The sequence below is a fragment of the Ruegeria sp. HU-ET01832 genome (genome assembly GCF_040371315.1).
Classification (GTDB): Bacteria; Pseudomonadota; Alphaproteobacteria; order Rhodobacterales; family Rhodobacteraceae; genus Ruegeria; species Ruegeria lacuscaerulensis_A.
Genome location: NZ_BAABWL010000001.1, coordinates 169,079 through 226,749, shown reverse-complemented (window position 1 = coordinate 226,749; position 57,671 = coordinate 169,079). Strand labels below are relative to the sequence as shown.

Annotated in this window: 52 protein-coding genes, 2 tRNA genes and 1 pseudogene (2 of these 55 running past the window's edge); 34 read left to right on the top strand and 21 right to left on the bottom strand. The window is 56.3% G+C overall.

Annotated elements, in window-relative coordinates; all coding sequences use genetic code 11:
- A protein-coding gene (locus ABWV79_RS01165; RefSeq protein ID WP_353389845.1) for a polyphosphate kinase 2 family protein crosses the window boundary here: on the top strand, positions 1-541 show its 3' portion. Its footprint begins 287 nt before the window's first position; the window shows 541 of its 828 coding nt (coding positions 288-828); the start codon falls outside the window, past its left edge; it ends in the stop codon at positions 539-541.
- A 381-nt stretch (positions 542-922) separates the two neighbouring features.
- Positions 923-1,900 carry a DUF6492 family protein gene (locus ABWV79_RS01160; RefSeq protein ID WP_353389842.1) on the top strand — a complete coding sequence of 326 codons (978 nt, stop codon included), beginning with the start codon at positions 923-925 and terminating at the stop codon, positions 1,898-1,900.
- Between the two features lie 223 nt (positions 1,901-2,123).
- Here ABWV79_RS01160 and ABWV79_RS01155 read toward each other — a convergent pair whose 3' ends face one another.
- Positions 2,124-2,981 (bottom strand): class I SAM-dependent methyltransferase, encoded by an 858-nt coding sequence (locus ABWV79_RS01155; RefSeq protein ID WP_353389839.1) that lies wholly within the window; start codon positions 2,979-2,981, stop codon positions 2,124-2,126.
- An 18-nt stretch (positions 2,982-2,999) separates the two neighbouring features.
- Complete coding sequence (locus ABWV79_RS01150; protein ID WP_353389836.1) at positions 3,000-5,045, bottom strand: ASKHA domain-containing protein; 2,046 nt, start codon at positions 5,043-5,045, stop codon at positions 3,000-3,002.
- 217 nt (positions 5,046-5,262) lie between these two features.
- On the opposite strand from ABWV79_RS01150, the gene guaB reads away from it, so the two are divergent.
- The 3 genes and pseudogenes from guaB to ABWV79_RS01135 all read left to right on the top strand — a co-directional run bounded on the left by guaB (position 5,263) and on the right by ABWV79_RS01135 (position 10,339).
- The gene (gene guaB / locus ABWV79_RS01145) at positions 5,263-6,711 is read left to right on the top strand and encodes an IMP dehydrogenase (protein ID WP_170354234.1); all 1,449 of its coding nucleotides are present in this window, start codon (positions 5,263-5,265) and stop codon (positions 6,709-6,711) included.
- A 73-nt stretch (positions 6,712-6,784) separates the two neighbouring features.
- On the top strand, positions 6,785-7,942 hold the full coding sequence (locus ABWV79_RS01140; protein WP_353389832.1) for an RsmB/NOP family class I SAM-dependent RNA methyltransferase: 1,158 nt from the start codon (positions 6,785-6,787) through the stop codon (positions 7,940-7,942).
- A gap of 105 nt (positions 7,943-8,047) precedes the next feature.
- A pseudogene (locus tag ABWV79_RS01135) lies at positions 8,048-10,339 on the top strand (ATP-binding protein).
- A gap of 4 nt (positions 10,340-10,343) precedes the next feature.
- Here the strand turns inward: ABWV79_RS01135 and ABWV79_RS01125 are convergent.
- On the bottom strand, positions 10,344-10,937 hold the full coding sequence (locus ABWV79_RS01125; protein ID WP_353389823.1) for a sulfotransferase family 2 domain-containing protein: 594 nt from the start codon (positions 10,935-10,937) through the stop codon (positions 10,344-10,346).
- A 192-nt stretch (positions 10,938-11,129) separates the two neighbouring features.
- Between ABWV79_RS01125 and recA the strand changes: the two genes are divergently transcribed.
- The 4 genes from recA to ABWV79_RS01105 all read left to right on the top strand — a co-directional run bounded on the left by recA (position 11,130) and on the right by ABWV79_RS01105 (position 16,258).
- On the top strand, positions 11,130-12,197 hold the full coding sequence (recA, locus tag ABWV79_RS01120) for a recombinase RecA (protein WP_170354230.1): 1,068 nt from the start codon (positions 11,130-11,132) through the stop codon (positions 12,195-12,197).
- Between the two features lie 138 nt (positions 12,198-12,335).
- Positions 12,336-15,005, top strand: a complete 2,670-nt coding sequence (gene alaS, locus ABWV79_RS01115) for an alanine--tRNA ligase (RefSeq protein WP_353389821.1) — start codon at positions 12,336-12,338, stop codon at positions 15,003-15,005.
- A 1-nt stretch (position 15,006) separates the two neighbouring features.
- The gene (locus ABWV79_RS01110; RefSeq protein WP_209194592.1) at positions 15,007-15,294 is read left to right on the top strand and encodes a DUF1330 domain-containing protein; all 288 of its coding nucleotides are present in this window, start codon (positions 15,007-15,009) and stop codon (positions 15,292-15,294) included.
- Between the two features lie 361 nt (positions 15,295-15,655).
- Entirely contained in the window at positions 15,656-16,258 is a 603-nt protein-coding gene (locus ABWV79_RS01105; RefSeq protein ID WP_353389819.1) for a transglutaminase-like cysteine peptidase, read from the top strand.
- Positions 16,259-16,393: 135 nt separating this feature from the next.
- On the opposite strand, the gene ABWV79_RS01100 is transcribed toward ABWV79_RS01105, so the two are convergent.
- From ABWV79_RS01100 to ABWV79_RS01075, 6 genes are all read right to left on the bottom strand, one after another.
- A complete protein-coding gene (locus ABWV79_RS01100) occupies positions 16,394-17,275 on the bottom strand; it encodes a hypothetical protein (RefSeq protein ID WP_353389817.1) in 882 nt (293 codons plus the stop codon).
- A 518-nt stretch (positions 17,276-17,793) separates the two neighbouring features.
- Positions 17,794-19,611 carry a translational GTPase TypA gene (typA, locus tag ABWV79_RS01095; RefSeq protein WP_353389815.1) on the bottom strand — a complete coding sequence of 606 codons (1,818 nt, stop codon included), beginning with the start codon at positions 19,609-19,611 and terminating at the stop codon, positions 17,794-17,796.
- Between the two features lie 74 nt (positions 19,612-19,685).
- Entirely contained in the window at positions 19,686-20,021 is a 336-nt protein-coding gene (locus ABWV79_RS01090) for a DMT family transporter (RefSeq protein ID WP_353389813.1), read from the bottom strand.
- A gap of 366 nt (positions 20,022-20,387) precedes the next feature.
- Positions 20,388-21,545: an HD domain-containing protein gene (locus tag ABWV79_RS01085; protein WP_353389812.1), complete on the bottom strand. Its 1,158-nt coding sequence runs from the start codon at positions 21,543-21,545 to the stop codon at positions 20,388-20,390.
- On the bottom strand, positions 21,542-21,787 hold the full coding sequence (locus tag ABWV79_RS01080) for a hypothetical protein (RefSeq protein WP_209197259.1): 246 nt from the start codon (positions 21,785-21,787) through the stop codon (positions 21,542-21,544). Before ABWV79_RS01080 ends, ABWV79_RS01085 begins: the two co-directional genes overlap by 4 nt.
- Positions 21,787-22,440, bottom strand: coding sequence for an alpha/beta hydrolase (locus tag ABWV79_RS01075; RefSeq protein WP_142633729.1), 654 nt, complete (start codon positions 22,438-22,440; stop codon positions 21,787-21,789). The genes ABWV79_RS01080 and ABWV79_RS01075 overlap by 1 nt, the downstream gene beginning before the upstream one ends.
- A gap of 178 nt (positions 22,441-22,618) precedes the next feature.
- Here ABWV79_RS01075 and iscR point away from each other — a divergent pair, with 178 nt between their 5' ends.
- The 9 genes from iscR (at position 22,619) to ABWV79_RS01030 (ending at position 30,240) form a co-directional block, all read left to right on the top strand.
- Entirely contained in the window at positions 22,619-23,077 is a 459-nt protein-coding gene (gene iscR / locus ABWV79_RS01070) for a Fe-S cluster assembly transcriptional regulator IscR (RefSeq protein ID WP_170354223.1), read from the top strand.
- 48 nt (positions 23,078-23,125) lie between these two features.
- Positions 23,126-24,169 (top strand): cysteine desulfurase family protein, encoded by a 1,044-nt coding sequence (locus ABWV79_RS01065; protein WP_353389809.1) that lies wholly within the window; start codon positions 23,126-23,128, stop codon positions 24,167-24,169.
- 18 nt (positions 24,170-24,187) lie between these two features.
- Positions 24,188-25,708: a Fe-S cluster assembly protein SufB gene (sufB, locus tag ABWV79_RS01060; protein WP_170782412.1), complete on the top strand. Its 1,521-nt coding sequence runs from the start codon at positions 24,188-24,190 to the stop codon at positions 25,706-25,708.
- A 71-nt stretch (positions 25,709-25,779) separates the two neighbouring features.
- Positions 25,780-26,535, top strand: a complete 756-nt coding sequence (sufC, locus tag ABWV79_RS01055; RefSeq protein ID WP_170553354.1) for a Fe-S cluster assembly ATPase SufC — start codon at positions 25,780-25,782, stop codon at positions 26,533-26,535.
- On the top strand, positions 26,535-27,815 hold the full coding sequence (locus ABWV79_RS01050; RefSeq protein ID WP_353389806.1) for a SufB/SufD family protein: 1,281 nt from the start codon (positions 26,535-26,537) through the stop codon (positions 27,813-27,815). The genes sufC and ABWV79_RS01050 overlap by 1 nt, the downstream gene beginning before the upstream one ends.
- Complete coding sequence (locus ABWV79_RS01045) at positions 27,815-28,300, top strand: YIP1 family protein (protein WP_170751278.1); 486 nt, start codon at positions 27,815-27,817, stop codon at positions 28,298-28,300. Before ABWV79_RS01050 ends, ABWV79_RS01045 begins: the two co-directional genes overlap by 1 nt.
- The gene (locus ABWV79_RS01040; protein WP_170354217.1) at positions 28,297-28,863 is read left to right on the top strand and encodes a YIP1 family protein; all 567 of its coding nucleotides are present in this window, start codon (positions 28,297-28,299) and stop codon (positions 28,861-28,863) included. The genes ABWV79_RS01045 and ABWV79_RS01040 overlap by 4 nt, the downstream gene beginning before the upstream one ends.
- Positions 28,864-28,876: 13 nt before the next feature.
- Positions 28,877-30,097, top strand: coding sequence for a cysteine desulfurase (locus tag ABWV79_RS01035; RefSeq protein WP_353389804.1), 1,221 nt, complete (start codon positions 28,877-28,879; stop codon positions 30,095-30,097).
- A 66-nt stretch (positions 30,098-30,163) separates the two neighbouring features.
- Positions 30,164-30,240 (top strand) — tRNA-Arg (locus ABWV79_RS01030).
- 243 nt (positions 30,241-30,483) lie between these two features.
- Here the strand turns inward: ABWV79_RS01030 and ABWV79_RS01025 are convergent.
- The 8 genes from ABWV79_RS01025 to ABWV79_RS00990 form a co-directional block, all read right to left on the bottom strand.
- A complete protein-coding gene (locus tag ABWV79_RS01025) occupies positions 30,484-31,644 on the bottom strand; it encodes an ABC transporter substrate-binding protein (RefSeq protein ID WP_353389802.1) in 1,161 nt (386 codons plus the stop codon).
- Positions 31,645-31,673: 29 nt separating this feature from the next.
- Entirely contained in the window at positions 31,674-33,560 is a 1,887-nt protein-coding gene (locus tag ABWV79_RS01020) for an AMP-dependent synthetase/ligase (RefSeq protein WP_353389801.1), read from the bottom strand.
- 5 nt (positions 33,561-33,565) lie between these two features.
- Positions 33,566-34,339: an ABC transporter ATP-binding protein gene (locus ABWV79_RS01015; RefSeq protein WP_209197242.1), complete on the bottom strand. Its 774-nt coding sequence runs from the start codon at positions 34,337-34,339 to the stop codon at positions 33,566-33,568.
- Positions 34,336-35,100 (bottom strand): ABC transporter ATP-binding protein, encoded by a 765-nt coding sequence (locus ABWV79_RS01010; protein WP_353389800.1) that lies wholly within the window; start codon positions 35,098-35,100, stop codon positions 34,336-34,338. Before ABWV79_RS01010 ends, ABWV79_RS01015 begins: the two co-directional genes overlap by 4 nt.
- On the bottom strand, positions 35,097-36,194 hold the full coding sequence (locus tag ABWV79_RS01005) for a branched-chain amino acid ABC transporter permease (protein ID WP_353389799.1): 1,098 nt from the start codon (positions 36,192-36,194) through the stop codon (positions 35,097-35,099). Before ABWV79_RS01005 ends, ABWV79_RS01010 begins: the two co-directional genes overlap by 4 nt.
- Before the next feature lie 4 nt (positions 36,195-36,198).
- Entirely contained in the window at positions 36,199-37,074 is an 876-nt protein-coding gene (locus ABWV79_RS01000) for a branched-chain amino acid ABC transporter permease (RefSeq protein ID WP_353389797.1), read from the bottom strand.
- A gap of 75 nt (positions 37,075-37,149) precedes the next feature.
- Positions 37,150-38,178 (bottom strand): zinc-binding dehydrogenase, encoded by a 1,029-nt coding sequence (locus ABWV79_RS00995; RefSeq protein ID WP_353389795.1) that lies wholly within the window; start codon positions 38,176-38,178, stop codon positions 37,150-37,152.
- Positions 38,179-38,365: 187 nt separating this feature from the next.
- Complete coding sequence (locus tag ABWV79_RS00990; protein WP_353389793.1) at positions 38,366-38,824, bottom strand: hypothetical protein; 459 nt, start codon at positions 38,822-38,824, stop codon at positions 38,366-38,368.
- 457 nt (positions 38,825-39,281) lie between these two features.
- Here ABWV79_RS00990 and xylB point away from each other — a divergent pair, with 457 nt between their 5' ends.
- The 3 genes from xylB to ABWV79_RS00975 are packed head-to-tail and all read left to right on the top strand — an operon-like array spanning position 39,282 to position 42,987.
- The gene (gene xylB, locus ABWV79_RS00985; protein WP_353389791.1) at positions 39,282-40,739 is read left to right on the top strand and encodes a xylulokinase; all 1,458 of its coding nucleotides are present in this window, start codon (positions 39,282-39,284) and stop codon (positions 40,737-40,739) included.
- Entirely contained in the window at positions 40,736-41,689 is a 954-nt protein-coding gene (locus ABWV79_RS00980) for an aldose epimerase family protein (RefSeq protein ID WP_170354207.1), read from the top strand. The genes xylB and ABWV79_RS00980 overlap by 4 nt, the downstream gene beginning before the upstream one ends.
- On the top strand, positions 41,686-42,987 hold the full coding sequence (locus ABWV79_RS00975; protein WP_170354206.1) for a cytochrome-c peroxidase: 1,302 nt from the start codon (positions 41,686-41,688) through the stop codon (positions 42,985-42,987). Before ABWV79_RS00980 ends, ABWV79_RS00975 begins: the two co-directional genes overlap by 4 nt.
- Here the strand turns inward: ABWV79_RS00975 and ABWV79_RS00970 are convergent, their stop codons facing one another.
- Complete coding sequence (locus tag ABWV79_RS00970; protein WP_353389788.1) at positions 42,988-44,499, bottom strand: CRTAC1 family protein; 1,512 nt, start codon at positions 44,497-44,499, stop codon at positions 42,988-42,990.
- Positions 44,489-45,706 (bottom strand): ROK family transcriptional regulator, encoded by a 1,218-nt coding sequence (locus tag ABWV79_RS00965; RefSeq protein WP_353389786.1) that lies wholly within the window; start codon positions 45,704-45,706, stop codon positions 44,489-44,491. The genes ABWV79_RS00970 and ABWV79_RS00965 overlap by 11 nt, the downstream gene beginning before the upstream one ends.
- Positions 45,707-45,857: 151 nt before the next feature.
- On the opposite strand from ABWV79_RS00965, the gene xylF reads away from it, so the two are divergent.
- From xylF to ABWV79_RS00940, 5 genes are all read left to right on the top strand, one after another.
- Complete coding sequence (gene xylF / locus ABWV79_RS00960; protein ID WP_170354203.1) at positions 45,858-46,877, top strand: D-xylose ABC transporter substrate-binding protein; 1,020 nt, start codon at positions 45,858-45,860, stop codon at positions 46,875-46,877.
- Positions 46,878-46,937: 60 nt separating this feature from the next.
- Positions 46,938-48,236 carry a sugar ABC transporter permease gene (locus ABWV79_RS00955; protein WP_353389783.1) on the top strand — a complete coding sequence of 433 codons (1,299 nt, stop codon included), beginning with the start codon at positions 46,938-46,940 and terminating at the stop codon, positions 48,234-48,236.
- Entirely contained in the window at positions 48,236-49,039 is an 804-nt protein-coding gene (locus ABWV79_RS00950; RefSeq protein ID WP_353389782.1) for an ATP-binding cassette domain-containing protein, read from the top strand. Before ABWV79_RS00955 ends, ABWV79_RS00950 begins: the two co-directional genes overlap by 1 nt.
- Before the next feature lie 9 nt (positions 49,040-49,048).
- The gene (xylA, locus tag ABWV79_RS00945; protein WP_353389779.1) at positions 49,049-50,356 is read left to right on the top strand and encodes a xylose isomerase; all 1,308 of its coding nucleotides are present in this window, start codon (positions 49,049-49,051) and stop codon (positions 50,354-50,356) included.
- A 64-nt stretch (positions 50,357-50,420) separates the two neighbouring features.
- Entirely contained in the window at positions 50,421-50,576 is a 156-nt protein-coding gene (locus tag ABWV79_RS00940) for a hypothetical protein (protein WP_353389777.1), read from the top strand.
- A gap of 634 nt (positions 50,577-51,210) precedes the next feature.
- On the opposite strand, the gene ABWV79_RS00935 is transcribed toward ABWV79_RS00940, so the two are convergent.
- Positions 51,211-51,300 (bottom strand) — tRNA-Ser (locus ABWV79_RS00935).
- Positions 51,301-51,423: 123 nt separating this feature from the next.
- Here ABWV79_RS00935 and ABWV79_RS00930 point away from each other — a divergent pair.
- On the top strand, positions 51,424-52,266 hold the full coding sequence (locus ABWV79_RS00930; RefSeq protein ID WP_353389776.1) for a DUF2059 domain-containing protein: 843 nt from the start codon (positions 51,424-51,426) through the stop codon (positions 52,264-52,266).
- The gene (locus ABWV79_RS00925) at positions 52,266-53,066 is read left to right on the top strand and encodes a DUF2059 domain-containing protein (RefSeq protein WP_353389773.1); all 801 of its coding nucleotides are present in this window, start codon (positions 52,266-52,268) and stop codon (positions 53,064-53,066) included. Before ABWV79_RS00930 ends, ABWV79_RS00925 begins: the two co-directional genes overlap by 1 nt.
- 82 nt (positions 53,067-53,148) lie before the next feature.
- On the opposite strand, the gene ABWV79_RS00920 is transcribed toward ABWV79_RS00925, so the two are convergent.
- Positions 53,149-53,277, bottom strand: a complete 129-nt coding sequence (locus tag ABWV79_RS00920; RefSeq protein ID WP_353389771.1) for a hypothetical protein — start codon at positions 53,275-53,277, stop codon at positions 53,149-53,151.
- Here ABWV79_RS00920 and ABWV79_RS00915 point away from each other — a divergent pair.
- The 6 genes from ABWV79_RS00915 to ABWV79_RS00890 form a co-directional block, all read left to right on the top strand.
- On the top strand, positions 53,276-53,893 hold the full coding sequence (locus ABWV79_RS00915) for a 50S ribosomal protein L21 (protein ID WP_353389769.1): 618 nt from the start codon (positions 53,276-53,278) through the stop codon (positions 53,891-53,893). The genes ABWV79_RS00920 and ABWV79_RS00915 overlap by 2 nt on opposite strands.
- A gap of 11 nt (positions 53,894-53,904) precedes the next feature.
- On the top strand, positions 53,905-54,174 hold the full coding sequence (rpmA, locus tag ABWV79_RS00910) for a 50S ribosomal protein L27 (RefSeq protein WP_010440093.1): 270 nt from the start codon (positions 53,905-53,907) through the stop codon (positions 54,172-54,174).
- A 249-nt stretch (positions 54,175-54,423) separates the two neighbouring features.
- Positions 54,424-54,960, top strand: a complete 537-nt coding sequence (locus ABWV79_RS00905; RefSeq protein ID WP_170751240.1) for a GNAT family N-acetyltransferase — start codon at positions 54,424-54,426, stop codon at positions 54,958-54,960.
- A gap of 37 nt (positions 54,961-54,997) precedes the next feature.
- Positions 54,998-56,032, top strand: a complete 1,035-nt coding sequence (gene obgE / locus ABWV79_RS00900; RefSeq protein ID WP_353389767.1) for a GTPase ObgE — start codon at positions 54,998-55,000, stop codon at positions 56,030-56,032.
- Positions 56,020-57,126 carry a glutamate 5-kinase gene (gene proB / locus ABWV79_RS00895; RefSeq protein WP_353389765.1) on the top strand — a complete coding sequence of 369 codons (1,107 nt, stop codon included), beginning with the start codon at positions 56,020-56,022 and terminating at the stop codon, positions 57,124-57,126. The genes obgE and proB overlap by 13 nt, the downstream gene beginning before the upstream one ends.
- A gap of 19 nt (positions 57,127-57,145) precedes the next feature.
- A protein-coding gene (locus ABWV79_RS00890) for a glutamate-5-semialdehyde dehydrogenase (protein WP_353389764.1) crosses the window boundary here: on the top strand, positions 57,146-57,671 show its 5' end (the start). Its footprint extends 737 nt past the window's final position; the window shows 526 of its 1,263 coding nt (coding positions 1-526); the start codon lies at positions 57,146-57,148; its stop codon lies off the right edge, out of view.

The following is a 57,671-nucleotide window of genomic DNA, read 5'->3' as shown; positions in this document are numbered from 1 at the left end:
GTTCTGGGAGAGGTTGCCGCCCGAGGGCGCCATCTCGGCCTTTGACCGCAGCTGGTACGGGCGGGTGTTGGTCGAGCGGTTGGAAAAGTTCACGCCAGAATACCGCTGGCGTGCCGCCTATGCCGAGATCAACGATTTCGAACGGATGCTGGTGGATGACGAGACGCGGATCGTAAAGCTGTTCTTTCACATCTCACCCGAGGAACAGATGGCGCGTTTCACCGAACGCCTGCGCAATCCGATGAAACGCTGGAAACTGACCTATGAGGATTTCCGCAACCGCGAACGCTGGGCCGAGGCCGAGGTGGCGGTGGACGAGATGTTGGCGCGTACCTCAACAGAAATCGCGCCGTGGCATGTGATCCCGGCCAACAACAAGAAATACGCGCGGATCAAAGCGATGCGCGCGATTGTTGATACGTTCTCGGACGGGATCGACCTGAACCCGCAGCATCTGGATCAGCGCACGCTGGACGCGGCCAGCGAAGCCTTGGACGTGGAACAATCGTTGATAGACAGCCTGCGTGCCCGTACGGAATAATCGCGTGTTAGTCTGCGGAATGGCGCTTGCGGTCTGGTCGCGCGGGATGCTATCCCGACCCACGCGGCGGGTATGGTGAAAAGGTATCACACGAGCTTCCCAATCCCCTCAGCTTAGGTCTGATTTCCCCTTTCAATTTTCCAAAAAAGTTTTAATGACAAAGAGTTAGATGGCTCTGAGTTATTGAGTTACTGTACAGGTTGGCACACCCTGTGTCAGATATGTGCCAAAGCCCTTACGTCGCGCTCAGTTTGCGTTCATGAAAAAGTTTTGAACAAATGGACCGACATTCGTATTTGTTTTAGTGATGGTGATCGAGTGTTCTGGTTTGCAACCGATCGGACAAATCATAACGCGCCGAAGGCATTTTAAGGTACTGACATGATTACATTTCTAACAGTGGTGCATCATAGGGATTTACCATTGCTAATGTTGCAAGCAAAATCCATGGATCAATTTGTCGACCGGAAAATCGTCTCTAAAATTTTAGTCGTAATCAATGATCAAAAAGAACACCGCTTAAGACTTGAGCTTGAAAGGATTCTCCCAAACTATGGTTCACTTTCAGGGATCGTCAGTGTCCTTAGCGGTGATGATGTTTTAGCCAAAGGTTGGGCAGGACTTCACGGCTTGAAGTCTAGATATATCAACCGTTTACAAGTTCATAGACATAGAGGGTGGAGAGGAAACAACGGATACCGAATTCAGCAAGCCATCAAGTTGGCGGCGGGGCGGATATCCCCAACAGAGCAAATTGTGATTCTTGATGCAAAGAACTTGTTTGTAAGCCCTGTATGTGAAACTGACTTTTTTGATCCTGAAAACAAACCTCTTACATCGTTTCAACCTGTTGTAGAGGGTATTCATAAGGATTGGTTGGATGAGAGCCTGAAGGTGCTCTCGATTAACAAAAGCAAAATGAATATCTTCGAAACAACTAAGTTTGTTACGCCCTTTTCAGTTACCAAAGAAATACTGAACTCTGTTTGTCGAGAAGTAGAAGCAAAGAATGGCGCTCTAGAAGTAATGTTCGCGTCCAGAAAAAGGCCATCGGAGTTTATGTTAATTAACGCGTGGGCAATAGAAAACTTCGGAGGCGTAAGAAATATCTTCGGCCAAGAAAGACGTCGACACGTGGGGTACTGGCCTGATGGCGGGAATGAAAGATTCTTAGAATTATTGAATGCTATGGTTGACCCTAACACCCTTACTGTCTCGGTTCATTACAAAGCGCTTCAACATCTTTCAAAACAAGACCGTGATGGGTTTGCCCTTGCGCTTGAGAAGAAGAAACTTGGCTCAAGGGAGGAAGTTATTTCATTGCTGAACGACGCTGATTGCCGTTCGAGCAAAACTTGATATGAATGTCAGGCTAATTTGTTTGTTTAGCTGAGGCCGAGAAAACATCGAATTTTTCAAACTTGAGTTTTTTAGAAGTGACGTTTGAACCGTTTCGGCTCAATGAGTATTGAACATATTCCTGAATAAGTTCGTCTGAACATCAAGAAACAACGCAAATCGCCTTTTTTGATCAGCTTCCCAAGCTCTTGTTACGGGTTCGATTCCCGTTACCCGCTCCAGATCAGCCCGGCCTGCGTGCCTGAAACAGGTTTATCAGGGCCGGTATTTCAACAACATCTCCAGCGACATAGGGTCTGAACTTCTCGGCCACAGCCTGCCGAATTGCAGAGACATCTTCGGGGGTTCCGTCGAAATGGGCGATCACCCGTGCGGCGGGTCCGATCCGCGTACACAGCGCCGCGCTGTCTTCAAGCGTGCCTCGAACAGGCAAAATGAGGGGAACAGCATCGGCAGTGATGTCGGTCAGGCCAGCCTCGGCCAGCAATCCGCTGACTCGGTCCTGATCGTGAAAAGCCAAGGGGCCGGGGGCGTTGCGGTCGACCTTGGGCGGCGTGCCAAGCCGTTCGGTCGCCGCGATATGGGGCAGGCGGAACCACGGGTTACCAGATAGCGGCCCCCAGGCGGCAAAACACATCCGGCCGCCGGGCTTCAGCGCGCGCGCCATATTGGCAAAGGCGGCTACGGTGTCTTCGAAGAACATCACCCCAAAGCGCGAGATCATGATATCGCGGTCGCCCTCCTCGAACGGATGGGTCTGCGCGTCGGCGAATTGAAAGCCGACATTCGCGTGCCCGTCTGCTAGCGCGCGCTCGGCGGCGCGATCCAAAAAAGGCTGCGAGACATCGGCGGCCAGAACATGCCCGTCCGGACCAACAGCCTGCGCCGCCAGAACCGTGCTGGCCCCTGTGCCGCAGCCGATATCCAGCACGCGCTGCCCCGGTTGCAGGGCGGCGCGCTCTAACACCAGATCCAGAACCGGAGCCAGAAGCGCATCCATCTGGTCCTCATAGGTCAGCCATTTCGCACCCGAGGGTGAGTTGCCCCAGAACTCGGCCTGTTCTTCGTTTGCTATGGTCATGGTGCCTCCTGCCGGAGACTATGACCTGCGGCGACGGCGACGGCCAGATTTTTCCTCATCCCCGCCGCCGGTGTTGAACGAGGGTGAGGGCAGCGTGACCACCTGCGCCAGTTCCGGGAACGGGTCGGTCTTGTGCGGGATAGCGTTGGCGGCGACGAAATGGTCCTGAAATTTTGGCTCGATGGCGGTTTCGACCTTGGTGATCTCGCGCACGACACGCTCGATTTCCTTACGCGATCCGATGTTGCACAGCGCGATCCGCGCGCCGGTGCCAGCGGCGTTGCCCGCGCTTGAGACCTTGTCCAGCGGTGCGTCGGGGATCATGCCCAGCACCATCGCGTGTTTGGTCGAGATATGCGCGCCAAACGCCCCGGCCAGAACCACGCGATCCACGGCGTCGACCTTCATCTCGTCCATAAGCAGGCGCGCACCGGCATAAAGCGCCGATTTCGCCAGTTGGATGGCGCGGATATCGCCTTGGGTTACGGTGATACGCGGGCCGCCTTCGGCGCTGGCATCGTGGATCAGATAGGAATGCGTGCGGCCTTCGGGGATGCAGCGCGCGGTGCCGGTTTGTTCAGCCGAGCCAATCAGGCCGCTTTCATCCAGCAGACCGGCGATACGCATTTCGGCAACAGCCTCGATAATGCCCGAGCCACAGATGCCGGTGATCCCGGTGGTGGCGATATCAAGATCGAACCCGTCCTCATCAGACCACTTGTCCGACCCGATGATGCGGAAACGGGGTTCCTTGGTGACGGGATCAATTTCGATGCGCTCAATCGCTCCCGGAGCGGCGCGCTGGCCGGAACTGATCTGCGCGCCCTCAAACGCGGGGCCGGTGGGTGAGGAACAGGCGAGCACGCGTGTGGTGTTGCCCAGCAGGATTTCGGCATTGGTGCCCACATCGACGATCAACACGAGGTCTTCGGACTTTCCGGGTTCCTCGGAGAGCGCAACGGCGGCACAGTCGGCGCCCACATGTCCCGCAATACAGGGTAGGATATAAACCTGCGCGCGCGGGTTCATCTTGGTCAGGTCCATCTCACGCGCGGGCAGGGACATGCTCTCGGATGTGGCCAGCGCGAACGGAGCCTGCCCCAGTTCGACCGGGTCCAGACCCAGCAGCAGGTGGTGCATGACCGGGTTGCAGACGAAAACCGTCTCCACGATCAGCGCGGTGTCGATACCGGCCTCCTCGGCGATGGAGATGGTCAGATCGTTGATCGCCTCGCGCACCGCGCGGGTCATTTCCTGATCACCACCGGGGTTCATCATGGCGTAGGACACGCGGCTCATCAGGTCTTCACCAAAGCGGATTTGTGGGTTCATCAGGCCAGATGAGGCCTTGACCTCACCGGTCTCCAGATCGGTCAGGTGTGCGGCGACCGTGGTTGATCCAAGATCGATGGCCAGACCGTACAGCCCTTGTTCATGCAGGCCGGGCCAGATTTCCACGATCCGTGCGACCTCATCCTTGTGGCCTTTGTGGACGGCTACCGTGACCTCCCATTTGCCTTTGCGCAGCACCGGTTGCAGCTTCGCCATCAGCGACAGATCGGCGGTGACGGCCTCAATGTTCCACTGCTGGCGCAGGGCGCGTTCCAATCGCTCGAGATCGCCGGTGGGCGAGTGCATGTCGGGTTCCTCGACCACCACGAAATACAGCCGCGTCGCCGGGTCCATGGTGATGGCGCGTGCGGCAGCCGCTTTGCGGACGACCTGACGATGGACCTGAGACTCAGGCGGCACGTCGATCACGATATCGCCCTGAACCGTCGCCTGACAGCCCAGACGGCGGCCAGGCTTGAGCCCGCGTTTGTCGTCATAGCGTTGTTCGACCGCGTTCCATTCGCTCAGCGCGTCCTCAGATACGGTGACACCGTGCTTGGGAAACTCACCATAGCTGGGCGTGATCTGGCACTTCGAACAAATCCCGCGTCCGCCGCAGACCGAATCCAGATCGACACCCAACTGTCGGGCGGCGGTCAGAACCGGGGTGCCAACGGGGAAATGCCCGCGTTTGCCCGAGGGGGTAAAGACAACAAGGGGGTCGGTGGTCATGTCGGGCCTGCCTTTTGTATTCGCGCGTATGCCGGGGAAGATATGGGTTTGTGCGCAAAGGGAAAGGCCAATCAGCGGCAGGTTTTGCGCAACTTGCGTCGTTTTTCAGCGTGGCATCGGCTCGCGTTGGACAACTAGTTTAGGTCAGGGGCTTTTCCTTAGCTGCAATCCATGTCATAGGGTCGCCGTCAAACGGGGTTTTGCATGGGGTTAGCAGATGCAGATTCGTGAGGCACTCACCTTTGACGACGTACTTCTGGTTCCGGGCGCATCTTCTGTGCTGCCCGCAACGGCGGATACGACCACGCGTGTGACGCGCGAGATTACCATGAACATTCCGCTGCTCAGCTCGGCGATGGACACGGTGACCGAGGCGCGCATGGCGATTGCTATGGCGCAGGCCGGTGGGATCGGTGTGATCCACAAGAACCTGACGACCGAGGAACAGGCCCGCGAAGTGCGCCGGGTCAAGCGGTTCGAATCCGGTATCGTTTATAACCCCGTGACATTGCGCGCCGATCAGACGCTGGCCGACGCGCAGGCGCTGGTCGAACGCTACAATTTCACCGGCTTCCCGGTCGTTGATTCCGATGGTCGCGTCGTGGGTATCGTGACCAACCGCGACATGCGCTTTGCAACCTCGGACGACACGCCGATCCACGCAATGATGACCACCGACAATCTGGCAATGCTTCAGGAACCGGCTGATCTGGAAGAGGCGAAAAGCCTGATGAAGGCCCGCCGGATCGAAAAGCTGCTGGTCGTAGATGGCGCAGGCAAGCTGACCGGCCTGCTAACCCTGAAAGACACCGAACAAGCAGTGCTGAACCCGACCGCCTGCAAGGACCGCCTGGGCCGCCTGCGCGTTGCAGCGGCAACCTCGGTCGGGGATGCGGGATTTGAGCGGTCCGAACAGCTCGTGGATTCGGGCGTCGACATCATCGTGGTGGACACCGCGCATGGCCATTCGCAAGGCGTGCTGGATGCGGTGCGGCGGGTGAAAACCCTGTCGAACGAAGTTCAAATCATCGCGGGCAATGTCGCCACCGGTGACGCGACCAAGGCGCTGATTGATGCCGGTGCGGACGCGATCAAGGTTGGGATCGGGCCGGGCTCGATCTGTACCACGCGGATGGTGGCCGGTGTGGGTGTGCCGCAGCTGACGGCGATCATGGATTGTGCCTCGGCTGCCGGAGACGTGCCGGTGATTGCCGATGGCGGCATCAAGTTCTCGGGCGATTTCGCCAAGGCGATTGCGGCGGGCGCGTCCTGCGCCATGGTCGGTTCAATGATCGCGGGCACCGATGAAAGCCCCGGTGAGGTCATTCTGTATCAAGGCCGCTCGTTCAAATCCTATCGCGGCATGGGCAGCCTGGGCGCAATGGCGCGTGGCTCGGCGGATCGCTATTTCCAGAAGGACGCCGCCAACGATAAGCTGGTGCCCGAAGGGATCGAGGGGCAGGTGCCCTATAAAGGTTCCGCCAGCGCAGTGGTCCACCAACTGGTCGGCGGTCTGCGCGCGGCAATGGGATATACCGGCTGTGCCACCGTGGAAGAGATGCGCAGAAACTGCAATTTCGTAAAGATCACAGGCGCAGGGCTGAAAGAAAGCCACGTGCATGACGTGCAGATCACTCGTGAAAGCCCGAACTATCGGGTGATGTAACCTGCTTTAAATTGCATTGCGGCGTCCCGTTCGGGCGCCGTTTTGTGTTTCTACATACGCATGGGACGACTTTATGACCCCCGCAGCCCGCATTCAGGCCTCTATTGAAATCCTTGACGAAATTCTCAGGGATGTTCCGGTCGAAAAGGCCCTGACAGGATGGGCGCGGCGCAGCCGTTTTGCCGGCTCCAAGGATCGGGCGGCTGTTCGGGATCACGTGTTCGGAGCGTTGCGGTGCAAGCGGTCTTTCGCGGCGTTGGGCGGGGCCGAAACTGGGCGTGGCTTAATGCTTGGGGCCCTGAGGGCGGCGAGGAGTGACCCGAGCGATCTGTTCACGGGTGTTGGTCACGCCCCTTCGCCTGTTGGAGAGGACGAAACTGGGCGCGCATTCCTGTCTGAGGCCGAGCAATACGACATCCCCGACTGGTTGTGGCCAGTGTTTCAAGCCTCTTTGCAGGACCAGGCAATCAACGTAGCGCAAGCCTTGCAAACCCGTGCTCCGGTGCATTTGCGTGTCAACCTGATCAAATCGGATTCGGATCGCGCGATTGCTGCGTTGGCGGCAGATGGTATCACTGCCCGCACGCATGACGCCTGCGACACGGCGTTGGAGGTTCTGGATGGCGCGCGTAAAGTCGCCCAGAGTCAGGTGTTTTTGACTGGGCTGGTCGAACTGCAAGACGCAGCTAGTCAAGCCATCGTTGCCGATCTGAATTTGCAACCAGGTCAGCGCGTTTTGGACTATTGCGCGGGCGGAGGTGGAAAATCACTCGCCATTGCGGCGCATGTCGGGGTCGAAGTTTTTGCGCATGATGTTAATCCTGCGCGAATGAGAGATTTGCCTGATCGGGCCAAGCGCGCAGGGGCGCAAGTCACAATCCTGACGCCTGATGCGGTGCGGTCGCAAGCACCTTTCGATGTGGTGCTTGTTGATGCTCCATGTTCGGGCAGCGGTTCCTGGAGACGCGCCCCGGCAGGAAAATGGGCTTTGACCCCGGAGCGTCTAAAGGAGTTGAGCGCGCTGCAATTAAGCATTCTCGAGGAAACATCTGGTTATGTTTCCCCTGACGGAACGTTAGCTTATGCGACCTGTTCTATGCTGAACCCGGAAAACCAAGAAGTCGTTGAAAATTTCCTCGGTTCGCATTCCGGCTGGAACATGTCCTATCAGAAATTGTGGCTCGCAGCACACGGAACAGACGGTTTCTTCACCGCACACTTGACGCGGTAGTTTTAATGAAAATAGCAAGCATAGGTGGAGTGGCCGCGATTTCGTTAAGCGGTCTTTAACCTTATTTGGGCTCACTGGCGACAGGCCCAACATGCTGAGTTCTTAATGACTGAAGTTTCAAGTTTTTTGTCGGATCCTTCCATAAGGAAATCTCCGATTCCACTGCGACTGATGTCCGTGTTGGTATTTGGCATCGTCATCGGACTTGCACCTCTCACAAATGTTTTGCCGACGTGCTGGAAGACTGAGTTCGCCGTCGCCGGAATTTCATTGTTCACGGCAGGAGTTCTGGTCGCGCTCAAGGGTTGGTTTGCGGATTGGTCTATCCGACGTGCCGTTGAAGTTATGAATACTTTCACTGAACAGGACTTGTTTCCAGACGTCATTGCCAATGCGGACGGGCTTGTTCTTTCGTCAAACGCAGCGGCCAGAATCCAGTTACACGCTTTCCCCGGTAACCGGTTGGAAAACTGCTTGATGTCAGTTTTCGCCAATCCAGCGTCAATCCTTTTACGTCTTCAGTCTCTGGCTGAGATTCACGGAAAGTCCAGCGAAGATGTGGTGACTATCGGGTCTACTATCCCGGTGACAGTATTCTCGGTCGGGCACGATCTGTATTGCTGGCGGTTTCACCTTGGGGCTGAAGGCCGTTGGGATGATGTGGCGGTTCCTGTTTTGACACTTGGGCGAAATGGAACTGTGCTGAGGGCTAATGGAATGGCCGAGCATGTATTGGGCTACAAACCGGAAAACACAGATCAAGTCTTCAATTCCGGCCAACCTGCACCGGGTGAGATCACACAGGCCAACGCCTCAAGCGCCCCGTTGAATGTCACCGTGGCAGAGCTTTCTCGTTCGGGGTCTGCGCGTGAAATGCTGGTTCTGCCTGTCCAAGTGACCACGCCACCGACAACAGAAACACGTTTTGCGGACTTGCCGGTCCCAATCATGTGCATTGCACCGGACGGGGTCGTTCTGGATGCAAACAGATTGGCAATCAAACTGGTTGGCGACTTTCAGACAGGCGAGACGAATGTCTCACAAGTGATGCAGGGATTAGGTTACCCGATTCAGGAGTGGTTGTCGCGCGCCGCTGTCGAGGACGCCACCCCCAAATCCGAATTTTTGCGCCTGACACGGCAAGACAAAGACGTATTCGTTCAGGTGACGCTGAACAGAGTGGTTAATGATGGTCAGGTGTGCCTGATTGCCGTGCTCAACGATGCGACCGAGCTTAAGACACTTGAGGCTCAGTTTGTGCAGGGACAAAAGATGCAGGCTGTCGGGCAGCTTGCCGGTGGTGTCGCGCATGATTTCAACAACTTGCTGACAGCAATATCTGGTCATTGTGACCTGCTATTGCTGCGGCACGATCAGAATGACCCGAACTACGGTGATCTGGTGCAGATAAACCAGAATGCGAACAGGGCGGCTGCTCTGGTCAGTCAACTGTTGGCTTTTTCGCGCAAGCAAACACTTCAGCCAGAGGTTCTGGACCTGCGCGACACAATTTCGGATCTGATTCACTTGTTGAACCGGCTGGTCGGTGAGACAGTGCGTTTGACACTCAGCCACGATCCAGTCCTAAAGCCCGTGCGCGTCGACAAAAGACAGCTTGAACAGGTGTTCATGAACCTTGTGGTCAATGCCCGTGACGCGATGCCCTAAGGCGGGGAGGTTCGGATCGAAACCGAAGTCGTTTCGCTGACGGATTCTTTGCGCCGCGACCGCGCGACAGTTCCGCCGGGCGAGTATGTGACTGTAAAAGTCGTCGACAGTGGGGTGGGTATACCGGCAGACAAGCTGCAAAAAGTCTTCGAGCCGTTCTATACCACAAAAAGAACCGGCGAAGGTACGGGTCTGGGTCTTTCGACGGTGTATGGCATAGTCAAACAGACGGGCGGGTTTATTTTCGTCGACAGCGTGCAAGGGCAGGGCACGGAATTTACGGTGTTCTTGCCGATTTCAGCCACGCCGCAGAAGATCGAGCCCAGCCAAGACGTACAGCCCGAAGTTCTGAATGCCCGCCAGGGCGAAGGCGTCGTCTTACTGGTTGAGGATGAAGCACCGGTTCGTGCGTTTGCTACGCGGGCTCTGCGCTTGAAAGGTTACACGGTGCTCGAGGCGGACTCGGGTGAAGAAGCGTTGAGACTGCTAGAAGATGAAACATTGCATGTAGATGTGTTTGTAACCGATGTCGTGATGCCCGGACTCGATGGTCCAACCTGGGTACGAACTGCGATGGAAAAGCGCGCAGATGTGCAGGTTATCTTCATGTCCGGTTACACCGAAGGCGCGTTCGGAGATTCGGGACCTGAGATCGCAAACTCGGCCTTTTTGCCGAAACCATTCTCATTGAACCAATTGACCGAAGCGGTGTTTCGGCAAATGAACTGATACGCTACTGCGCTTTTTCGTGGCACTCAAATTCCAGCGCATGACGTTTGCGGAACTTCTGTTCAGTCTTTGCACTTAGCGCCAAGTCACGGGTTGGAGAGACGTTTTCGCGCTGCAGAGCAATCTTCATGTCCAGTCGGTTTTCCAGAAAATCCAGAATCTTGTCTTGATTCTCGTATTTGAACACATGATCCGCACCGCAGCCATTGCTGCGCGTGCGGAAAAACTGACTCTGACTGCCGACATCTGCGTATTCGGGGCGGGGTGACTTCATATAGGCCTGAACGTAGTCATCGAAGCTCATGTCGCGGGTCGAGTGCGGATGCCCAATCCGTTCGTCACGGCTACGAAACTTGTACCAACTGCCTAACCAGTCGATTGGTTCCCGGACGACGGCCATGATCTCCATGTCGGTGTCATACATTTTTCGGAAGATATTCTGAAAAAACCTGTCATATCGCCGAACTGGAGCGTGTTTCAATGCGGGAGGACCGGTCACGACAAGGTCCGCCCGGTCTTTCAGCGCTGAGTGATATGCGGTGCTGCCGGTTTTGGGAACAGCCAGAAACGCCAGGCGTTCCTCATAGAAAACAAGCATTTATGTGTCCGCCAGAACGAGTGGTTATCTTTGTACAGTGGCGTAAACGACTCTTTAACACAATTGCCCAAGAGTAAATATTGTAAGTTTTAGTTGAAATGTTCTCTTTTTGATCTCATAAGGAACAAGAGGCGAACAAAGCAGTGATTGCCGCCCGTTCAAGGGTGTGACACAAGGGAAGGCGACAGGACAATGGCGGATCTTCTGACGATGAGCGACAAGAAAAACGCAGACAAGCAAAAGGCGCTCGACAGCGCGCTGGCCCAGATTGAACGGCAGTTCGGCAAAGGCTCGATCATGAAGCTGGGCGAGGATTCCAAACAGGATATCGAGGCCAGCTCGACCGGATCGCTGGGTCTGGACATCGCGCTGGGGATCGGCGGCTTGCCGATGGGCCGGATTGTTGAGATTTACGGGCCAGAAAGCTCGGGCAAGACCACGCTGACGCTGCATTGTATTGCAGAACAGCAAAAGCGTGGCGGTGTCTGTGCGTTCGTTGACGCGGAACACGCGCTGGACCCGCAATATGCTCGTAAGCTGGGTGTCGATCTGGATGAGTTGCTAATCTCGCAGCCCGACACCGGTGAACAGGCGCTTGAGATCACCGATACGCTGGTCCGCTCGGGCGCGGTGAACATGGTTGTGGTCGACTCGGTCGCAGCGCTGACGCCGAAATCCGAGCTTGAGGGCGACATGGGCGACAGTAATGTCGGCGTGCAGGCCCGTCTGATGAGTCAGGCGATGCGCAAGCTGACCGGCTCGATCAGTCGCTCGAACTGTATGGTGATCTTCATCAACCAGATCCGGATGAAAATCGGTGTCATGTTTGGCAGCCCGGAGACGACTACTGGTGGTAACGCGCTGAAATTCTACAGCTCGGTGCGTCTGGACATTCGTCGTATTGGCGCGATCAAGGACCGCGATGAGGTTGTCGGCAATCAGACCCGCGTCAAGGTGGTCAAAAACAAGGTGGCGCCGCCGTTCAAGCAGGTGGAATTCGACATCATGTATGGCGAAGGCATCAGCAAGATGGGCGAGCTGCTGGATCTGGGCGTTAAGGCCGGTGTGGTTGAGAAGTCGGGTTCTTGGTTCAGCTACGGGGACGAGCGGATCGGGCAGGGGCGTGAAAATGCCAAACAATATCTGCGCGATAACAGCCGCTCGGCGCTAGAGATTGAGGACAAAATCCGCGCGGCGCATGGGTTGGATTTCGATATGCCGCCCGGTGCCACTGAGGATGACGATATTTTAGAAGCCTGACGGCATCCCGGAATTGTGAACGCAGGGCGGTCCATTGGGGCCGCCTTGTTTCGTTTGCGCAGCCTCACCTGTGGACTATCCGCAGGGACAGCGATAAACCCGTTTTCGAACAAGATGATTGCGCGCTGAGAGAGCCTTATGCCCACGCTGAACGATATCCGATCGACCTTTCTGAACTATTTCGCCAAACAGGGGCATGAGGTTGTGGCCTCCAGCCCGCTCGTGCCGCGCAATGACCCGACCCTGATGTTCGTGAACTCGGGCATGGTGCAGTTCAAGAACCTGTTCACCGGGCTTGAGACGCGCGACTACAGCCGGGCGACCACTGCGCAGAAATGTGTGCGCGCAGGTGGTAAACACAACGATCTGGACAATGTGGGCTATACCGCGCGCCACCACACATTCTTTGAGATGCTGGGGAATTTCTCGTTTGGGGATTACTTCAAGCATGAGGCGATCCCCTTTGCGTGGGAGCTGATCACCAAGGAATTCGGCATCGACAAGAACCGTCTGCTGACGACGGTTTACCACACCGACGATGAGGCATTCGAAATCTGGAAAAAGGTCGGCGTGCCCGAAGACCGGATCATCCGCATCGCCACCAACGACAATTTCTGGCAGATGGGCCCGACTGGCCCCTGTGGTCCATGCACCGAGATTTTCTATGACCACGGCGATCACATCTGGGGCGGCCCTCCGGGCTCGGCCGAGGAAGATGGCGACCGGTTCATCGAAATCTGGAACATCGTGTTCATGCAGAATGAGCAGTTCGAGGACGGCTCGATGGTGGAACTGGACATGCAGTCTATCGACACGGGCATGGGACTGGAGCGGATTGGCGCTCTGCTACAGGGCAGCCATGACAACTATGACACCGACCTGTTCAAAACGCTGATCGAAGCGTCTGCCGATGCCACCGGTGTTGATCCTTATGGCGATCAGAACGTGCATCACCGCGTGATTGCGGATCACCTGCGGTCGACTTCGTTCCTGATTGCCGATGGCGTGATGCCCAGCAATGACGGCCGTGGCTACGTGCTGCGCCGGATCATGCGGCGCGCCATGCGCCATGCGCATCTGCTGGGCGCGAAAGATCCGGTAATGCATCGCCTTGTGCCCTCGCTGGTGCAGCTTATGGGTGCGCAATATACGGAACTGGGACAGGCGCAGGCGCTGATCGAAGAAACACTGCTGCTTGAGGAAACTCGGTTCAAGCAGACCTTGGATCGTGGTCTGAAACTGCTGGATGATGAGGTCGCGGGCCTGCCCGAAGGTGAGGCTCTGCCCGGTGATGCGGCGTTCAAGCTCTATGACACCTATGGCTTCCCGCTGGATTTGACGCAGGATGCGCTGCGTGAAAAGGGCCGGACCGTGGATACCGACGGGTTCGATGCAGCCATGGCCGAACAAAAGGCCAAGGCGCGCGCTGCATGGGCGGGCTCGGGCGAGGCGGCGGATCAGGCCGTTTGGTTTGACGTGCTGGACAGCGCCGGGGCCACGGATTTCCTTGGCTATGATACCGAAAAAGCCGAAGGGCAGGTGGCTGCTCTGGTCGTGGATGGCGCGCTGGTCGACACCATCGAGCAGGGTGGCGCCGGTTGGGTTATCGTGAACCAGACCCCGTTCTATGGTGAGGCCGGTGGTCAGGTCGGGGATACCGGTGGAATCCGGCGTCTTGAGAATATGCAGGATGTGGCCACGGTCGAAGACACGCGCAAATTTGCCGAAGGTAAGGTCTATGCGCATAAGGTGACCGTCAGCCAGGGCACGCTGTCCAAAGGCGACGGGGTCGAGCTTGAGGTTGATCACACCCGCCGCAGCGCGATCCGGGCAAACCACTCGGCCACGCACCTGCTGCACGAGGCGCTGCGCGAAACGCTGGGCGACCATGTAGCGCAGCGCGGCTCTTTGAACGCGGCGGACCGGCTGCGGTTCGACTTCAGCCACTCCAAAGCGCTGAGCGTCGAAGAACTGCAAAAAGTCGAGCGTGAAGTGAACGCATTCATCCGCCAGAATTCGACCGTCGAGACGCGGATCATGACGCCCGACGACGCGCGTGATCTGGGCGCGCAGGCGCTGTTTGGTGAGAAATACGGTGACGAGGTGCGGGTTGTCTCGATGGGCAAGGCGCCCACGGGTAAAGGTCAGGATGGCGAAACATGGTCGATTGAACTGTGCGGCGGCACCCATGTGCGCCAGACCGGGGACATCGGTACGTTCGTCGTGCTGGGCGACAGCGCTAGCAGCGCCGGCGTGCGCCGGATCGAAGCCCTGACCGGGGATGAGGCGTTCCGCCACCTGTCGGCGCAGGATCAACGGTTGGGCCAGATTGCGTCCGAGTTGAAGGCGCAGCCTGATGATGTGGTTGGCCGCGTGAAGTCCCTGCTGGACGAACGCAAAGCGCTGCAGAACGAAGTGGCCCAACTGCGCCGTGATCTGGCGATGGCGGGCGGCTCGGGGCAGGGCAGTGCCGAGGCGAAGGACGTGAACGGTGTGCCGTTCTTGGCGCAGGCGCTGACCGGCGTTTCTGGAAAAGACCTTCCCGCGCTGATCGATGAACACAAAAGCCGTTTGGGCACGGGCGCGGTTCTGCTGATCGCGGATGCGGGTGGCAAGGCAGCTGTAGCGGCTGGAGTGACCGCGGACCTGACCGAAAAGGTCTCGGCCGTGGATCTGGTGCGCGCCGCAGTGGTCGAGCTGGGGGGCAAGGGCGGCGGTGGACGCCCGGACATGGCGCAAGGCGGTGGCCGAGATGCGTCGAACGCGGATGCGGCCATCAAGGCCGCCGAACAGGTATTGGAGGGGTAACATGCCCGCACTTTGGATCGCACATGTCACTGTGACGGACAATGAGGCTTACGGAAAATACGCCGAGTTGGCGGGTCCGGCGATTGCCGCCCATGGGGGGCAATTCATTGCACGTGCTGCACGCTATGTGCAGCTTGAGGGAAAAGAGCGCCCGCGTAATGTAGTAGCCAGATTCCCTTCGGTCGAAGCTGCTGTCGAGTGTTACAATTCGCCCGACTACCAAAAGGCCCTTGACCACGCACGTGGTGCGAGTGAACGCGAATTGGTCGTCGTCGAAATCACCGAATAGAATCATGAAGGCCGTCTGGTGAATGCTGCCGGACGGCCTAAAGAATGCGCGGATTTCGGCCTATATGTTATCTGACCGTTTCAGTGAATTTAATATTGAGACTTTTTTCGGTTTTTTAAATAATAACAACATCTTGTAATTTTTAAATGCACTTTTCGGTCTCGTTGGTTGCCTCAATTGTGGCAGTAACCCGACAAATTCAGCGCGAAATGGTCATGAAAAGTGACGAATTTCCGCCTCTTTTTCCATCCACCTTAAGCCCAGATTGCGCTGCCGCGTCCGTTTACCGATAGTTTCCTAAATCGGAATACGGTCCTGTCTGTCGACAATCGTTCGGAGAGACCAGGATCGAGGGACAGGCATGAATTCGTTTGTAGAGCAGGCGTTCACCGCGACAGGCAAGGTTTTGGGTGTTTGCGCGATTCTCGCGGCGGTCAGTGTCGTTGGGAAATCTGTGGAAGCCAGCGAAGGAGACTTCATCAGAAGCGTGGCATCTACGCCTCCGCCTGCCGGAGCAAGACAGCTGTGTCGCCAATACTCATGGGCATGTTCCAGCACTGCTTCGGTGGCGATGACAAGCCAGCAGGAATTGCAGATTGTTAAACGCGTGAATCGTAAGATCAATCGGACCACGCGTGAAGTTACGGACCAATCTCAGTATAGAACCGTGGAGAGATGGGCGTTGCCGACCAGACGTGGTGGGGACTGCGAAGACTTTGCTCTTTTGAAAAAAAGAGATCTAATTCGCGCAGGAATTGACCCAAGTAAGTTGCTGATTGCGACGGTGCTGGATACGCGAAGAAATGCGCATGCCGTTTTGGTTTACAGATCCGCAGCGGGTGATCTGGTGCTAGATAATTTGACCAACACGATCAAACCGTGGTCGGATACCCGATATCTTTTCTTACGGATGCAAGACCCACGACAGCCAGAGAATTGGGTGGCTGTCTACCGCCGTAGTTAATTTGTGACCACTCGGTCGATGGAGATTACCAAATAAACGGGGCGCCAATTCTGGCGCCCCGTTTCTTTTGATCTTTGTTTGTATTGTCCGCAACAAGAGTGTTTTACGATCCTCATTGCGTTCAACCAGAGTCAGTTAGTTGAAAACACCACCTGACCCGCCGTTGCCGCCGCCGACACCACCGACATTGCCACCATTGCCGTTGCCGTTGGTGCCGCCGCTGTTGCCGTTGTTGTTGCCGCCGTTTCCGGAACCTTGGCCTGATCCATTTGTGTTACCGCCGCCGTTGCCGGAATTGGGGTTATTCCCGTTACCATTTCCGGGTCCGCCAAAGATGCTGCCACCGTTTCCGTTGCCGTTCCCGTTTCCGGTCCCGTTGCCACCACCATTGCCATTGCCATTGTTGCCGCCACCATTGCCGGTGCCGGGGCCGGACCCTCCGGTGTTGCCACCGCCGTTACCGGGGTTGGGGTTGTTACCATTACCATTTCCTGGGCCGCCGGTTCCACCGCCGCCGCCGGTTCCACCGCCGCCGCCGCCGGTTCCGCCACCGCCGCCGCCGGTTCCACCGCCGCCGCCGCCGGTTCCGCCACCGCCGCCGCCGGTTCCGCCACCGCCGCCGCCGGTTCCGCCACCGCCGCCGCCGGTTCCGCCACCGCCGCCGCCGGTTCCGCCACCGCCGCCGCCGGTTCCACCACCGCCGCCGCCGGTTCCGCCACCGCCGCCGCCGGTTCCACCGCCGCCGCCGCCGGTTCCACCGCCGCCGCCGCCGGTTCCGCCACCGCCGCCGCCGGTTCCGCCACCGCCGCCGCCTGGATTAGTTGGGCCACCGCCTGGGTTCGTTGGGCCACCGCCTGGATTAGTTGGGCCACTGCCTGGATTAGTCGGGCCACCGCCTGGATTAGTTGGACCACTGCCACCGGTACCACCGCCGAAAGCTAGGCCCTCGCCAGGATTTGCGTCGCCATCACCGGATCTTTGATTGTTTGAAATGCTGGCGGTGGGAATATCAGTCAACACGGCTGCGAAAGCCGGACAACTTTCCAATGTTCTGGCCAAGATGTCATCAAAATCAGGCCTGCGTTGCAGGTACCGCAACATCCTGGATTCCACGACCTCACAAGCACAAAGTGTTTCCGTGGAAACGGACTGGCGAGCTGTTTTAATAGTGCACTTCTCGGCAGCCGTAGCTGCCGTTGTCGACACAATTGGAATAGTTGCTGACACAAAAACAATAGATAATAAACGACTTTTAACGCGCATGATTACGCCCCCTGGTACTCTTTAACCTGTGCTACCTGAGCACACCGTTGCCACAATTTAAACATAAATAGATCAATCCCTCGCCGTATTTTCAAGATGTGTGACAACAAGAAAACGGGAAAAAACTCCCGTTATGGTGGAACGATATTGAAAAACAAAAGAAAAGCCCGCCGGAGTGGCGGGCCTTGTTTTTGTTAATTTTGCATTAATGTACGCAAAAATGTCACTAATGGGGCAATGTTTCCAATCAGTGAACTATTTCACTGAAAGGTCTACGTAGATTTTGCCATGCGCTTGCGTTCGTGCGGATCCAAAAAGCGTTTACGCAACCGGATGGCGTTAGGCGTCACCTCAACCAGTTCGTCATCGTCGATATAGGCGATGGCTTCCTCAAGTGAGAACTGAACATGAGGTGTCAGGCGGACGGCGTCGTCCGATCCGCTGGCACGTACGTTGGTCAGTTTTTTGCCCTTAAGTGGGTTCACTTCCAGATCATTGTCCCGTGAATGCTCTCCGATGACCATACCTTGATAGACATCCGTCTGCGGACCCACGAACATGCGGCCACGCTCTTCGAGGTTCCACAGGGCGTAGGCGACGGCCTGTCCGTTCTCCATCGAGATCAGAACACCAGCGCGGCGGCCGGGAATCGGGCCTTTGTGTGCCGCCCAGCCGTGGAACACGCGGTTCAGAACACCGGTTCCGCGCGTGTCTGTCAGGAACTCTCCGTGATAGCCGATCAGTCCGCGCGAAGGCACATGCGCGATGATGCGGGTCTTTCCTGCACCGGCGGGGCGCATTTCGACCAGCTCGCCTTTGCGCGCGCCTGTGATCTTTTCGATCACAGCACCCGAGTATTCATCGTCAACGTCAATCGTGACTTCCTCAATGGGCTCCAGACGCTGGCCGTCTTCTTCGCGGAACAGAACCTGCGGGCGAGAGATGCTGAGCTCGAATCCCTCGCGGCGCATGTTCTCGATCAGAACACCCATCTGCAATTCGCCGCGGCCTGCAACCTCGAAGGCTTCGCCGCCGGGAGTGTCGGTGATGCGGATGGCGACGTTCGATTCGGCCTCTTTCATCAGGCGGTCGCGGATCACACGGGACTGCACCTTTTTGCCGTCGCGACCGGCCAGAGGCGAGTCGTTGATGCCGAAAGTCACAGTGATAGTCGGCGGGTCAATCGGTTGGGCGGGCAGGGCCTCTTCGACCTGAGGTGCGACCAGCGAGTCGGCTACGGTGGCTTTGCTCATGCCCGCGATGGTGACGATGTCACCAGCTTCGGCCACGTCGATGGGCTGTTGCGCCAGGCCGCGGAAGGCCAGGATTTTCGAAGCGCGGAAGTTTTCGATCAGCGTGCCGTCGCGCGACAGCGCCTTGAGGCTGTCGCCCGCCTTCAGCGTACCGCTTTCCACACGGCCGGTCAGGATGCGGCCGATGAACGGGTCGCTTCCCAGCGTGGTGGCCAGCATACGGAACGGCTCGTCTTTCTTTTCGGCTTGTTTGGGGGCCGGGACGTGATCCACGACCAGATCAAACAGCGCGGTCAGGTCCTTGCGGGGGCCGTCCAGTTCCATATCTGCCCAACCAGACCGGCCCGAGGCATACATGGCTGGGAAGTCCAGCTGATCGTCATCGGCACCGAGGTTGGCGAACAGGTCAAAGCACTCATCCAACGCGCGGTCAGGTTCGGCGTCGGGTTTGTCGACTTTGTTCAACACCACGATCGGGCGCAGGCCCAGCGCCAGCGCTTTCGAGGTCACAAACTTGGTCTGGGGCATCGGGCCTTCGGCGGCATCGACCAGCAGAACAACACCGTCGACCATCGAAAGGATACGCTCAACCTCGCCACCGAAATCGGCGTGGCCGGGGGTGTCAACGATGTTGATACGGGTGCCTTTCCACTCGACCGAAGTCGCTTTGGCAAGGATGGTAATCCCGCGCTCGCGCTCCAGATCGTTGCTGTCCATGGCGCGTTCCGCCACAGCCTGATTTTCCCGGAACGCGCCGGATTGTTTAAGCAGCTCATCCACCAGGGTCGTTTTGCCGTGGTCAACGTGAGCGATGATTGCGATATTGCGCAGGTCCATGAGGTCAGCCTTTGAACGGGAAGTTGCCGCGCGCATAACGCGACGCGGCAAAATATGCCAGCCCTAACCGCCCGTCAGTGACCCGTAGTGTTGGAAAACAGGTGAATAACCAGAATTCCAGACAAAATCATGACCAAACCTATCACTGCGGGCCAGTCCAGCCTCTGCCCAAAAACGATAAAACCGATCACAGCAATCAGCACAATGCCCAAGCCCGACCAGATGGCATAAACGATCCCAACTGGCATGAACTTTAGAGTCAAGCCAAGCAGATAGAACGCGATTGCGTAGCCAACCACGACCAATACAGAGGGCCAGAACCGCGTGAATTGCTGACTGGCTTGCAACGCAGTTGTGCCAATCGTTTCTGCGACCACTGCAAAAAGCAGGAAAAGATAGGCTTTGGGCAAAATAAGTCTCGGATTGAATGTTGTTGAGCTCGTTGAACACAGATTTCAGACATCTGGCAAGTTGTTTCGGTTGTTCCTGTGCACAAGTTAGGTGAGGTCAGGATAACCATACTGTTTTTACACGAGCTTTTTGAGATACTGTTCGACCAGTTATCAGTGTTTTTTTAATCAGTAAGCTGTGACGAATTTTGCTAAATCTGTCATCGTCGTATCGGCGATTGTTGTGGCGCTTGGGTGGCTAGCTGGCGGGGGGTCCGCTGAGAGAAGCGCAGCCAAAGATGTTGAGCGGGTAAACGGTTCTCAGGTTTGAGCGTCCGCTGGTACTTGGGGGGGAAAGAGGCGACGTGCCTCTTTCTCTTTTACCATTCAAGTGGTCAACTCTTCTGAGAAATAGTTCTTGAGCTGTGGTTCCAACCAATTCCATAGTTGCGGTGCGCCACGGGTAATCGGGGTGCCAACGCGCGACTCGATCTGCGCGAATGTCACATCGTAGTCGACCCATGATCCACCACCGGTGGCAAGGTTGCCAACAGGTGTTTGAAAACGGTCGACGGCCTTTGCAAATTTGGCATCGGGGCTCTCGGCGGCTTCAAACTCAAGCCACAAGGCTAGGCATTCAGTTCTTTGCTGGTTCGGCAATAGCCCGAAAAGCCGATCGGCCGCCGCTTGTTCCTCGGCTGCTTGCGCCGCGTGGTCGACATGACCATGAATTGGATGATCACCTGCGTCGATTTCGACGATGTCGTGCAGCAGCAACATCCTTAAAACGCGACCAATGTCGACGTCAAATTCGGCGCAGTCTGCTAAGACCCAAGCGAACAGCATGATGTGCCACGAATGCTCGGCCGAGTTTTCAAATCGATCACCAGACAAAAGCCTGGATGCGCGATAGACGGATTTCAGTTGATCGCATACCGCAAGGAACGGCAGCCTATCAGAAAACTCTGAACGTGGAGCAGGTTGGCCGTCGAACAAAGCGTAAGCGGCCTTGAAAGCGTCAGGAAGAGCGGTCTCGAGATAGGCCGCGCGTCCACCGTTCAGATTGTCGCGGACGACCGTCAGATGCTCTGGTTTGGGTTCCGGAGCGTTTAGGACCTGAAACAGAGGTTGGCAGCGATCAAGGCATTTTGCGAATTTCGCATCGGGCGTAGAATCCGCTTCGAACTCCTGCCAAAGCGTCAGAAAAGCGTCGGATTGGTCATCGGGTAACATTCCGAACAGTTCCTGAGCGGCGTTCTGTTCTGCGCGCTCAACCGCCTTCCAGTCGGTTTTCAGATGGATGGGATGGTCACCGACGATGATTTCGACCAGATCATGCAGCAAAAGCATCCGAATGACCCGGTCAATCCGAACATTTGCGTCGGCAAGGGGGGCCATCACCAGTGCCCACAGCGCCAGATGCCAACTGTGTTCCGCCGAGTTTTCTTGCCGGGATTGATCCAGCAGCGTGTTCGCGCGTTCGACCGATTTCAGCTGGTCCGCGCGTTTCAAGAATTCTATTTGCGCGGACAGCCGATCCATCATTTCTTTTCTATCGCCTTAACTTTCTTGCGGTGTTCTGCAAGGCGCTGGATCACGAATTGGCGGGCTTGACGCTCAGACAGGCGCACTCGAATTTCGGTCAGAAATGCCTCTTCCAGCGACTGAGAGGATGCCCCAAGCAGCTCGCCAACTTCGACATAAAAGCGATCCTCGCCGGTTTCATCCATCACCTTCAACGTGTCTTCGGCCAGTCTGCCGGCAAGCGTGGAGACTGTATCCGACATCAGCGTGTGTTCTCGGTCAGGCGGCGCTTCACGTAGTCACTGACATCTGTGATTAACGTGTCCATGTGGCGATCCTGGAAGAAATGGTCGGCGCCTTCCACTTCATTATGAGTGATCGTGATGCCTTTTTGCTCGTGCAGCTTGTTGACCAAGGCAGTGGTGTCTGCGGGCGGGGCCACGCGGTCCGAAGACCCATTGATGATCAAGCCCGAGGACGGGCAAGGTGCGAGGAACGAGAAATCATACATGTTCGCCGGAGGAGACACGCTGATAAAGCCAGTGATCTCGGGTCGGCGCATCAGCAGTTGCATCCCGATCCACGCCCCGAAGGAAAACCCTGCAACCCAGCAGTGTTTCGAGTTGTTGTTCATCGATTGCAGGTAATCCAGTGCGGATGCCGCATCGCTGAGCTCACCCACGCCCTGATCGTACTCACCCTGGCTGCGACCCACACCACGGAAGTTGAACCGCAGAACGGTGAACCCCATGTTGTAGAACGCGTAGTGCAGGTTGTAGACCACCTTGTTGTTCATCGTCCCGCCGAATTGAGGATGCGGGTGAAGCACGATGGCGATCGGTGCGTCTTTTTCCTTTTGCGGGTGGTAGCGGCCTTCCAAGCGGCCTTCTGGTCCGGGAAAAATCACCTCGGGCATGTGTGCGATGGTCCTGTCTTTTTCTTCTGGGTGCCCGGAAATACTTGACGATAATCGTCGGACACCTTAGAACGGTTCTAATTGTGATACTGGGCGCATGAGCGCTGCTTGTCGGAGATACGCACTGGCAGCGGCGGCGTCAATGATTTCGCGCGTAAACTGCCATGAGGGAATGCAAATGAAGCTGTCGACCAAGGGTCGTTATGCGATGGTGGCTCTTGCCGATATCGCCCTTCAGCCCTCGGACGGGCTGGTGACACTCAGCGAGATTTCAGCACGGCAAGACATTTCTCTGCCTTACCTCGAGCAGTTATTCGTCAAGCTACGCAGGGCCGAGCTGGTGTCTTCGGTTCGGGGGCCGGGTGGTGGTTATCGCCTTGCCCGTCCAGCGTCCGAAATTCGCGTTGTTGAGATTCTGGCCGCCGTAGATGAAACAGTCGATGCTTTGCAAAAGGGCGCTGGCGCAACCGGAGCTTTGTCCGGCAGCCGGGCGCAATCCCTAACCAATCGACTATGGGAAGGCCTGAGCGCCCATGTGTATGTGTTCTTGCATCAAACGCGCCTTTCGGACGTGATCAAGAATGACCTCGCACCTTGTCCGGCCGTACCCAGCCTTTTTGCAGTTGTGGACGAATAGGATGGCATTTTCTGAAAACGAACTTCTGCGTTCTAAAAAGGTGAATCCGTGAATCGTATTTACCTGGATCACAATGCCACCACACCTCTGCGTCCAGAGGCTCGCGAGGCGATGATCTCCGCAATGGAGATTTGCGGCAACCCGTCCTCGGTCCACGCTGAAGGGCGCGCAGCCAAGGCGCTGGTCGAGCGCGCAAGAGCACAGATTGCGGCTGCCTTTGGGGCCGAAGGGGCTGATGTCGTGTTTACTTCGGGTTCGACCGAAGGGGCTGCGCTGACACTAGAGGGGCGGGGCCTGCATGGGGCTGCGATCGAACATGATGCGGTCCGCGCGTGGGCAGTGGAAGATTTGAGCGTGTCGAAAGAAGGTATGGTTGCGGTTTCAGCGCCGGACCAATCGACGCTGCAATACGCGAATTCCGAGACAGGGATCGTTCAATCATTGCCGGCAGGGTTGGCGGTGACCGATGCGACTCAGGCGTTTGGAAAATTACCGATCGCGTTCAACTGGCTGGACACTCAGATGGCGCTGGTCTCGGCGCACAAACTTGGTGGTCCAAAAGGCATCGGGGCTGTTGTGATGAAGCGCGGCACGGATTTGCCCGCCCGGATCAAGGGTGGCGGTCAGGAAATGGGACGTCGCTCCGGGACAGAAAATGTTATTGGAATAGCAGGGTTCGGGGCCGCAGCTGACGCGGCAGCGCGCGATCTGGCCAATGGTGTTTGGGAGCAGGTCAAAGAATTTAGAAATATTCTAGAAAAGGCCCTTGAGGCCGGTTCTAAATCTACTATTTTTGTCGGGAAAGATCAGGAACGCCTGCCGAACACCCTGTGCTTCGCCACCCCCGGTTGGAAGGGTGAGACGCAGGTCATGCAGATGGATCTGTCTGGATTTGCGATTAGCGCAGGTTCGGCCTGTTCCAGCGGCAAGGTACGTGCAAGTGCGGTACTGACCGCGATGGGATTTGACGAGGTCACAGCTGCCAGCGCAATTCGCGTTTCGCTGGGGCCTGCGACAACGGAAGAAGATGTGCTGCGTTTCGCTGAAACGTGGCTTGAAAAAGAGAAAAAGCATCGCGCGCGGGCCGCGTGATCAGACGGAGGGTGTCTTATGGCCGCTTTGGACCAGACCCAGGTAAAAGAGGGTGTCGATCAGGAAACCGTGGATGCGGTGCGCGAGGTCGGAACCTATAAATACGGCTGGGAAACCGATATTGAGATGGAATACGCGCCCAAGGGCGTGAACCCTGATATCGTCCGCCTGATCTCGGAAAAGAACGAAGAGCCAGAGTGGATGACCGAATGGCGTCTGGCCGCGTTCGAGCGCTGGACTCAGATGGATGAGCCGAACTGGGCGATGGTCAGCTATCCCAAGATCGATTTTCAGGACCAGTATTACTATGCCCGTCCCAAGTCGATGGAGGAAAAGCCCAAGTCCTTGGATGAAGTCGATCCCAAGCTGCTGGCTACTTACGAAAAGCTGGGTATCCCTCTGAAAGAACAGATGATTTTGGCGGGTGTAGAAGGTGCCGAGGATGCCCCGGCTGAGGGTCGCAAGGTTGCCGTGGACGCGGTGTTCGACTCGGTTTCTGTTGGAACCACGTTCCAGGAAGAGCTGAAGAAAGCAGGTGTCATCTTCTGCTCGATCTCTGAGGCGATCAAAGAGCACCCCGAATTGGTCAAGAAGTATCTGGGTTCGGTGGTTCCGGTCTCGGACAACTTTTACGCCACGCTGAACTCGGCCGTGTTCTCGGATGGCTCGTTCGTTTACATCCCGCCGGGCGTGCGCTGCCCGATGGAGCTGAGCACCTATTTCCGTATCAACGCGGAGAACACAGGCCAATTTGAACGCACGCTGATCATTGCCGATAAGGGCTCGTACGTGTCGTATTTGGAGGGCTGCACCGCACCCCAGCGCGATACCGCACAGCTGCACGCGGCTGTGGTCGAGATCATCATCGAAGAAGACGCCGAGGTGAAGTACTCGACCGTTCAGAACTGGTTCCCCGGTGATGAGAATGGCAAGGGTGGCATCTATAACTTTGTGACCAAACGCGCCGATTGCCGGGGCGACCGGTCCAAGGTGATGTGGACGCAGGTCGAGACCGGTTCGGCTGTAACCTGGAAATACCCGTCCTGCATCCTGCGGGGCGAGGAAAGCCAGGGCGAGTTCTATTCGATCGCCATCGCCAACAACTATCAGCAGGCCGATACCGGTACGAAGATGGTTCATCTGGGCAAGAACACCAAGTCGCGCATCGTGTCTAAGGGGATTAGCGCGGGCAAGGCGCAGAACACCTATCGCGGTCTGGTTTCGATGCATCCCAAGGCTAAGAACAGCCGCAACTATACCCAGTGCGACAGCTTGCTGATCGGCGACAAATGCGGGGCGCATACAGTGCCTTACATCGAGGTCAAGAACAACTCGTCCCGTGTGGAGCATGAGGCGACGACGTCCAAGGTGGATGACGATCAGCTGTTTTACTGCCGACAGCGCGGTATGGACGAGGAAGAGGCCGTGGCGCTGGTGGTAAACGGGTTCTGCAAGGACGTGTTGCAGGCGTTGCCGATGGAGTTTGCCATGGAAGCACAACAGCTTGTTGCGATCAGCCTTGAGGGTTCGGTCGGCTAAAGCCGCATCATTTCGAAATTCACAAAATATCGGGGCCGCGCGGTCCCTTGCGCTACGCAAAAGGGTAAAAAATGCTGGAAATCAAAAACCTGCACGTGAAACTTGAGGAAGAAGAAAAGCAAATCCTCAAAGGTGTCGATCTGACGGTCGAGGCCGGTAAGGTGCACGCGATCATGGGGCCGAATGGCTCGGGCAAGTCGACGCTCAGCTATGTGCTTTCGGGGCGCGACGGGTATGAAGTGACCGATGGGTCGGCGACTCTGGACGGCGAAGATCTGCTGGAGATGGAACCGGAAGAGCGCGCCGCCGCTGGTGTCTTTCTGGCGTTCCAATACCCGGTCGAAATTCCGGGCGTGGGCAACATGACCTTCCTGCGCACTGCCGTGAACGCCCAGCGCAAGGCGCGCGGCGAGGATGAGCTGTCGGCGGCTGACTTCCTGAAAGAAGTCCGCGCCAAGGCCAAGTCGCTGAAGATCGACGCAGACATGCTGAAACGCCCTGTCAATGTTGGCTTCTCGGGCGGTGAGAAAAAGCGCAACGAGATCCTGCAAATGGCGATGCTCGAACCCAAGATGTGCATCTTGGACGAAACCGACTCGGGTCTGGATGTGGACGCAATGAAGCTGGTGGCCGAGGGTGTGAACGCGTTGCGCGACGAAGGACGTGGGTTCCTGGTGATCACGCACTATCAGCGTTTGTTGGATCACATCAAACCGGACGTTGTGCACATTATGGCGGACGGCAAGATCGTCAAAACCGGTGGCCCCGATCTGGCGCTGGAAGTTGAAAACAACGGTTACGCAGACATTCTGGCCGAGGTGAACTGATGGCATTGCCCGAAGTGAAACAAACCGCAACCGAGGCGCGGCTGGCCAATCTGGTCATGCCCGACGCCGGTTGCACTCGAGCCGCGCGCGAAGACGCGCTGGCCCGTGTGCTGGAAATGGGTCTGCCCGGTCGCCGGGATGAGTATTGGAAATACACCCGCCCGGATACGCTGGTCGCGCCCGAGGCCCCTCGGGCCGCGCTGTTCGATCCGGATGAGGCCATGCTGTTCGCCGATCTGGACCGTTTGAAGATCGTTTTCGTCGATGGTGTTTTCAGCCCTGAGGAATCCGATGACCTGACGCTGGAAGGTGTCACTATCGATCGGATCGAGGACATTTGCTTCAAGGATATTCATTGGGCGAAAGAGCTGTACGGCGTGCTTGAAGCGCGTGGTCAATCACCTGTGCAACGTCCTCTGGCGGCGTTGAATACGGCCTTCGCGGCGGATGGGATCGCGATCCATGTCTCGGGCAAACCGTCCAAGCCGATCAGCTTTATCTATCGCCATGCCTCTGAAACCTCGGACGCGATGCTGCACCATATCATCCGTGTCGAAAGCGGTGCCGAGGTGACGATCCTTGAAAACGGCCCGGCGGCTTCGCGTTTCAACAAATGCATGGAGATCGACATTGCCGATGGTGGGGTGTTGCATCACGTTCGGGCGCAAGGCCGCGATCACGAGCGTCGTGCCGCGACCCACATGTTCACGCGTCTGGGGCAGGAATCGGTCTACAAATCCTTCACCCTGACTGTGAATGGCGTGCTGACGCGCAACGAACAGGTGGTCGAGCTGACCGGAGACGATTCGGTGGCCCACGTTGCGGGTGCCTGCGTCGGTGACGGCGACTTCCATCATGACGATACCGTCTTTATCACTCATGACGCTGTGAATTGTGAAAGCCGCCAGGTGTTTAAGAAAGTGCTGCGCAACGGCGCGACCGGCGTGTTCCAGGGCAAGATCCTCGTTAAGGAGGGCGCTCAGAAGACCGATGGTTATCAGATCAGCCAGTCTCTGCTGTTGGATGACGACAGCCAGTTCCTCGCCAAGCCCGAGCTTGAGATCTATGCCGATGACGTGGCGTGTTCGCACGGCTCGACCTCAGGTGCGATTGATGAAACGGCGCTGTTCTATCTGCGCTCGCGCGGGGTTCCGACCAAAGAGGCGACCAACATGCTGACGCTGGCGTTTCTGGCGGAGGCCGTGGACGAGATCGAGGACGATGCCCTGTCGCAGGCCATTGTCGATCGCCTTGAAGGCTGGATGTCGCGGCACAGCTAATGCCGGTAACGTCGGATATAGTGGCCACATATCGGGGGCCGGGGCGCGTTGTGCGTCGGCTTCTTGAACTGGGACAGCGCGAAGATCGGGCTTTGGTCTTTGTGATGGCGTTTTGTGTGGTGGCGTTCATCGCACAACTACCCAGTTTGTCCCGCCGTGCGCATCTTGAAGGTCTTGAGTTGAACATGCTTATGGGCGGTGCGCTTTTGGGCACTGTCATCATCCTGCCGCTGTTTTTCTACGCATTGGCCTTTGTGTCATATGGCGCGGCACGGCTGGTCGGAGGCAAAGGATCAGCCTATGGCGCCCGGGTGGCGCTGTTCTGGGCGCTTTTGTCGTCGACACCTTTGGTGTTGCTGAATGGCCTTGTGGCAGGCTTTATCGGGCCGGGTCCGGCATTGACGGGTGTTGGATTGATCTGGTTTGTGGTCTTTCTGTGGTTCTGGCTCTCGGGCCTCAGACAGGCGCAGAGGGTGTCGCAATGACAGTTCAGTCCGTACTAAACCTAGCTGTTCTAACAGTGACCAAACCTTCTGATGCCGCGCGGCGATTACTGGCTTTGCAGCCAGGGCGCGAGGTTCTTTGGCTGGCATTTTTCCTGGCTATTGTGATGAACAGCTTGGGCCAGGTTGGTATCCAGCAGCTTGTCCCGGTGCCGCCAGGTGAAATCGCCTTGCCACCCGAGCCTATTGTCCTGGGTTTGCTGAGGTCGGCCGGGGCAATGATGTTCAGTATCGTTGCGTTTCTTGTGATCGGACGCTTTCTTGGTGGGGTGGCCACGTTCAACGACTTCATGATCCTGATGGTCTGGTTGCAGTTCCTTCAGGTTGCAGCGCTGGTCTTAACGCTGGTGGTTTCGTTGGTGTTGCCCTTCTTGCTGGTGATGTTTGTGGTGGCGACTTTGATAATCAGCCTTTACGTCACACTCCATTTCATCAATGAAGCGCATAAGTTCGGTTCGATCTTAAAATCCTTTGGGGTCATCGTGTTGTCTGCACTGGTTGCAGTCCCATTTGTCCTCATGTTGGTGCCCAGCGGCCCTGTCTAGGGAAGAAAATACCATGTATGACGTACATAAAATCCGTGCGGACTTTCCGATCCTGTCCCGAGAGGTGAACGGAAAGCCACTGACATATCTGGATAACGGAGCATCGGCGCAAAAGCCGCAGGTTGTGATTGATGCAGTCACACGCGCCTATGCCGAGGAGTACTCCAACGTACACCGTGGACTGCACTATCTGTCCAATCTGGCGACCGAGAAATACGAATCCGTGCGCGGCACCATTGCGCGCTTTCTGGGCGCGGCGGATGAGGATGAGATCGTTCTGAACTCGGGTACGACCGAAGGCATCAATCTGGTCGCCTATGGCTGGGCGATGCCGCGCCTGGAGGCCGGGGATGAGATCGTGCTTTCCGTGATGGAACACCACGCCAACATCGTCCCTTGGCATTTTCTTCGGGAACGGCAGGGCGTTGTCCTGAAATGGGTTGATGTGGATTCTGAAGGAGGGCTGGACCCTCAGGCGGTCATCGATGCCATTGGCCCCAAGACCAAACTGGTCGCGGTCACTCAGTGTTCGAATGTTTTGGGTACTGTGGTTGATGTAAAGGCGATCACCCAAGGCGCGCATGCCAAGGGTGTCCCGGTTCTGGTCGATGGCAGCCAGGGTTCAGTACATATGCCGGTCAATGTTCAGGACATCGGTTGTGACTTTTACGCGATCACTGGGCACAAGCTCTATGGCCCATCCGGGTCTGGTGCGATCTACATAAAGTCCGAACGTATGGCTGAGATGCGTCCCTTTATCGGGGGCGGCGACATGATCAAAGAGGTCAGCAAGGATCAGGTGATCTATAATGATCCACCGATGAAGTTCGAGGCCGGAACGCCGGGTATTGTGCAAACTATCGGGTTGGGCGTGGCGCTGGACTACATGATGGATTTGGGGATGGAGAACATCGCCTCCCATGAAGCAGGTATTCGTGATTACGCGATGGAGCGGCTGACGGGGCTCAACTGGTTGCAGGTTCAGGGCACCCGTGCTGACAAGGCCGCCATTTTCAGCTTTACGCTGGACGGGGCGGGGCACGCGCATGATGTTTCCACCATTCTGGACAAGAAAGGTGTCGCGGTGCGCGCTGGTCATCATTGCGCCGGTCCGTTGATGGATTTCTACGGAGTCACTGCCACCTGCCGGGCGAGCTTTGGCCTTTATAACACCAAAGAAGAGGTCGATACACTGATCGACGCGCTGGAATTGGCGCATGATCTGTTTGCGTGAAACCTGACTGATCTGGGCAGATTTGCAGTTGCACCCGGATCGGAACAAGGTTAGCTAACAGCCAAGGCACCTGTAGCTCAGCTGGATAGAGCGCTGCCCTCCGAAGGCAGAGGCCAGAGGTTCGAATCCTCTCAGGTGCGCCATAATTCCGATAAAACCGCGTTGAAAAGATTGGGTGTTTCCATTTTGGGAATTCCCGTTGAATTTGATTTTTCGGAAAACTTGCGGGCTTTCGGGAAAAGCTCTTGTTCGGTCTCTATCAGGGGATCAACGGAACTCTAAGGTTCGACTGTCGATGTTGAGCGAGAAACACCCGCCACATGTGGCGACTATTTGAAAAGGGCCCGCATGAGCGGGCCCTTTGTTGGTTTACATCTACCGGTGTTTCACTCCTCGTAGACGATCTTCCATGCTCCGTTCTCTACAACGCTCACATAGACCGAGTCTGCGCCCTGGTGATCATCGGGGCCGTAGGTGATATGGTTGCCAACCAGCTCGTCCTGATAGTCCAGAGATTCCATTGCGGCGATAAAGCTTTCATGAGTCAGGTCGGGACCGGCGGCCTCAAGCGCCTTGACCATCATTTCGGCGGCCGAATAGCCCAGCATGGAAAAGCCAACCGGGTCTTCGCCGGTCGCAGCTTTGTATTCTTCGATGAAGGCGGCCGGGGCAGGCTCATCCGCGCGCGCCCATAGATCTTGCCAGGACGCGGCCGCATAGAACCCGTCTGTAACACCGCCGGGTACCTGCGCCACAACGGTCAGAAAGCTGGCGGACGTTCCGAGGAACTTCATATCGGCCAAGCCCATCTTCTTGGCCGTTCCAACCACGGTGATCGCCTGCCGTACGCCCAGCGCCATGGTGACGATATTGCATCCTTCTTCCTTGAGTTTGCTCAAAGATCCAACGAAATCCGTTTCATCCGGCTTATGCGTGGTTTCCGCCGCGAAGGCGATCCCGGCCTCTTCGGCACCGGCTTTGCTGCCTTCCAGAATTTCCTCACCGAAATCGGTTGGCAAATACATGGTGCAGACCTTTTGCCCTCCGAATTGCTCGGCCAGGTATTTCACGCCCACGCGGCTTTGGTCGAAATAGGTCGAGAAGGACGTGAATTTGTTGTCCATCGGTTCCTGCAGCATCTGCCGCGCTGCGGTCAAAGGCGCAACATTGGGAATACCTTTAGGGTCTAATAGCTTGAACCCAGCAACGTTCATGGGTGTGCCCAGCGATTGCAGCATCGCAAAAACTTTGTCGCGGTTCAGCAGCTTGTTATAGCCCTGCATCGCACGCGGCATCTGGTACCCGTTATCCTCGACCACGAAACGGATTTTGCGACCATGCACGCCGCCTTCGGCATTCACGCGGTCAAACACCACATTCGCGCCCTTGGTTGCAGGAACACCCACAGCGGCGAAAATACCGCTCAGGTCGTTGACCGAGCCGATGACGATTTCATCGTCGCTCACACCTTGCGTCTCGGCATTTGCGATTGTCGCCGCAGCCGTCAAAGCGGTGGCGGCCGCCAGTCGTTTGATCACGTTCCTCATGTTTTTCCTCCCTTTGGGTAGACCCTTATCTATTTGTACATGTCTTCAATCAGATGTGCGTGTTTCTTCTCAACAAAGCTGCGTTTGAGCTTCATCGTGGCGGTCAGTTCTTCGTCATCAGCGGTCAGCAGCACGTTGATCAGGCGGAAGTCCTTGATCTGCTCGACCCGCGCGAATTCCTTGTTAACGGCGTCGACCTCGGCCTTGATCTGATCCAGCACCTCGGGCGCGGCGCAGAGTGAGGCAAAGTTCGAAAACGGCACCTTGCGATCCTGCGCGAATTTTTCGACGTTTTCTTGATCGATCATGATCAGTGCCGTTAGATATTTGCGCGCATCCCCGATGATCACCGCATCCGAGATATAGTGGCTGAACTTCAGGCGGCTTTCAATTTCGGCCGGGGTGATGTTCTTGCCGCCCGCCGTGATGATGATGTCCTTGAGGCGGCCGGTTATGGTCACAAACCCGTCGGCGTCGATCTTGCCCATATCGCCGGTGCGCAGCCAGCCATCGGCGGTGAATGTTTCAGCGGTTTTGGCATTGTTGCGCCAATAGCCCTGAAAGATGTTCAGACCCTTAATCTGGATTTCACCGTCATCCGAGATGCGCACGTCATTGCCCGGCACCGCACGGCCGATGGTGCCGACCTTGTTATCCTCGGTGGTGTTCAGCGTCGCCAGACCCGAGGTTTCGGTCATTCCAAACCCTTCGACCAGTGGCACACCAATGGCCCAGTACCATTTCAGCAAATCGGCCGAGATGGGCGCGGCCCCGCTGCCGCCGCGGCGCAGTTTGTCCATCCCCAGCATCCGCCGCAGATTGCGCAAGACCAGCCGATCCCACAGCCAGAACTGGGCGGCTACACCAGCGGGCACCGGTTTGCCGGCCAGCAGGTATTCGGCTCGTGCAAACCCGGCTTTCAGTGCCATGCCAAACGCGGCGCGGCCTGAGGGGGTGGCCTCCTGCGTCAGGATTTTGACCTGCGAATAGATCTTTTCCCAAACGCGTGGCACGGCGGTGAATGTGCTGGGCGATACCTCTTGCAGGTTGGCAAAGACGGTCTCGGGGCTTTCGGCGAAATTCACCACGCATTTCGCGGCCAGCGGGAAATACACCGACACGTCGCGCTCTAGGATGTGGCACAGCGGCAGGAAACACAGCTGCTCATCGGTTTCGAATGTGGGCAGGGAATGCGCCCCGGCCTCGATCGCGGCCAGAATGTTCTCATGGCTCAGCATCGCACCTTTGGGCGTCCCGGTGGTGCCCGAGGTGTAAACCAGCAAGGCCGTATCCTGCGGCGAGGCCAGCGCGATCTCGGCGTCGAACCGGGTGGGGTCTTCGGCCTCGGCCTGCCGCCCGATCTCGTAGAGGTCGGCAACCATCATGCAGCGGTCGTGGTTCAGATCGTGCAGGCCCTCATCCTCAAGGATGATGACGTTCAGCAGGCTGGGAAGCTCGGCCTCAACCTCGAAAAACTTGTCCAGCTGCTCCTCGTTCTCGACGATCAGGAACCGGCTGTCGCTGTCATTCACGAGGTATTTCAACTGCTTGGCGGAATCCGTGGTATAGACGCCCGAGGCAATCCCACCAACGCATTGAATGCCCATATCGAACCACGCCCATTCCTTGCGGTCCTCGGACAGGATCGAGACAACCTCGCCGCGTTGCAGACCTAGTTTGCGCAGGGCCAGTCCGATCCACTTGGCGTGTTGCCAGTAATCGGCCCAGGAATAAGACTTCCAGATGCCGAAATCTTTCTCACGATGCGCGGTGCGGTCGCCCAGATCGGCGCAGCGTTTCTGGAACAGGTGACACAGTGTCGTGCATTCATCCACCAGTACCGGGCGCTGGCCGGGGGTGGCGTTGAACTGGATGCCGTTGATCTTGGTCTGAGGGCGCAGGGTGCTGATATTCATGCCGGTCACCTCCACGTCTTTTTGCGCTTCCAGCGGCGGTTTTCCCGCGCGCCTTCTTCCTGCACGCCCAGATAAAAGTTCTGGATGTCCTCGGATTGCATCAAAACATCCGCCGCGCCGTCCATAACGATGCGCCCGACCTCCATCACATAGCCATGATGGGCCAGTTCCAGAGCTGCATTGGCGTTCTGTTCGACCAGCATCATGGTCATGTTCTGTTCGTCATTGAGGCGTTTGAGGATGCCGAAAATCTCCTGCACCAGCAGCGGCGACAGACCCAGCGAAGGTTCGTCCAACAGCATGATCTTGGGGTTCGCCATCAGCCCGCGCCCAATGGCCAGCATCTGCTGCTGCCCGCCCGAGAGGGTTCCAGCCTCTTGATTGCGGCGCTCTTTCAGGATCGGGAAGTAAGAGAATACCAACTCGCGGTCATGGTCGATCTGCCCCTTGTCGGTCGCCGTATAGGCCCCGAGGCTGAGGTTTTCGTCCACGGTCATCAGGGGGAACACCTCGCGCCCTTCGGGGACATGGACGATGCCTTTTTGCACGACCTTATGCGGCTCGGACCCTTGGATTTCATCACCATCAAAGGTGATCTTGCCCTTTTCGGGGTCCATCACGCCGGATACTGTCTTCATCAGCGTCGTCTTTCCCGCGCCATTCGCACCCAGGATCGACACGATCTGGCCCGGATGCACGTCCAGCGACACGCCGCGAATGGCCATGATCGGGCCATAGAAGCTTTCGACATTGCGGATGGTCAGGATCGGCGCGCTCATGAGGCTTTCCCCAGATAGGCTTCGACCACCGCCGGGTGGGACTGCACCTGAGCCGGAGTCCCCAGAGCTAACATCGCACCATCGGCCATCGCCAACACCCGGTCGGACACGCCGGAGACCAGCCCCATGTCATGTTCCACCATCAGCACCGTGATCCCCATCTGCCGCCGGATATCGTCAATCCACCAGCGCATGTCCGTCGTCTCCTCGACCGACAAGCCCGATGCCGGTTCGTCCAGCAACAACAGCTTGGGATCGGTGGCCAGCGCGCGGGCGACCTCGACCACTTTACGGACGCCATAGGGCAGGCCCGAGATCATCTTGTCGCGGTAGGCCTGCAGGTCGAGGAAATCGATGATCTCTTCAACCTTTTCGCGGTTTTCCAACTCTTGTCGCCGCGCTGAGGGCAGGAACAGAACCTCTGAGATCAGGTTGGTTTTGCGGTGCCGATGCCGCCCGACCAGCAGGTTCTGCAGTACGGTGGCATGTTCGAACAGTTCGATATTCTGGAACGTCCGTGCCACTCCATAAGTCGCCACGCCCGAGGGTTTGACCTGCAGCAGATCATGCCCGTCAAATCGGATCGACCCGGCAAACGGGTCGTAGAACCGCGAGATCAGGTTGAACACCGTCGATTTGCCCGCACCATTGGGGCCGACGATGGCAAAGATCTCGCCCTCTTCGACTGAAAAGGACAGGTCATTCACCGCCGTCAGGCCGCCGAATTTCAGGGTTACATTCTCGAACGCCAGCAGGCTCATCTTAGGCGCTCCGTCTTGAGGTAGGATTTCTGACGCTTGAACATGTCCTTGCGGTAGAAGGGGAACAGTTCAAACCACGTGCGGATTTTCAGCCAACGCCCATACATACCCATAGGTTCAAACAGGATAAACCCGATCAGGATCATGCCGAAAATGCCGAATTCCAGCCCCGGAATTGCGACGGTACTGCCGCCGAACAGGGCACCCACATATTCCTTTGAGATCGACAGGAATTGCGGCAGGAACCCGATTACGATGGCGCCCAGAAACGCGCCGTGAATCGAGCCCAGCCCGCCGATCACGATCATCATCAGCAGCTGGATCGAGATCAGGACGCTGAACGTTTCGTTGTTGAACGCACCCGCATACATGCCCATCAGAGCGCCCGCCCAACCGGTGACGGCGCAGGACAGCGCGAATGAAATCATCTTGGTGCGCGCGATATCCACGCCCATCGCCTGCGCTGAAACTTCTGAATCGCGCACCGCGATAAAGCTGCGCCCCAAGGGCGCGCGCAGCAGGTTTATATAGCCCAGCGTCACCAGAAATGCGACCGCCAGCACCAGCCAGAAAAACGGGGCGGGGGTGCCCCAGCGGTCGATCGTCAGGCCAAATATATCGACGCCGCCTATGAACTTGCCACCAACGCCGCCGGTGATCGGCTCGGCCAGGACGATGACATCATCCATCAGGATCGACAGCGCCATGGTGAAAATCGCCAGATAGATGCCGTGCAGTCGCAGAGCAGGGATGGCCACCGTCACACCTGCGATGCCGGTCAGGATACCGGCCAGCGGAAAGGCGATCAGGAAGGGCACGCCCGCCTCAAGCAGGATGACATTGGCATAGCAGCCAAAGGCCAGAAACGCCGCGTGGCCTAGGCTGACTTGCCCTGTGTGGCCTGTCAGAACCATCAGCCCCAGACCGGCGATGGCCCAGATCAGGACATTTGTCAGCTCACCCAAATAGAAATCGTCCAGCAACCATGGGGCTGCGGCCACTACGACCAGAAGGATCAAGTAGAGGGTCAATTGATAGCCGTCTTTCCACGGCCGGATATCCTGCATGTAGTCGGTTTTGAATACAATCCGCATCTGCCTAAACCTTCTTGACCCGAACCTGACTAAACAGCCCGTTGGGGCGGAAGATCAGCACCGCCAGCAACAGCGCATAGGGTGCGATCTGGCTGTATCCGGCGGCGATATAGCGGCTGGCAAAGGGCTCGATAACGCCGACGATCAACCCTCCGGCCAGTGCGCCGGGCAGGCTGCCGAACCCGCCGATCACGGCGGCGGCAAACGCCTTGATCCCCAACAAGCCCGTGGTCGGATCGACCGAACCCTTGGCGGCAAACAGGATACCCGCAATCCCAGCAACCACGCCCGCCAGCCCCCAGATAAAGCCCTGCACCCGCTTGACGGGAACGCCCATGTAGTAGGCGGCCAGCTGGTTCTGCGAGGCGCCCTGCATTGCCAGTCCCAGCTTGGTCCGGCTGAAAAACAAATACAGTCCCCACGTCAGCAGGATGGTGACGATGATGACGGCCACATCCTCCATCCCCAACACCAGCCCGCCGAACCGCACCTCTTTCCCGGCCAGCGGGTTCTGCAACGTCTGCGGCTCGTGCCCCCAGATCAGCCCGGCGACAAATCGGATCACGAAGCCAAGGGCGATTGTCAGGATCACCACTGCCGTCTGGCTTTCGCCGAACAGCCGCCGAATGATCAGCCGATCCACCAGATACCCCAACGCCCCCATGATCCCCAACGAGATCGGCAGCGCGAGCCAGAAGGGCAGCCCCATATATTCGGTATTGGTCAGCCCGATGGTGACAAAAGCCCCCAGCATCATGAAATCGCCTTGCGCGAAATTCACCGCTTCCGTCGCCTTGTAGATCAGAACAAAACCGAGCGCGATTAGGCCGTAGACACAACCATTCGCCAGCCCGCTGATCAGCAGCTGTGCGTTATCCAAATTCACCTCCCAATGCCGGTTTGTCCGGCTTTTTGGTGCCTCTGACCGTCCTCCTTGGTCCGACGCGTTATTCTACTATGGCGTGATGATTACCTTTCCGTCACCCTTTTTCAGAGCATTAGCCAGATTTTTAATCACATCCTTCAACGCAACCCTCTGGGAAACGTCGGTTTTCCAGCGCCCATCGGCGAACCGCGCCTGTACCTCGGCTACCACACGCATCTGATCGGCGGGTGGTGTGGTGGTCATCCACTGCGTCAGCCAGAACCCCTCGATCCGCTTGCCCATAAAGATCAGTTGACCCATCTGTGTCAGCTTGGGCAGGTCAGAGCTGAGCTTGCCATAACACACCCAGCGCGCGCCGTTGGGCATGGCGCAAAAGACCTGTTCTGATATCTGATCTGCCACGGCATCCAGAAATACACGTGGCTTCAGGCCGTGGCTAAGCGCGACCAGTTTCGTTCGCATCTCGGGGTCGGACGTGACCAGAACCTCATGTGCGCCCAGGTCTTTCAAGAGTGCAATCGCATTGTCGCGGCGGACAAGCGCGATGGGCTTCAACCCCAGATCTCGGCCCAGACTGCACATCAGTTTGCCCAACTGGCTGGTCGCGGCGGAAACGATAAAGGCATCTCCTGCATTTCGCGCGATATCTACCATCGCCATAGCGGTCATTGGGTTCACGATCTGCGCCGAGCCGTCCTCGTCCGAGATGTCGGGGCGCAGTGGAATACACATCATCGCTGGTGTCGTGATGTACTCGGCCCATGCCCCCGCCTGCGCGGCCACAAAAGCCACGCGCTGTCCTTGCAAGGCTTCAGCTCCTGCTCCGGTTGCAACTACGTCGCCACAGCCCTCGAACCCGGCGGCTGTGCCTTGAACTCGGGGCTGGCCGTATTCACCCTTGATGAAGTGAATATCCGACGGATTAACAGAAGCCGCGCGCAATTTGATAAGAACCTCTCCGGGGCCTGGCACAGGAACTTGCATCTCGGCTGTTGCCAGCCAGTCAGCGGCGTCATCAATGGTCGGACCGGTAGCCGTTTCGGAATAGCCATTATGGGTTTGAACAACCGCATACATGGTCGAGGGAAGGGTGGTCATGATCTATCCTGTACTTGTATAGGGCCGCCCCTTGTACTCGGCAGATTGCATCGAAAAGGGACGGCACCAAGTTTGAATAGCCAAGCAAACGGTTATCGAAACGTCAACTTTGCTGCTTGGTGACGTTACAGGAGGTCTGCCTGAAACTCTGATTTGCAGGCAAACTCTGCGCCTTCGGCGGTCGTGATCACTGTTGGGTAAGAAGTGCCCTCAGTTCCTCGAGCTTGGCGGCAAACACTTCGGGAGAAGCCTTGATTTCGTCCAGAATGGCTATCGCGCGATTTTTCAGATCATTGGTCAGTGCGCTGTCCTTCACCGATGCGACCATTTTGTCATAGTCAAAGTTCTGAACGGCCAACGTGCCGTCCTCGATCCAGCTGTTCAAAAGATCCTGACCTTGACTGGCCAAAGCGGCGACATCTTCGGATGCCTGATTTGCCAAGTCGGTCGCGGATTGCTCGACCTGGTCGGACGCGTTTGCAGCCTGTTCTGCAACGGATTCAACAGCGTCGCTGACCGCATCACCTGCGTCCTGAGCCGCGGATTGCAACTGTTCGGCCGGCGTGGGCTCGGGTTGTGTGAGATAATAGTAAATACTCGCGCCAATACCGGCAACGAGAACGCCAAGAACAAGAGTACGTGACATAGTAGTCTCCTGATTTATGAATAAGAATGAGATGTGAAAACGCTAAGAGGAATTTAAGGGGAAAACCTTAAGCACCGCAGCAATTTAGAAAAATGAGCCATGCTACGCCCATTGCTTGTCAGCGCGTGGCAAGAAAGTGCCGCAAATTTGCCTCGCGTCCAAGCCATTGTACGAAGCATGGCGGCCAGATGGCGGCTGGAACCGTGTTGGGACTTGCACACATGACGGTTTCGAGACCCTTTTCGAAATCAAATCAGACGTTCGTGCATCAAAAAAAACGGTTTTAGTGGCGGTAAAATAGGCAGGTTGGGCTCAGGAAACTGCGTCACGCTATTTTCTAAAGTCCGTAGTGGCGAAGGTTTAATTCACTGGAAACCAAATTGCTTGAAACTTTTATTGACAATATCTTTCCGTAAAATAATTTTAGCAACTAAAATAAAATATGGGTGGTTTGAAAATGTATCTCGGTCTGGACTTGGGAACATCCGGTCTTAGGGGAATTCTTGTCAACGACGCGGGTATCGTTGAAGGTAGTGCCGAGTCTAGAATTCTCACGTCTTGCCCAAAGCCTGGTTGGTCCGAACAGTCGCCTTCGGACTGGATAGAGGCTTGCAAAGAAGTTGTCCTTCAGCTTCGTGAAGCACACGGAACGTCGTTTTCCGCGCTGCGTGGCATTGGTTTGAGCGGACACATGCATGGTGCGACCCTTCTGGATGCCAATGGCAACGTGTTGCGGCCGTGCATTCTTTGGAACGACACAAGGGCTTCGAGAGAAGCAGAGATTCTTGATCAATCACCCGGTATGCGTGCCAGTTCAGGCAATATCGTTTTTCCGGGTTTTACGGCGCCCAAGTTGGAATGGGTTCGTGCAAATGAACCTGACCTGTTCGTCAAAATTGCCAAAGTTCTGCTACCGAAAGACTACTTGCGGCTCTGGCTGACAGGAGATTACGTCAGCGACATGTCTGACAGTGCGGGGACTTCATGGCTGGACGTAGGTGCACGGCGATGGTCGGAAACTGCTCTGGAACAGAGCCACATGAACATCGAACAAATGCCCCGATTGGTCGAAGGCAGTGATCCGGGCGGAGAGTTGCGGTCCGAGTTGCAGCAAGAATGGGGGGTGTCTGGACAAGTCGTGATTGCTGGCGGAGCAGGGGACAATGCCGCTGCTGCCTGTGGGATAGGCAGTATCAGCGACGGAACTGGCTTTTTGTCTCTCGGAACCTCGGGTGTGCTGCTGGTGTCCAGGGACAAGTATGCTCCAGCGCCAGAAACAGCTGTACACTGTTTTTGCCATTCTGTCCCTGACAGGTGGATTCAGATGGGTGTTATCCTGTCTGCGACAAATAGTTTGAACTGGCTCTCCCGCAACCTTGGCCAGTCCGTTGGTGACTTGGTCGCTGCGCTGCCTGCTGATCTGGATGGCCCATCAGAGATCACGTTTCTGCCTTATCTTTCAGGTGAGCGGACGCCGCACAATGACAGTGCAATCCGTGGTGCGTTTCTGGGTGTGGATATTTCCTCGGAGGCCATCGATTTGACGCGGGCAGTCATGGAAGGCGTCGCGTTTGCAATGCGGGACTGTCTAGAGGCCCTCAAGAGTACCGGAACAAAACCAACGAGCCTTTTGGCCGTTGGCGGCGGTGCGCGATCTCATTATTGGTTGAAAAGTCTGGCCACTGTGCTCAATACGCCCCTAGCCTTGCCGCAGGGCAGTGAGTTCGGAGCCGCCATCGGCGCCGCCCGTCTGGCAATGTGCTCGGTCACTGGCGCACCCCCGGGCACTATAATGACGTCTCCCAAAATCGACAGGGTCATCGAACCTCGTCAGGACTTGGTCGATGCTTTCGAAACCGAGTACCAACGCTACCGGCAATATTATTCGGCTTTAGCACCTTTTGCCAAACGATGAACACAAGACGGGACATATCTCCGCAGATCGACAGGGTCGTTCTGAGTGATGGCGATATGCGAGTGTCGCTGCTCAGCTACGGAGCCATAACTCAAAGCTGGTGGTACAAGGGTTTACCAATGATCCTTGGATACGAGAACCCGCAGGACTATGTCGCCGACAAAAATTATCTGGGTGCAATCGTCGGGCGTGTCGCCAATCGGATCGGACAAGCGCATTTTGACATGGGAAACGTTCGTTATGAGCTTGACGCGAACGACGGTCAAAATTCTTTGCATGGTGGGCGCGCAGGACTATCGCATCAGAATTGGGCTCTTGAGAGGATAACAGTAAACGAGGCCATATTGCGCCTCACTTCCCCAGAGGGTTCCGGCGGGTTTCCGGGAGAAATCAAATTTGAAGTGCGGGTAAGGCTGGACTACCCGCGTTTGACCTATTCGATTTCGGCGCAACCGGATCGGCCGACACCCATAAGTATAGCGCAGCACAACTACTACTGCCTGGGTGGAGCGGCGGGCATTTCCGAGCATTGTCTGCGGCTCACCTCAAGCCGCTATCTTCAAGTTGACAATCGGGGAATTCCCTCTGGCAAATTTGAGGATGCAAGTGAGGGTGAGATGCAATTCAGGGTGCCGAAAGCGATCAGTGCCGCTTTGACGGACTTGGACAACTATTTCGTTTTTGACTGCAAACGAGAAAATGGGTTTCCGGTCGCTGACCTTACTGCACCCAACGGTTTGAAGTTGTCTGTCTGGTCAGACCAGGCAGGGGCGCAGGTTTACTCTGGCGCTCACCTGACGAAACCCTTTCACAAAAGCGCCGGTGTGTGCATCGAGCCGTCAGGTTATCCCAATGCGCCTAACATCCCCGAATTCCCGTCGATCATTTACACGCCCGAAACCCCTTACGAGCAGACCTTGATTTTGGAAATTTCCGAGGGTGGCACATGAGGTTTGCTGCACCGATTATTGCTTTCGGCGTGGTGATTGCGTCCATCACGACAGCAACGTCTCAGAACCTCGGTCCGAACCCAAAATTTGTTGAATCTGATCTGGCTAGTGTCCAACTTGGACGGCTGCTTTTCTATGACCCGATCTTGTCCGGAAACAGGAACATCAGCTGCGCAACTTGTCACCACCCCAAACTTGGCACGTCCGATGGGCTCTCGCTTGGGATCGGAGAAGGGGGTTCGGGTTTGGGGGCAGGGCGCAAAATTGACACGGACAACCCGCCGGAACAACGTATTCCGCGCAATTCACCGGGGCTTTGGAACCTTGGTGCAACCGAATTCACAACCTTCTTTCATGACGGGCGCCTTGAAACTGATCCGACGCGCGAGAACGGTATCAGGACGCCGCTGGGCATGCATATGCGGTCAGGTTTCAATTCAGCTTTGGCAGCTCAGGCAATGTTTCCGGTGCTTTCGCCCGATGAGATGGCAGGCCACTATTCCGAGAATGATGTCAGTCAGGCTGTACGTCTAGGGATGCTTACTCAGGAAGGGGGGGCGTGGGATCTGATTGCAGCTCGCGTCGCGGCCATCCCAGAGTATGAACACCGTTTTTCCTTAACCGCTCCTGGGGACGCGATAACGTTCTCGGCTATTGCGAATGTAATTGCAGATTTCATTGCGTTCGAATGGCGCGCCGACAACAGCCCGTTTGACCTTGCGATGCGGGGGGAAGCAGCATTGCCCGAAGAGGCACAGCGCGGCATGCAGTTGTTTTACGGGAAAGCAGGGTGCAGTACCTGTCATTCGGGCTGGTTCCAAACAGACCATAAATTTCACTCGATTGCGCTGCCGCAGATCGGACCGGGAAAAGCAGCGCGATTTGAAAGCCATACCCGAGATGATGGACGCCTGCGCGTGACTGGTGACGCAGAGGACGCGTTTGCGTTTCGCACGCCCTCGTTGCGCAATGTAACGCTGACGGCCCCATATGGGCACAACGGCGCCTATGCACGGCTTGAAGATATCGTGCGCCATCATCTCAACCCAGAGGCTTCACTGCGGTCGTACACGTTGGAAATGGCGAAACTACCTTATTTTCCTGGTGTGCAGGATCAACGGTCATTGTCGAACCCAGAGAATCTGGATGCGATTGCCAGAAGCAGCGATCTGCCGAGGATAAGTTTGACGGATCAGGAGATTAGCGCACTTCTGAGCTTTTTGGGCAGCTTGGAAGATCCCGCAGAGCGCCTTGGAGTTCCGGATCATGTTCCAAGTGGACTGCCAGTCGATCAATGATCAGCGCTCAATGCGAATGATCTGGTTCGATTGATATTCCTTCCATGCTCCTTTTTCACCATCTGGCCAAATTACGCGAACTTTTATTGCTTCGGCATCCCCCAGCCCAAAATGATGCAGCCCTGCAATGCCGCTTGCATGCCCTCCACCGATTGTGATTTCTCGGGTTTCTATACCTGACGCGGTCTTGGCCTCGATAAAGCTACCGACCGCGAAGCGATTTGACTTGTTTTGAGAAATGTCCAGCATCACCCAATTCTCGGTGTTAGGCTGGTTTTGGTAGACCTCAAGTTCCGACCCTCGGTTAACCACCACCAGATCCAGCCAACCGTCATTATTGAGGTCAGCCAAAGCCGCACCGCGAGACTTGGCCATAGAGGCAATGCCAGCCTCGACTGAAGCTTCTAGAAATTGACCATTTTCCTTTTGCAAAAGCAGGTTGTTGGGGTCATCGAAAGCCGCATCTGGCATCTGCTCGACATTTCCTTTGGCAACGAAGATATCGTCCAGACCGTCGTTGTTGACGTCCCCAAATTGTGCGTGCCATCCGGTCGATGGGCGGCCGTCGCCTCCCGTGTGCGGCCTGTGAGCGGTCGTGCCTTTGCCGAAGGTGGCGTCTCGCCAGGTCGGACCACCGGCTTTGGGATCGAAAATCTGCAACTTCTGATCGCCCATCGAAGTCAGGTAAACTTCGGGAAAGCCATCTCCTGTCAGATCCCGCGAAGCGATGCCCATCCCCCAGATCGAGTAAGGCAACCATCCGTCTTCTTTAGAATAAAGGCTTGGTGTTTCCTCCATCGCCCATAACTGCTCTTGGCCGCCGCGCACATAGTAATGGCGATCGTTACTGACGCGCAGATCCGCTTGCCCGGTGCGCGACCAGTCAGAAAACAGAATAGACAACGCGCAATAGCCTGGTTCAAGATGATCCGGTGGCTGGTAGCTGTCACCAGTTGGCCGGAATAGGACCGTGGGTCCGCAAGTTTCAAATGGGCCGTCGGGATTGCGACGCTCAACATAAGTTCCGAAGGCCAGTGTTGGCAGGGTCTGATTGGTTTCCCATGTGGCAGAGAATCCGGTTGTCCAATGATCCTCCGACTGGAAGCCCAGGGTGCTGAAGCGGCGGAACTTGCAATCAGGCTCACCCTTCAAAAGCAAATCGGGGCCCACGCGCAAAACGGCCAGATCCAGAATTCCATCACTGTCGACATCCAGCGGGTAAGCCCCAGTTACGCCGGTTATGGCAAGCGGCTCGGGGGTGTCGGCGCGAAACGATAATCCTTCGCGCGATGTGTTTCTGAACAGTTTGGATGCGTTGGTGCCGCCCGCGGCAAAGAGTTCGGGCAGCCCATCGCCGTCACAATCGAAAACGGCGACCCCGCCGCCCACAAAATGTTCCCAGCCGCCGTCATAGATATGCGTACCTAATTCAATCTTTTGGAACTGAGGAGCGCGACTTTCTGCACTGGCCGCAGATGCAAAAGCGAGCAGGATAAAAAGCTCAGGGCGCATTTGTTGCCAGCTCTTTTACCTTAAGGATCGAGACCTGCTCAATCCCGTACGCCGCAGCACCCTTAGCCCACATAAGATCGCCCCAGTGATGCGCTTTTATTTCCGGCAAGAGGGTGTCGACATTCACGACGCCACTGCGGATTCGGGCCATCACCTCGTCCGAATACAGGTGTTCCAAATCCATTTGAGCCCCGGACAGGATAATGCATTCAGGGTCAAACAGGTTGATCAGGTTGGATATCCCCAGACCAAACATCTGGCCCGCGCGGGCCAGAACGGACTTCGCCCTTTCGTCTCCGGATCGCGCGTTTTTGTGGATCTCTGCAACGGTTTCCGTTCCAGTGCCTTGATCGGCAACGGTTGCTTCCCGGATCAATGCATAGTCGCCGACATAGGCTTCAAGGCACCCTCGCTGGCCGCATTGGCAAAGCGCGCCGTCCAGTTGAACTTTGGTGTGGCCAAACTCTGCTCCGCAGCCTCTTTCCCCGCGATACAGCTTGCCGTCCAGCACAATTCCAAGCCCTACGCCGTGTTCGATCGTCACGACCAAAAAATTCTTGAGACCCTTGCCCAACCCGAAAAGTTGTTCCGCCTTTGCCACCAGGTTGGCATCGTTTTCTATAAAGGCAGGGCAAGGCAATTCCGTTTCCAGAAACTGGCTGAAGTCGACGTTTCTCTCGGTAAGGGATGAGGACCAGTGTACAAAGTTCCGTTCAGCGTCTACGAGACCGGCAATCCCGATTGACACTCCGGACAGGGAGCCCACGGTCGCGTTGATCTGAGCACAGGCTAGATCTATGGCCGTGCGAATGGTTGCTACGAATGCGCCTGGCGTCATCCGGACGTCATCCAGCGGATATTTGTATGACGTAACCTCGTTTCCTTCGAAATCTGCAAGGATGACCGAGATCATGTGGCGAGCGACTTTAAGGCCCGCAATAAGATAAGATCCGCCATCCAACTGAAGTAAAACTCTGGGTCGCCCCCTTTTGGCAGACTTGGATTGGTGTTCGGTTTCGATCTCTTTGATCAATCCTGCCGAAATGAGATCGGCTGTCGCTGCAGTAACTGTCGCCGGACTGGTTTGCAAAGCGCTGGCGATATCGATCCGTGAAATCGAGCCTTCTGTCCGGATATGTTCCAGCACCCGAAGTCGGGTGATGTTCCGCTGGTCCGCGGCATTTTGAGAAGCTTTGCTTTTCAGCATCTTGGTCTCGCGAATCTGGTTCTTAACTCAGTCTATTTGGATTCCGCCCGCCCTAATAGAGTAAATATTTTACCCACTGAATTAAATATGGTATTCAATTTCGTGAGAGCCGCGAATCGAAACACGATGGCTCGGCAAATGGGAGGAAAACATGAAAAGAATTCTCAGCTTCTCTGCTGTGGCCACTCTGTTGGCTTCGACCGCATTCGCAGAGCCAGTGGTCGGTGTGAGTTGGTCGAACTTTCAGGAAGAACGCTGGAAGACGGACGAAGCGGCCATCAAGTCTGCGCTTGAAGCAGGCGGCGCCGAGTATATTTCGGCAGACGCGCAATCGTCTTCCGCAAAGCAGTTGTCAGATATTGAAAGTCTGATTGCGCAAGGCGTGGACGCGCTTATCATTTTGGCGCAGGACGCGCAGGCAATCGGACCGGCTGTTCAAGCTGCGGCGGACGAAGGTATCCCGGTCATTGCCTATGACCGCCTGATTGAAGACGACCGTGCATTTTATCTGACCTTCGACAACGTGGAAGTCGGCAGAATGCAGGCCCGAGCTGTTTTTGAAGCCATGCCCAAGGGCAATTACGTGATGATCAAGGGCTCTCCTACTGATCCCAACGCTGATTTCCTCAGGGGTGGTCAGCAAGAAATCATTGGGGCTGCCGTTGACAGTGGCGACATCGTTATCGTTGGTGAAGCCTACACGGACGGCTGGTTGCCCGCGAACGCACAGCGAAATATGGAACAGATCCTAACCGCCAATGAAAACAATGTGGATGCTGTCGTGGCATCAAATGATGGTACTGCAGGTGGCGTTGTGGCAGCTTTGACTGCGCAGGGCATGGAAGGCATCCCGGTGTCCGGTCAGGACGGCGATCATGCAGCATTGAATCGTGTCGCGCTGGGAACTCAGACCGTTTCGGTTTGGAAGGATGCCCGCGAACTTGGTAAGGCAGCAGGTGAAATCGCAGTCGCGCTGAGTGGGGGAACAAGCCCCGCCGACGTGGAGGGCGCGGCCAGTTGGACGTCGCCTGGCGGTACCCAGATGAACTCGGTCTTCCTTGCACCTGTACCGATCACGAAGGACAACCTGTCTGTTGTTGTGGACGCCGGATGGATCCCATTGGAGGACTTGTGCCAGGGTGTCGAAAACGGACCTGCCCCTTGTAACTAAACTTAAAAGTCCCTGGCCCTGTCTGGGCCGGGGACCATTGCTGAATATGAAAGATCGGAAATGACCGAAACTTCGTCTCAGCCGATACCGGAAAAAGCAAAACCCAGCCTGTTCCAGCAGTTGGAACTGGATATGCGGCTTTTGGGAATGATCGGCGCGTTTGTCATCCTGTGCATAGGGTTCAACATCTTTACGGATGGACGGTTCCTTACGCCTCGGAACCTGTTCAATCTGTCCATTCAGACGGTTTCGGTGGCCATAATGGCCTGCGGGATGGTGTTCATCATTGTCACGCGACACATCGACTTGTCCGTTGGAGCGCTGCTTGCAACGACGTCAGCCGTGATGGCAATGACGCAAACCGAGCTTTTGCCGCAAGTACTAGGGATGGGTTTGAACAACCCTGCAACCTGGGCGATCACCATTGTCGTCGGGCTGTTTGTCGGCACGCTGATTGGTGCGTTTCATGGCTGGATGGTTGGGTATCTGACGATACCAGCCTTCATCGTTACGCTTGGTGGGTTTCTGGTTTGGCGAAACGTGGCGTGGTATTTGACCAGCGGCCAGACGATTGGCCCTCTGGATAGTACGTTCCTGATGTTTGGCGGGACGAACGGCACATTAGGCACGACGACAAGCTGGCTGTTCGGCTTTTTCGCCACCGCAATCGCGATCTGGGCTTTGTGGAGCAGTCGTCGCGCAAAAGCGGCACATGGTTTCCCTGTCAAACCCGTCTGGGCAGAGGCCACTCTGGCCGGGATAATCGCAATTGCCATCCTTGGTTACGTTTACATCGTAAACAGCTACGCCATTCCGGCGCGTCGGTTGCAACGTATGTTCGAAGCGCGCGGAGAGACAATGCCAGAGGGGCTGGTCGTCGGATACGGCATACCGATTTCTGTCCTCATATTGATCATCGTAGCCGTAACCCTAACAATTGTGGCGCGGAAAACCCGGTTTGGACGCTACATCTTTGCCACTGGTGGCAACCCGGATGCGGCAGAGCTTTCCGGCATCAATACGCGGCTGCTGACCGTGAAGATTTTTGCACTGATGGGTTTCCTATGCGCCGTTTCTGCGGTGGTTGCTTCTGCGCGCCTCGCGAACCATTCAAACGACATTGGCACGCTGGATGAACTACGGGTTATTGCTGCCGCTGTAATTGGTGGGACCGCGTTGTCCGGTGGCATCGGGACGATTTACGGCGCCATCCTTGGTGCATTGATCATGCAAGCGCTCCAATCTGGTATGGCTATGGTTGGCGTGGACGCGCCGTTTCAGAATATTGTAGTCGGCAGCGTTCTTGTGTTGGCCGTCTATATCGACATCGTCTATCGCAAACGATTGGGGGCCAAGTGATGCAAGATCAAGGCACGCAGAAAACACCCTCAAAATCTGGGCGCGGCTCCGGCGCAGCGCCATTGGTCGAAATGCGAGACATTTCGATCTCGTTCGGTGGGATCAAGGCTGTCGACCACGTGTCGGTCGATCTCTATCCGGGTGAAGTGGTCGGTCTGCTTGGGCACAACGGGGCTGGAAAATCGACGTTGATCAAGGTTCTGTCCGGCGCATATCAAATGGATCACGGCGAGATTCTGATCGATGGCAAGCTAGTCGAGATTGGCAACCCCCGTGACGCCCGCGCGAACAATATTGAGACCATCTACCAGACGCTTGCCCTGGCGGACAATCTGGACGCGACATCAAACCTTTTCCTGGGACGCGAGATGACGACGCCATTGGGGTTGGTCAACGATGCCGCCATGGAGGCCGAATGCCGAAAGATCATGGCGCAGCTCAATCCGAACTTTCAGAAGTTCAATGACCCTGTCTCTGCGCTGTCGGGTGGTCAAAGACAGTCGGTCGCGATTGCCCGGGCCGTATATTTCAACGCTCGTATTCTGATTATGGACGAGCCGACAGCGGCGCTGGGGCCGCATGAGACACAAATGGTGGCCGACCTGATTCACCAGTTGAAGGCGCAAGGTATCGGCATCTTCCTGATTGATCACGACGTGCATGCTGTGATGGAGCTATGCGATCGCGCTTCGGTCATGAAGAACGGAAAATTGGTTGGGACTGTCGATATTGCAGACGTAACAGATGACGATTTGTTGTCGATGATCATTCTCGGCAAGCAGCCAGAACAAAAAGCAGAATAGGGGGCAGATATGCCAAGCGGATTTTTTGAAGGGATCGAAGAGATCCGGTTTGAAGGCGTAGACAGCGACAACCCCATGGCCTTCCGCCACTACAATCCCGACGAAGTTGTCATGGGAAAACGCCTGGAAGACCATCTACGGTTCGCGGTCGCCTGGTGGCACTCCTTCGCGTGGGAGGGCGGAGACCCCTTTGGCGGACCTACATTCGAACGCCCGTGGCATCCTCAGGACGACATGGGCCGGGCCCGATTAAAGGCGGATATTGCTTTTGAACTGTTCGAGCTGCTGGGTCAGCCCTTTTTCTGCTGGCACGACGCTGACATTCGGCCCGAGCAGGGCAATTTTGCCGATAACTTGAAAACTCTGGAAGAAATCACCGATTATATCGGTGAAAAAATGCAAACGTCCAGCACCAAGCTCCTTTGGGGTACCGCCAACATGTTTAGTCACCGTCGGTGGATGTCAGGCGCAAGCACCAACCCCGATCCGGATGTTTTTGCTTTTGCGGCAGCAACGGTAAAGTCGTGCTTGGATGCGACCCACAAGCTTGGTGGCGAAAACTATGTTCTGTGGGGCGGGCGTGAAGGCTATGAAACTCTGCTAAACACGAACCTGAATACTGAACTGGACCATATGGGCCGGTTCTTGAACATGGTCGTAGATTACAAACACAAAATCGGCTTCAAAGGCACCATCCTTGTAGAGCCCAAACCACAGGAGCCGTCCAAGCACCAATACGACTACGACGCCGCGACCTGTATAGGATTCCTCAGGAAATACGGTTTGGAAAGCGAAGTGAAGTTGAACCTTGAGCAGGGACACGCGATCCTCGCCGGGCATAGTTTCGAGCATGAAATAGCGGTTGCCGCTGCCGAGGGGATGCTGGGTTCGATTGATATGAACCGAAACGATTATCAGTCGGGGTGGGACACAGATCAATTTCCTAACAACACGCCAGAGGTTGCTTTGGCATATTACTACATTCTGAAAGCCGGAGGTTTTACAACTGGGGGCACCAACTTTGACGCTAAAGTACGTCGCCAGTCGCTTGATGCAAAAGATCTTGTTGCAGCACACATCGGCGGAATGGACATATGTGCAAGAGGCTTGAAAGCCGCGGCTGCTATGATTGAAGATGGCGGTCTGGAGGATGCGCTGTCTGAACGGTATTCCGGTTGGAACGCTCCGGAAGCGGCGTCTATGCTGAACAGTAGTCTTGAGGACATCTCTGCGCGAGTTTTACAAGACAATATCAACCCGGAACCGCGATCTGGGCGTCAGGAAATTCTGGAAAACTATGTGAACAGGTTTGTTTGACCGAGGAAAAACATCAGTTGAAGTATTGTTAAAAGAACTCGGAGTGAACTGAACAGAGGTTTTCATGACTAAGTGGTTGCAATCAGATCACTTTGAGCCGGAAGGATCACGTGCCGTTATACTGCGCTTAAGTGGATCAGTGCTAATGGCCTGCCGAACGCAGGACGGCGGTTTGAAAGCTGCACTGGACGGCACAGATGGCCAGTACCCGCCAGCCTAAGCAGTAGTTTGTTTGTCAACGCAACAGGCTGCACAGGTTTTACTATTCGTTCTCGTCCAGACACAGTGACCTGCTGGCTTGATGCGTCGAAAAATACACTTGCCTTGCAAATTAGGCGGCGGGACCAAGGTGCAATAGTTGCCTCGCGCCCATTCCGGCAGCCAAAAACTCAGGTTGGTAAGGGCAACGCCCTCGCTGTTCATGGCTGAACCGACTGATCGCGCTCAGGTGCCACGGCCGATAGGCGGCCATACCGCAGTCTTGGCTGCGTTTTGGCAATTCTCTCAACTGATTTAATCTGATGTGTTCGTTTAAAATAGAACGCTGTTTCCCGCTTTGCCATACAGTTGTGGAAATCGCCAGGGTGCAAGCTGATGGCGACAATGAGTCTGTTGAAGTCGAAAAAAAAGTAAAATTCAAAAGTTATCCTGCGGACGCAGGGTATTTTTTGGTTGTCCGACTAAGTGTGAGAATAGAGCAAAGTCGACGTAGCAGGCTTCAAAAGGAACATAGTTGGCGTTACCAAAAGTTCAAAAAGGCTATTAGTATGGCGGTTTTGATCCAAACTATCGCAACAACGGAAATCGCATCACGCCCGGAAATGCGTTGCTTTCCGTTTTTTGCGTCGGGATAGTGGCGGAGAGACAGGGATTCGAACCCTGGGTGGGCTTGCACCCACAACGGTTTTCGAGACCGCCCCGTTCGACCACTCCGGCACCTCTCCGCGGGGGTCTGTGAGGGGAGGATTTAGTGAGGAACTGGCAGGGGTGCAAGCAGAAAATTCCCGAAATTCACTAAGAAGGGATTTTCCATTGCCTGACGGCGTAAAACACCTAGGCTCTGTGGCATGACATATATCTATCGCACCGCCTTTCTGCCCCTTTGTATGTTGGTCGCAACGCTATTCGCCCTTCCGGTTTCATCGCTCGCTGCCGAGCGGGACAGGATCGAGGCATTTCTGGCAACCACCGGCTTTGACGTCGCGTTGGAAAGTATCGCGCTGGCCTCGGCATCAGCACCGGAAATGCTGGGGATTGACCCGGACGGATTCGGTTCGGATTGGGCACGGCTGACCGAAGATGTCTTTGACGTCCAAGAGATGCATGAAACCGCCGTTTCAATTCTAGAGCAGACACTTAGTGATGACGCTCTAAATCATGCAGTCGAGTTTTATGCCTCCGATCTGGGTCAAAGACTGGTCGAGGCCGAAAACGCGTCGCATCTGATTGAAGATGAAGATGCCAAGCAGCTCGAGGGTCAGCAGATCGTGTCAGACCTGATCCGTGAGGGCTCGATGCGGGTGGAACAGCTGAAGCGGATGAACGCAGCCGTTGATTCTAGTGGAACAGCCCTGCGTGCCATTCAAGAAATCCAACTGCGGTTCCTTCTGGCAGCAAGTGCTTCGGGAGTTATTGACCTGCAGATGGGAGCAGACGACCTAAGACTGTTGATGCGCCAGAACGAAGCCGGGATGCGTCAGTCGCTGCAATTGTCTGCTCTGGCGGGCGCGGCTTATACGTACCAGGATTTCTCGGATGCGGATATCATCGCGTACTCAGACGCGCTTGAGGAACCTCTGATGCAGGAGGTTTATGAACTTCTGAACGCCATTCAGTATGAAATCATGGCCATGAAATTCGAAGATCTTGCAGCACGTATGGCGGATCTGCATCCGGCTCAGGATATCTGATGCGAGTGGGTGTCCTTTTCTTGGTGATCACGCTGTGGGCGACAATTGGGTCGGCCTCGGAAAAAGTGGACCGTCTGATGGATGCCATACGCCTTGAACAGGTAATCGACATTCTTCGAAGCGAAGGGCGCGAACAGGCCAAGGAGTTAAACGAAACGCTTCTGGGCAATTCCGGTGGGTCATATTTTTCGGCGCAACTGGACATCATCTACGATGCGGAATGGATGCACGATCAGATCAGCGATGTTTTCCAAGAGTCGCTGACTGAAGGTCAAATGGATCGCGCAATTGTTTTCTATGAAAGTGACCTTGGCCAGACGCTTGTTTCCCTTGAGAATTCGGCGCGCGAGGCGATTGGCGACGAGACCATCCTAGAGATGGCCAAGGACAGCTTTTTGACGGGCAATCACGATGTGTCTCTTTACCGCCTTATTGACGAATACATCGAGGTTAACGATCTGATCGCCAAAAACGTCCACAGCGCCATCAGTGCAGATTTCCAATTCTTTCGAGGGCTGAACGAAGATGTCGGCGCGGATGATCAGGAAATATTGGCCCAGCTGCTAACCGAAAAGGACGCCATCACTCAAGATACGGAAACATGGCTTTATTCGTTTTTGTTGATGGCCTATCAGCCGTTAGAGGATGGGCAGATGCGGGAAAACATCGCCTTTTCGCGTACCGAGACGGGGCGCGCCGTGAACAAAGCCTTTTTTGACAGCTTTGACCAAATGTATGACGACATCTATTACCGACTTGGTCAGGCGGTTTCACATGCGTTGACGGCTTCGGAACTATAAGCGGGCTTTTGCTGTTGACTTTCACGAGCATTCCGGAAATAAGCGCGCATCCCGGCCGGTTCCTCCGCGCCGGGTCTCGTTATTATTGACCCATCGGGACTATCCCACGGGTCGTCACATAGCCCGAAAAGGGCGCGCTGTTCGAGGTGGCGAAAGCCAGCAACACCCGCAAGGGGACCACAGAACGCGGGTTTGAAAAGGAAAGACGCATGTTTGCGGTCCTCAAGACTGGCGGCAAGCAGTACAAGGTTCAGGCGGGCGATGTGCTCCGCGTTGAAAAGCTGGCTGCCGACGCAGGTGAAAAAGTTCAATTCAACGATGTTCTGATGCTGGGCGGCGACGCTCCGGTTGTTGGTGCACCTTTCGTTGAAGGCGCAGGCGTTCAGGCCGAAGTGATCGAACAGATCAAAGGTGACAAGGTCATCAAATTCGTCAAACGCCGTCGTAAGCACAGCTCGAAGCGTACCGTTGGCCACCGTCAGAAGCTGACTCTGGTCAAAATCACCGACATCCTGGCGTCGGGCGCTGACAAGTCGGGCATCAAAGCGGCAACCGGTTCGGCACCGGCTGGCGAAGCGGCACCTGCTGCAAAGCCCGCCAAGAAAGCGGAAGCCAAAGCAGAGGCACCCGCCGCCGCTGCAGCTGCTGCTGACGATCTGACCAAGCTGAACGGTGTCGGCCCCGCCGCTGCCAAAAAGCTGAACGACGCAGGTATCGAGAGCTTTGCCGCTCTGGCCGCCTTGTCGGACGAGCAGATTGCTGCTATCGACACCATCAAAGTAAAGCCCGAATGGGTTGAGCAAGCCAAAGAGCTGGCTCAAGGCTAAGGAGAGAGAGAATGGCACATAAAAAAGCTGGCGGTTCCTCCCGTAACGGTCGCGACTCAGCTGGTCGCCGCCTTGGCGTGAAACTCTATGGTGGCCAGGCGGCCATCGCAGGCAACATCATCGTACGTCAGCGTGGCACCAAGTTCTGGCCGGGCGAAGGCGTGGGCATGGGTAAAGATCACACCATCTTTGCAACTGTTGATGGCGCCGTGAAGTTCCACAAGGGACTCAAGAACCGCACCTTTATTTCGGTCCTGCCAGTGGCGGAGGCCGCAGAGTAAGCCGAAACCCTAAAGGTTTAGAAATAAATGGGGGACCGGCAGAAAATGCCGGTCCCCTTTCTCGTTTTTAACACAGTTTTGACCTATGAGCCCGATGAGACACGCAGCAAGCACAATACCGCCCCTGTTTCAGGGACGCATTGCCCATGCGGTTGAAGATCGTCTGGGCCGCAAATATCTGATGTGGACGTTAACTGGTTTCACTGTTGCGTCCGTAATTTACGTGTTGTTCGGAGGAGGGCCGCACTCATGAAGTTTGAGACAATAATAAACCAGCCGGTGATCGAAACCGAGCGGTTCGATCTACGCCCTTTGCGTCGTTCGGATATGGGTCTCATTGAACACTATGCAGGCGACGAACGTGTGGCGCGGATGACCACGGCTATTCCACATCCATTGCCGCCTGGCTCGACCGAAGCGTTCGTTACCCGCGCCATGTCCGAGGAGCGGGACGAAGACGTTTGGGCCTTGGATGCCACCAAAGATGACGGACCAGAGCTGATTGGCCTGATTTCGTTGACTCGGCTGGATCGCAACCAGTCCGAGGTTGGGTATTGGGTCGCGCCGATCTACTGGAACACCGGTGTGGCATCGCTGGCGGTTGAGGCGTTGGTCAATGCAAATCCGTTGGAGAACGCCAATATGTTCGCCAGCGTGTTTCAAGATAATCCGGCCTCGGCCCGGGTATTGACCCATTGCGGGTTTGAATATCTTGGCGATGCCGAAAACTATTCGGTGGCGCGCGATGCGAATGTGCCCACCTGGACATATACAAAGAAACTCTGACTTGTGGCCGATGGGGCCTTTGCAGTAGGGGACAGCTATGAAATTTCTCGATCTTGCAAAGGTCTACATCCGGTCCGGGGCCGGAGGTGGTGGCTGCGTCAGCTTTCGGCGCGAAAAATACATCGAATATGGCGGCCCTGACGGCGGGGACGGCGGCAAAGGCGGCTCTGTCTGGGTTGAGGTTGTGGACAGCCTGAACACCCTGATCGACTTCCGCTATCAGCAGCATTTCTTTGCCAAAAACGGTCAGCCCGGTCGTGGGCAGCAGCGTACCGGCAAGGATGGCGATGACATCGTGCTGCGCGTGCCTGTTGGGACCGAGGTTCTGGACGAGGACGAAGAGACCGTCATCTGCGATCTGACCGAGGTCGGGCAGCGCGTGCTGCTGGCCAAGGGCGGCAATGGCGGCTTTGGCAACCTGCATTTCAAATCGGCTACCAACCAGGCTCCGCGCCGGGCCAATCCGGGGCAGGCGGGTATCGACCGCACCATTTGGCTGCGGCTGAAGCTAATCGCCGATGTGGGTCTGCTGGGCATGCCCAATGCGGGCAAATCGACCTTTCTGGCTGCCACTTCGAATGCACGGCCCAAAATTGCGGACTATCCGTTTACGACCCTGCACCCCAATCTGGGCGTTGTGGGCGTAGATAACGTTGAGTTCGTTGTTGCCGACATTCCCGGACTGATCGAGGGCGCCCATGAAGGCCGCGGCATTGGCGACCGTTTTCTGGGCCATGTCGAACGCTGCGCCGTACTGCTGCATCTGGTCGATGGCACCTCGGAAACCGTGGCCGAGGATTACCGCACCATCATTCATGAGCTTGAGGCTTACGGTGGTGAGTTGGCCGAGAAACCCCGGATCACCGTGCTGAACAAGGTCGATGCTCTGGATGATGAGGAACGCGAACTGGCCAAGTCTGAGTTGGAAGACGCCGTGGGCGGCCCTGTCATGACCATGTCAGGCGTCGCGCATTTGGGCGTGACCGAGGTTCTGCGCGCCCTGCGTTCGGAAATCGACGACAACCGCCTTCGTCACAAACCCGCCGAGGAGGTCGCGCCTTGGCAACCCTGACTTCAGCCAAACGTCTGGTTGTGAAGATCGGGTCTGCCTTGCTGGTGGATCGGGATACAGGGTTGTTGCGGTCCGACTGGCTGCATTCGCTGGCGCAGGATGTGGCGTGGCTCAAAGGGCAGGGGACGGACGTCATTTTGGTGTCCTCCGGCTCGATTGCTCTGGGGCGTGGGGTTCTTAGCCTACCTATGGCGACATTGCCGCTGGAACAGTCTCAGGCGGCTGCGGCCGTTGGGCAAATCCGCCTCGCCCGCGCCTATGAAGAGGTTCTTGCCCCGCATAATATCACCACCGCGCAGGTTCTGGTCACGCTTGAAGACAGTGCCGATCGCCGTCGTTACCTGAACTCACGCGCGACGCTTGAGACGCTGCTTGGCCTGGGCGTCGTCCCGATTGTCAACGAAAACGATACAGTTGCCACGGATGAGATCCGATATGGCGATAATGATCGTCTGGCTGCTCAGATCGCTGTCACCGTAGGCGCAGACCAGTTGATCCTGTTGTCTGATGTGGACGGGTTCTATACCGGGAACCCGACCGAGGACAGCTCTGCGACCCGTTATGATGTAATCGAACAGATAACGCCCGAGATTGAGGAAATGGCCGGTGATGCCGGTTCAGGTCTCTCGAAGGGCGGGATGAAGACCAAATTGCTGGCGGCCAAGATGGCGACAGCTGCAGGTTGCGACATGGCGATTACTGAAGGATCGACCTTAAACCCGCTGAAAATGCTCGAAAATGGCGCAAACTGCACGTGGTTCACGGCCACCGTCGATCCGCACGCGGCGCGCAAACGTTGGATATCAGCCATGAAACCCCGTGGTGAGATCGTGGTGGATGCCGGCGCGGCCAAAGCACTTGGCAATGGCAAAAGCCTTCTGCCCGCGGGTATTGTCGAAGTGACCGGCGATTTCGGGCGCGGCGATCCGGTGGCGATCATAGATCCGCAGGCGAGGCGTTTGGCCCAAGGTCTCAGCCGCTACACTGCGCAGGAGGCAGACGCGATCAAAGGGCGCAAATCATCCGAGATCGAGGCGACGCTAGGCTATCCGGGCCGCGCCGTGTTGATCCACCGGGACGATCTGGCGCTGTAGTTAAAGAAAGGCATGTAAGATGAAGGATTTCGACAGCATTCCCGCCCTGATGACTGATTTGGGTGTGCGCGCCAAAGCGGCCTCGGCCGAGCTGGGCTTTGCCAGTACAGAACGCAAGCACGCCGCTCTGATCGCCGCGGCCGAAGCCGTCTGGGCTCGCCGCGCTGAGATTATCGAAGCCAACAAGCAAGACCTGGAATTTGGGCGCGACAAGGGCCTGAGCCCGGCGATGATGGATCGCCTGATGCTGGAAGAAGCCCGCATTCAGGGAATGGTCGATGGTCTGCGCACCGTTGCCGATCAGGCGGATCCGGTGGGTGAGGTTCTGACCGAATGGGACATGCCGTCAGGTCTTCATATCCAACGGGTGCGGACGCCTCTGGGCGTGATCGGCGTCATATATGAAAGCCGCCCGAATGTGACGGCGGATGCGGGTGCTCTTTGCTTGAAATCGGGCAATGCGGTGATCCTGCGTGGCGGTTCGGAAAGCTTCCATTCCTCAAGCGCGATCCATGCCTGTCTGGTCGAAGGTCTGAAGGCTGCCA

Coding starts and splice junctions, on each gene's coding strand:
- ABWV79_RS01160 (WP_353389842.1), top strand. CDS start 923: ATGATTACATTTCTAACAGTGGTGCATCATAGGGATTTACCATTGCTA.
- ABWV79_RS01155 (WP_353389839.1), bottom strand. CDS start 2,981: ATGACCATAGCAAACGAAGAACAGGCCGAGTTCTGGGGCAACTCACCC.
- ABWV79_RS01150 (WP_353389836.1), bottom strand. CDS start 5,045: ATGACCACCGACCCCCTTGTTGTCTTTACCCCCTCGGGCAAACGCGGG.
- guaB (WP_170354234.1), top strand. CDS start 5,263: ATGCAGATTCGTGAGGCACTCACCTTTGACGACGTACTTCTGGTTCCG.
- ABWV79_RS01140 (WP_353389832.1), top strand. CDS start 6,785: ATGACCCCCGCAGCCCGCATTCAGGCCTCTATTGAAATCCTTGACGAA.
- ABWV79_RS01125 (WP_353389823.1), bottom strand. CDS start 10,937: ATGCTTGTTTTCTATGAGGAACGCCTGGCGTTTCTGGCTGTTCCCAAA.
- recA (WP_170354230.1), top strand. CDS start 11,130: ATGGCGGATCTTCTGACGATGAGCGACAAGAAAAACGCAGACAAGCAA.
- alaS (WP_353389821.1), top strand. CDS start 12,336: ATGCCCACGCTGAACGATATCCGATCGACCTTTCTGAACTATTTCGCC.
- ABWV79_RS01110 (WP_209194592.1), top strand. CDS start 15,007: ATGCCCGCACTTTGGATCGCACATGTCACTGTGACGGACAATGAGGCT.
- ABWV79_RS01105 (WP_353389819.1), top strand. CDS start 15,656: ATGAATTCGTTTGTAGAGCAGGCGTTCACCGCGACAGGCAAGGTTTTG.
- typA (WP_353389815.1), bottom strand. CDS start 19,611: ATGGACCTGCGCAATATCGCAATCATCGCTCACGTTGACCACGGCAAA.
- ABWV79_RS01085 (WP_353389812.1), bottom strand. CDS start 21,545: ATGATGGATCGGCTGTCCGCGCAAATAGAATTCTTGAAACGCGCGGAC.
- ABWV79_RS01080 (WP_209197259.1), bottom strand. CDS start 21,787: ATGTCGGATACAGTCTCCACGCTTGCCGGCAGACTGGCCGAAGACACG.
- ABWV79_RS01075 (WP_142633729.1), bottom strand. CDS start 22,440: ATGCCCGAGGTGATTTTTCCCGGACCAGAAGGCCGCTTGGAAGGCCGC.
- iscR (WP_170354223.1), top strand. CDS start 22,619: ATGAAGCTGTCGACCAAGGGTCGTTATGCGATGGTGGCTCTTGCCGAT.
- sufB (WP_170782412.1), top strand. CDS start 24,188: ATGGCCGCTTTGGACCAGACCCAGGTAAAAGAGGGTGTCGATCAGGAA.
- sufC (WP_170553354.1), top strand. CDS start 25,780: ATGCTGGAAATCAAAAACCTGCACGTGAAACTTGAGGAAGAAGAAAAG.
- ABWV79_RS01050 (WP_353389806.1), top strand. CDS start 26,535: ATGGCATTGCCCGAAGTGAAACAAACCGCAACCGAGGCGCGGCTGGCC.
- ABWV79_RS01045 (WP_170751278.1), top strand. CDS start 27,815: ATGCCGGTAACGTCGGATATAGTGGCCACATATCGGGGGCCGGGGCGC.
- ABWV79_RS01040 (WP_170354217.1), top strand. CDS start 28,297: ATGACAGTTCAGTCCGTACTAAACCTAGCTGTTCTAACAGTGACCAAA.
- ABWV79_RS01035 (WP_353389804.1), top strand. CDS start 28,877: ATGTATGACGTACATAAAATCCGTGCGGACTTTCCGATCCTGTCCCGA.
- ABWV79_RS01025 (WP_353389802.1), bottom strand. CDS start 31,644: ATGAGGAACGTGATCAAACGACTGGCGGCCGCCACCGCTTTGACGGCT.
- ABWV79_RS01020 (WP_353389801.1), bottom strand. CDS start 33,560: ATGAATATCAGCACCCTGCGCCCTCAGACCAAGATCAACGGCATCCAG.
- ABWV79_RS01015 (WP_209197242.1), bottom strand. CDS start 34,339: ATGAGCGCGCCGATCCTGACCATCCGCAATGTCGAAAGCTTCTATGGC.
- ABWV79_RS01010 (WP_353389800.1), bottom strand. CDS start 35,100: ATGAGCCTGCTGGCGTTCGAGAATGTAACCCTGAAATTCGGCGGCCTG.
- ABWV79_RS01005 (WP_353389799.1), bottom strand. CDS start 36,194: ATGCGGATTGTATTCAAAACCGACTACATGCAGGATATCCGGCCGTGG.
- ABWV79_RS00995 (WP_353389795.1), bottom strand. CDS start 38,178: ATGACCACCCTTCCCTCGACCATGTATGCGGTTGTTCAAACCCATAAT.
- ABWV79_RS00990 (WP_353389793.1), bottom strand. CDS start 38,824: ATGTCACGTACTCTTGTTCTTGGCGTTCTCGTTGCCGGTATTGGCGCG.
- xylB (WP_353389791.1), top strand. CDS start 39,282: ATGTATCTCGGTCTGGACTTGGGAACATCCGGTCTTAGGGGAATTCTT.
- ABWV79_RS00980 (WP_170354207.1), top strand. CDS start 40,736: ATGAACACAAGACGGGACATATCTCCGCAGATCGACAGGGTCGTTCTG.
- ABWV79_RS00975 (WP_170354206.1), top strand. CDS start 41,686: ATGAGGTTTGCTGCACCGATTATTGCTTTCGGCGTGGTGATTGCGTCC.
- ABWV79_RS00970 (WP_353389788.1), bottom strand. CDS start 44,499: ATGCGCCCTGAGCTTTTTATCCTGCTCGCTTTTGCATCTGCGGCCAGT.
- ABWV79_RS00965 (WP_353389786.1), bottom strand. CDS start 45,706: ATGCTGAAAAGCAAAGCTTCTCAAAATGCCGCGGACCAGCGGAACATC.
- xylF (WP_170354203.1), top strand. CDS start 45,858: ATGAAAAGAATTCTCAGCTTCTCTGCTGTGGCCACTCTGTTGGCTTCG.
- ABWV79_RS00955 (WP_353389783.1), top strand. CDS start 46,938: ATGACCGAAACTTCGTCTCAGCCGATACCGGAAAAAGCAAAACCCAGC.
- ABWV79_RS00950 (WP_353389782.1), top strand. CDS start 48,236: ATGCAAGATCAAGGCACGCAGAAAACACCCTCAAAATCTGGGCGCGGC.
- xylA (WP_353389779.1), top strand. CDS start 49,049: ATGCCAAGCGGATTTTTTGAAGGGATCGAAGAGATCCGGTTTGAAGGC.
- ABWV79_RS00940 (WP_353389777.1), top strand. CDS start 50,421: ATGACTAAGTGGTTGCAATCAGATCACTTTGAGCCGGAAGGATCACGT.
- ABWV79_RS00930 (WP_353389776.1), top strand. CDS start 51,424: ATGACATATATCTATCGCACCGCCTTTCTGCCCCTTTGTATGTTGGTC.
- ABWV79_RS00925 (WP_353389773.1), top strand. CDS start 52,266: ATGCGAGTGGGTGTCCTTTTCTTGGTGATCACGCTGTGGGCGACAATT.
- ABWV79_RS00915 (WP_353389769.1), top strand. CDS start 53,276: ATGTTTGCGGTCCTCAAGACTGGCGGCAAGCAGTACAAGGTTCAGGCG.
- ABWV79_RS00920 (WP_353389771.1), bottom strand. CDS start 53,277: ATGCGTCTTTCCTTTTCAAACCCGCGTTCTGTGGTCCCCTTGCGGGTG.
- rpmA (WP_010440093.1), top strand. CDS start 53,905: ATGGCACATAAAAAAGCTGGCGGTTCCTCCCGTAACGGTCGCGACTCA.
- ABWV79_RS00905 (WP_170751240.1), top strand. CDS start 54,424: ATGAAGTTTGAGACAATAATAAACCAGCCGGTGATCGAAACCGAGCGG.
- obgE (WP_353389767.1), top strand. CDS start 54,998: ATGAAATTTCTCGATCTTGCAAAGGTCTACATCCGGTCCGGGGCCGGA.